Source organism: Leptonema illini DSM 21528, assembly GCF_000243335.1.
In the GTDB taxonomy this organism is placed as follows: domain Bacteria; phylum Spirochaetota; class Leptospiria; order Leptospirales; family Leptonemataceae; genus Leptonema; species Leptonema illini.
In genome coordinates, this window is record NZ_JH597773.1 from 3729752 (window position 1) to 3785551 (window position 55800).

Genomic DNA, 55800 nt, shown 5'->3' on the forward strand with positions numbered 1-55800 from the left:
CTCAATGATCTGGCCGCACGAAAGACTTCCGGGCAGTTTTTGCAGAAGAACCCGATCATTCGGGGATTGGGCGGCGAGATCGGGCTGACTGCCGTTTCTGATGATGAAACGCGCGGCGGCCATTTTCATTTCGGATATTTCAAAGGCCGTAACGGTCACCTGTATTCATCGGGTTTCGCACGGAACACAAAGACCTATACGAATCCGATCACTCTTGCCGTCGTCAATATTGAAGACTCCATTTCGGCCTATGACGATCTATCTCTTGAGGGCATGGAGCTCGAAACATGGTCGGAGTACTATTTCATGCATTCAACGAAGAATCCGTACTTCAAGTTTTTCGGTCTGCGTTTCGGACTCGGCGCTTCGACCGAGAAGTCGCGCATGAGAGGTTATAAGGCATCAAGCGTTCTTACGACCGAAAACGGCACGCCCACGACAACGAACTATTATCCGGGTATTCTACCTACCGGACCGGCGCTTCGCCTGCAACAGATGGACTACAGGCAGAACGATCTCTATCTGATCGCCGGCCTGAGCTATAGAGCTCCTATCGGTCGCATGCATGAACTGGATGCCTCGGTAGAAAGCCTGCTATTCGGCGTCGGTGGCGGCTACTACGAATTCAGCGAGAGACTCGTTCCGACGGGGCCGGCTCCAACGAGCAATCCTATCAATACGGCGATGTATATATCGAACCTTTCGGCTTCCACTTCGCTTGAAGGCCCGGTGGCCTCAATCCTTCAGGGCTTGCGTTTTCGCCTTGGGTATACGTTCAAGCCGTCTGAAACGGTCGGTATTCGTATTATGTACGGGCAGACGCGTCGCAGCTATACGATGTACACGCCGAAGATCAAGGCAAGAGATGAAGACGCAGCGGCCTCGTTGATTCTCGGCGACATCGAGGGGTATGTGTCCAGAACGATTAAATCCATCGGCGTATCGAAGGTCTCTGTCGTCGATCTGCGGCGAGAGATATCGGTTGAAATTCAGTCGCGGTATTGAGCGGACTTCCGAAGTTCAGCTTTGGAAATCCTGATGGTCGATTTCAGTGAAAGATCTTGAGGCCGACCACGCCGATGATGATGAGCATGACCGACACGATCTGCAAAAGACTTGCGGCGTCTTTGAACAGAAAGACGCCGACGATAAATGTACCCGAAGCGCCGATTCCCGTCCAGACGGCATAGGCCGTTCCAATGGGAATCGTGCGCTGGGCCAGCCACAGGAACACTCCGCTTAACGTCATCGAGACGACGGCAAGGGCGATGCCGGGAACCTTGCTGTCCATTGTCTGTGAGAGTTTCAGGCCGAGCGGCCATCCGATCTCGAAAAGTCCGGCGATAAGCAGATAGATCCAGCTCATAGTTCGTTCTTTTGCCTCAGCCGATTTGAATCGATCCTGAGACTCTTCCTGTGCGGTACTTCAACCTCTGATCCTGTTCGGGCGTCGTTTCGGTTTAGCTGAGTTCCAGCCCGGAGCTATCCTTCCCTTCAGAGGCAAGGCGCTCTTCCATACGATCGAGGATGCGTTCGGCCGATGCCTCGAAGATCAGCGTTTCGTAGACGTCGCGCCGTAAGAAGCCTTCACGCACCATCGTTAACAGAAAGGTCTTGAGAGGATCGTAAAAATCACCGGTGTTCAGGAGGCCGATCGGACGGTTATGCAAGCCGAGCTGATACCAGGTGAATACTTCGAAGAACTCGTCCATCGTACCGATGCCGCCGGGAAGCACGAGAAAGGCGTCAGATAAACGAGTCATCACCGCCTTTCGTTCATGCATCGTTTCGACGATGCGAAGATCCTGAATGCCGTCGTGACCGAACTCCCGCTCGATAAGATGCCGGGGAATGACGCCCGTTACATGCACGCCATTCTTGATGGCCGTGTCGGCGAGCAATCCCATGAGCCCGATATTCCCGCCGCCATAGACGACGGCGATACTACGACGTGCAAAGGTCTCGCAGAGGTCGGCGATCTTACGTCCGAAGAGCGGATTGATGCCCGTGCTCGAACCGAGAAAGATACCGACCGAACGAATCGCTTGCATCAGGCTTCGGTGAACGACTTCATCTCTTTTGCATTCGCCATTCCGAGAATGGGAATATCAAGCGAGAAGCCGGTCAGCGTATCGGACGTAAGGCGCTGCGACGTTTTGCCGGGACCGAAATCGACGATATGCGTCGGCTTCAGCGCCTTGAGCGGAGTGAGCGCCTTCTCCCAGTAAAGCGTGCTGACCAGAAGGTCATAGGTCATCGTCTTGCACAGATCGGCCAGATCACGGTAGTCTTTGCCGTCTGCGAACGAGTACACGGGGATCTTCAGTTCCGATGCCTTGAAATCGAAACCGATACGTTTGCGATCCTCTTCAAAAGGAGCGACGGCGCCTTCCATCAGCGGGCTGTGGAACGGGCAGGTCGTGCGCAAAAAGACGAACTTCACCTGCTCGGCCTCAAGCGTCGCCTTATGTTGCTTGTAGAAATTGAGCAGCGACGATCGGTGCGACGACAGGATGCGGTTTACCGGCGAGTTATACAGACTCATGTAGATCTGTTTATCGGCCGGAAGATTCGCATTGGTCTCGGCAACAAGCTCTGCGATACGATCATGTGTAACGCCAAGCACGGCAACCATTGGAGCCGGATCTTTCAAACCAAGCTCGGTGGCAAGGGCAAGGTCGTCGGCCGTCGGCTCGATCTCAGGATAGGCCTCCTGGGCGCGCACTCCCAGATACAGGATGTACTTCATGTAAAGCGCCAGGGCATCGTAATAGTCTTTGCCCGATTTGCCGAGAGCGCAGAACGTCATGGAGATCAGACCCTGGCTGTGGCCGGTGGAGCCCTTCGTATGCTTGATCAGATCATCCATCGACCAGCCGGCTTTCAGAACGGCTTCGAAATAGGCCAGCTGCGTGAGCTGAATCATCGTCAGCGAAACGGCAGCCGTCGCCAGATAAGCGTCTGACGGAATGGACGATTCGTCTTCAAGCCATTTGCGTGCATCGATGCCGTGTGGCAGGCCGATCGAGCCGGTTACTTTCGGAGCCTCTTCTTCGATAGCCTTGAGGGTGACGTCAAAGAACTCCTTCAGCTCGCCCGAGTCATAGAATTTTTTCAGCTCTTTATACCAGGGCGATCCCTGTCCGCCCATCTGCAGAAAGAAGGTCGCTTCGCCTGCTTCAGCCTTTGTAAGAATTGCCGGTTTTGCCATGTTCACTAACCTCTTATGCCCGCAGGGCTTATTTGTTCACTCGTTCAACGAAGGAGATGTCACGCAGGTCGATGCGGATGCGGTCTCCCTGTTTGATGAAGATGGGCACCATCACCTCGCCGCCCGTTTCGACGGTGACGCGTTTTTTTGCCGTGCCCTGAGTATCGCCTTTCAGGCCCTCTTCGGCATAGGTGACTTCCAGTTCGACGAAGTTCGGCGGCGAAACGCTGACGGGCAGTCCTTCGAAGAACTGAACCTCGAAGGGCATCTCTTCTTTGATGAATTGAACGATATCGTCTACAAGATCGATGGAAACGGAGTACTGCTCGTAGTCGTCTTTATCCATGAGGATGATCTGATCGCCTTCGGTGTACAGATACGTGACGTACTTCTTGTCGAGTTCAACGTCTTCGACCTTGTCGGAGGACTTGAACGTTCGTTCGAGCGTGTTGCCGCCTTTGATCTTTTTCAGTTTTGTGCGAACGAATGCGCTGCCTTTACCGGGGTTTACAAACTGGGAGAAGGTGCAGGTGTACAGTTCGTTGTCGAGTTTGATGACGGTGCCTTTCTTCAGGTCGATAGGATCGAGCATGCGGGTAGGATTCTGAGGAGCTTGCCTCCAGTCCAATAAATTTTATTGGCGCAGAACTTCATCCGGGCATCATGGTGCTCTTCCATGCACACAGCGCATACTCCGGCGAGCAACTGGCAGAAAGAGCTGCAATCATCGGCCCGTGATCTGCGTGGCCTGATCGAGCATCTGCAGCGCCTGCATGACGTCACAGAGAGCGATATTATGTCGACTCCCTGGGCGAAGCGCATCGCCGCAGCTGTGAAGAATGAATCGCAGTTGCAGAGTCGGTTCCGCTTCGCCGTGACGGATTCTTATCTGCTGCGGGCCCGACTCGATCATGATCGCTGCGCCATCCTCGGGCAGGTGCTGCCCGATCCGACCGAACTGGACGACCCCGTTTTTGAACTCGATGATCCGCTTGCTGAAGACAGCCACATGCCGGTTCCCGGTCTGACGCACCGTTACCCGGATCGAGTGCTCTGGTATCTGAGCCATAACTGCGCCGTGTACTGTCGCTTCTGCATGCGCAAACGTAAGGTGTCGAAGGCGGGCACGGCTCCGGCAGGCGATCAGATCGCACAGGCGCTCGCCTACATTCGTGAGCATTCGGAGCTGCACGAGGTCATCCTATCAGGCGGAGATCCGCTCTCTCTTTCCGATGCGACGCTGGATGAGATCCTCGGCGCTTTGAAGGGCATCGATCATATCATGAGCGTGCGCATTCACAGCCGCATGCCCGTTACCCTGCCCGCACGTATTACGGAGGAACTCATCGAGGTTTTGCGTCGCCACTCCCCTCTCACGCTGGTCACACATTTCAATCATGCGCAGGAATTGGGCGAGGACTCACTCGAAGCCATACGCCGCCTTCGTTCGGCCGGCATCCTGCTTCTCAATCAGTCCGTTCTTTTGAAAGGCATCAACGATACGCAGGAGGATCTACGGGAGCTCTTTCTATCGCTGATCAAAAACGGCGTGAAGCCCTATTACCTGCATCAATGCGATGAGGTGCGCGGCGTTTCGCAATTCCGAGTTCCGATCGAGCGAGGCATCGAGCTGATGAAAGACCTGCGAGGGCGTATTCCCGGTATTGCGCTTCCGCTCTATGTCGTCGATCTTCCAGGCGGCGGCGGCAAGGTGCCGGCCGACAGCTCGTATCTTCGCAGAGCTGATGCCGAAGGCTATGTCTACGAAAACTACGAAGGACATGCCTATGTACTGGCGCCCACTTATGAATCTTCTCATCAATGGACTCTTCCTCTAAAGGGAGCTGACCGGTGAATCGTCTGAGCGTATCGGTCATCCTGCTTGCCGGCGGAACAGGCCGTCGTTTCGGCGCGGATCGACCGAAACAATTCGTGCCGTTAGCCGACCGGCCGATGCTCGCCTGGAGTCTGCGACGATTCTGTAACTGGCTCGATCGTATCGAATCGGCGGATGCGAGCTTTAAAGCGGGAAGCCTTGTGCTTGTATCGCATCCTGATTATTCGACGGAATCGCTTGACCTTGCCAGCCGCACGGTGCCTGATTGGGCCGGCAGACTGATCCTTGCCGAAGGCGGAGCGACGCGCCATCTCTCGTCTGTGAATGGAGTGCGCGCAGCCGGGCAATCCGGCATCTATGTGATTCATGATACGGCCAGGCCTTATGTTCCGGACTCAGATCTTGATGCCCTATTAGACGCTTTTCGCGATTCCGAGAGTTCGGTCGCCTCTCTTGTCGTCCCTTCGAGCGAAACGCTTGTGCAGGGAAGCGAGGGCCTTCTTGAAAAAGGCCTTGATCGAAATCATATCTTTGCGGTGAAAACGCCGCAGGCCTTTCGTTCCTCGCTGCAGCCGCGATTCACTCAGGAGACGGATCGCCCGGAATACACCGATCTTCTACGCTGGGCCGAGATGCAGGGCGAGCGGGCGACGCTTGTGGCCGGTTCGGCCCTGAACCTGAAGCTGACCAACCCCGAAGATCGTCTGATCCTTGAAGCGGTTCTGCGCAATGCAGCTCTTATGAAAGGCAGGGCCGGGGAGCACGGCGTGTGAAACGTATGTTTCTTGCCCTGCCCGTTCCTGAATCGATTCATGAAGAGCTCGAACGACTCCGCATCGGGCTTCCGGGCGCGCGGTGGATGCCCGATCTGCATATTACGATTCGCTTTCTTGGCGATATCTCAGAGAAAGATCAATCGCTTATCGAAGAGCTACTTGCCGATCTGGAATTCCCTAATATTCACATCAGGCTTGGCATGCCCGGCGTTTTTATTCATCCGCGTCAGATCATACTGTATTTAAGTGCAGTGCCCGACGACGACATTATCAAGTTGAAGACGACCGTTGATACTCTGCTCCGGCCGACCGGGCTTCGCGTAGAGCGTAAGTTTCACGCCCACTGCACACTTGCCCGTTTACCCGACAGTCGATCGAGCTTTCTGCAGAATTACGTATTGCAGTTCGAACATTTTCAAACATCTTTGTTCGCAGTAGACGATCTCGTTCTGTTTTCGAGCGTCTTACAGAGAACGGGAGCGTTGCATTATCGTGAAGAGTCCTACAGACTTTCCTGATTCTTACGTCCAATACGGTCAGATGCCGTTACAGAAGGATTCGGTTCGCATCCTTGTCGTGGATGATGATCCGTCATTTTTGCAGCTCTCTCTGCGCTTGCTTGAGTCCCTCGGATACAGAGAGGTCGTCAGCGCGCAGACATCCGAAGACGCGCTGGAAGAACTGGCGCGACATCCCTTTGATGTCGTTCTTCTGGATATCGAACTCGGCCAGGGGATCGACGGCATTCAGTTCAGTGAAACGATCACCGAGAGCTATGGTACTCCTATCATTTTTCTGACAGCCGGCGCAGAAGAACAGATCGCACCGCGTATCGATCGCAACTCGACGATGGGCTTGCTTTTCAAGCCGATCAATTCCACCGAGCTTGATATCCTGATCTCTACGACACTGCGAGGAAGGCGGGCCGAGCTGGCGCTCTCAGGCGAGAAGCACAGCCTCATTGCGCGCATCTTTGATTCGATGGTAGAGGGCGTTTTTATTCTGGATGCACAGCGTCAGTTCGTCTATGCCAACGACTCGCTTCTGCGTATGCTTGATTATCAGCGATCCGAGCTGGACGGACGCTTTTCGAACATCATCGTCTCGCCGCGCGAAAACGTCCGTCATTATGCCCGAATCTGGTCCGCCTTGAAAAGCCGCGGTCGCTGGGAAGGCGCCCTCTCGCTCAGAACGCGTAACGGCAGTGATCGCAACGACTGGGTCAGCCTGACCGCCGTCAGGCAGGATGGCAGACTGGTTAACGTCGTAGGCCTCGTGCTCGACGCCACGGAGCGAAAACGCCATGAAGAGATGCTGTATTTCATGGCGCATCATGATCCGTTAACAGGCCTGCCGAATCGCAAGTTCTTTACCGATCAGCTCACGCGCTCACTCGCTCGCGCAAGACGCACCGATCACAGAGTGGCCGTTTTTTTCATCGACCTGGACGGTTTCAAAGAGATCAACGATTCGCTCGGGCACGCAGCCGGCGACGACACGCTGAAGATCGTGGCGCGTCGTCTGCGAGAATCTCTGCGAAAAACGGACGTCATCGGTCGCTACGGAGGCGACGAATTCGTCGTCGTCATCGACGACCTGAAAGATTATGAGAGCTCCCTCAAAATCGCCGATAAGCTTCTTCTTTCTTTGAATGCCGACATTCAACTGCGTGAGCGTAAGTTTCGCGTCGGCGCCTCCATCGGCATCAGCCTGTATCCTCTTGACGGCGATTCAAGCGATCTGTTGATTCAGATGGCCGATGCGGCGATGTATGCGGCGAAGCGTTCCGGCGGATTCGACTATCGTTTCAGTGATACCGCTGTCGAGAAGATAGCCGCCTCGTGGAGGCGCTACCGCTCTGAATCCGACAGGACGGCGCGCAAGCGTCAGCTGCTCTTTCAGTTGATCCGTACGATCGGCAGCAACCGGATCTTCGCCGTTCAGCCGGATCTTTTCCCCGGAGAAGTGCCCGGCGGCGAGGATTCCATGCCGTCGGCGGTGCTGGATATGCCGTCGGTCTGGTCAGAGGCATACTGGCGATTGCTCGTCTTTTTACGCGAAGAGGCCGACGAGGACTGGCAGACGCTACTACCCGGCATGCGCGTACATCTTCGAACGGCTGCCGCTGCGGTCGGCGGCGGTGAGGTCCTGCATGAGCTGCTTGATGAATTACACCGTCGCCGCGTACGCGTCATCCTCGAGATGTCGGAGCGTGATCTGGAACGACTGCTCAATCATAACGAACCGGCGCTGCAGAGCCTCTTTCGGGAAAACATCGTCTTCTCGATTCGCGAGGCGACCGGCGTCATGATCCGCATCAACGACTATATGCGACTGCCCGTCGATAGCTTCGTTCTGCCTTCGCTTGACGCCGCTTCAGATTCGGATCAGAAGATGCTTATGTATATGGCGCAAAGCAACGCTCATATTCTCGGTCGGCGTGTTCTCTTCGATTCCGTAAGCGAGTCGGATTTTCTTCGCACGGTCAGAGGAGGCGGCCAGGATCTTTATCGCGGATCGCTTGCCGGCGATCTTCTCAGCGCATCGGACGTGGTGCAGTTGCTGAAAAAATAGGTTTACCGGAATAAGGGCCGACGTTTCTTTTGGTACTATGCTGCGGGTGCCGTCCCGCTTGCGTTTCCAAAGATGCAGATCATACATAACCTCTCTCAGTTTCAGCCGCAGTGGCAGAATGCCGTTCTCACGCTTGGCGTTTTTGACGGCATGCATCTCGGGCATCAGGCCCTGATCAAACGCACGCTCGAGAAATCGACAGAGACGAACGCTGCTCGTGTACTTGTCACCTACCATCCACACCCTGACCTTGTTCTCGGGAAAAGACGCGAAGAGCATGGCACCGAACTCTTTACCTACGAAGAAAAGCTGGGCCTCTTGCAGAGCTTTCACCTCGATGCCGCCGTCTTTCTTGAATTCACAAAAGAGCTGGCTCAGATGAGCGCAGAAAGTTATCTGCGCGACATCCTCATTGAACGGCTGCGGGCCTCTTCCATCGTCATCGGCTACGATCAATGCTTCGGCAAGGATCGCCAGGGTGATTTCGCGTTTCTCCAGGGATTGCAGCAGAAGTATGGTTATACGGTTGATCGCATCGATCCGGTCCTGTATGAGGGGGAGGTCGTTTCCAGTTCGCGCGTTCGGCGTGTTATCCGTACGGGTGATGTGATGCTCGGAAGAGCTCTTCTCGGCCGCCCCTTTTATGTTACGGGCACGGTTGTGCGCGGCTTCCAGCGCGGTCGTACGATCGGATTCCCGACGGCGAACGTCGATCTTCCGCCGACGAAGGTTCTTCCGTCAAACGGAGTCTATCGCGGCTGGTGCGAGCGCGGAGGGCAGTTCTACCGGGCGATGATCAACATCGGCTACAATCCGACCTTTCACAATCAGCTGCTTTCCGTCGAGGCGCATCTGCTCGATTTCGACGAAGAGATCTATGGCGAGTCTATCCGCGTGCATTTTGCCGACCGTCTGCGCTCCGAGCAGAAGTTCGACGGCGTCGATGCGCTCAAGGCGCAGTTGAATAAAGACCGCGATGCTACGCGAGAGCTGCCGGCGCAATTCTGAGTTTCTTATAGAAAGAGCCGGTACGCGGGGTTCTGCGTCTCTTCGATAAAAGAGTAGTTCAGGTTTTTCAGATACGCATAAAAGGCATCGTCATCGGCCTCGTCGATTTCGAATCCGATCAGAACCCTGCCGAAGTCGCCGCCGTGCATGCGATAATGAAAAAGCGATATGTTCCATGATCCGCTCATGGAATTCAGAAGCTGTGCAAGGGCACCCGGTCGTTCGGGAAACTCAAAGCGAAAAAGAAGCTCTCGCGGGCCGGGCGGACGTCGTCCACCGACCATATGCCGTATATGCGTTTTCGCCAGCTCGTTATCCGTGAGATTCAGGCATGGGAATCCGCCGTCGATCAGGCTCTGACCGAAGCGATCGGCCTCCGTCGACGAATGAACTGCGATGCCGACGAAGATATGGGCCTGTTCGCCCGACATGAGGCGATAGTTGAATTCCGTGATGTTCCGATCCCCCACAAAAGAATCGCAGAAGCGCTTCAGCGAGCCCGGCTTCTCGGGAATCGTCACAGCATAGAGGGCCTCTCTGCGTTCGCCCGTCATTGCGCGCTCGGCGACGAAGCGAAGGCGATCGAAGTTCATGTTCGCTCCGGAGTTGATGGCGATGAGTCGCTGCCGCGAGATGCTGCGGTTATGCACATACTTTCGCAGGCCGGCGACCGCCAGAGCGCCTGCCGGTTCGACGATGGATCGCGTCTCCTGATAGATGGCCTTGATAGCCGAGGCGATCTCGTCGGTCGATACGGTGATGAATTCATCTGTATAACGCCGCGCGAGTTCGAATGTACGCAATCCCACTTCTTTGACGGCGACGCCGTCGGCGAAGATGCCGACCGTATCAAGGCGGATGCGCCTGTCGGCCTCTACGGATCGCTTCATCGCATCGGAATCTTCGGATTGAACGCCGATGATCTTCACCTCGGGAAGAACGGTTTTCAAGAAGAGACCGATGCCCGAGATCAATCCGCCGCCGCCGACGGGAACGAAGACGGCGTTCAGGTCGGGCATCTGCCTTAGCAGCTCATGCCCGATCGTTCCCTGACCGGCGATCACATCGTCGTCATCAAAAGGATGGATGAATACGGCGCCGGACTCTGCGGCAAGCTTCGTCGCATGCTCAGCGGCGTCGGAGTAGCTGTCGCCGATCAGGACGACGGTCGCTCCGTAGCTTTTCACGGCGTTGACCTTGATGCCCGGCGTCGTTGCCGGCATGACTACCGTCGCCTGAATGCGCAGCCTCTGAGCCGAGAGGGCCACACCCTGCGCATGATTGCCGGCTGAGGCGCAAATCACGCCCCGTCGCTTTTCTTCTTCGCTCAGCGATACGATCTTCTGGTAGGCGCCGCGGATCTTAAACGAAAAGACAGGTTGCAGGTCTTCTCGTTTAAGATAGATGTCGTTATCCAGTTCGCCGCTGAGTCGGACGGCATGATCCAGCGGAGTTTCGATAGCCGCCTCGTAAACGCGAGAGGTGAGGATTTTGCGGAATATATCTTGCATGGTATGGTCGCGTTCCTGTGGGATTGAGAGTCAAACTCAATTCGACCCGTATTTGCCTGAGGCCAGTTTCATCGGCATTTTTTGCTTGTCTGTTCGAATTCCTGGATATTGTTACTGCCAGTGAAAGGAAATCAAAAGATTATCGACGCCCTGAACGGTCTCTTGCCCGGCGAGCTGACCTCGATGGATCAGTATTTTTATTATTCGCGAGTCCTGCATGATCAGGGCATCCAGAAGCTTTATGAGCGAATCGCCCATGAAATGGACGACGAAAAAGAGCATGCCTCGATGTTGATCGAGCGCATCCTCTTTCTTGGCGGATCTCCCGTTATCGGGAACCGCAAGGCGCTGAACACAAGCACCGACGTTCGTGAGATGCTCGAACACAGTCTGCGATGCGAACTGGATATCGTGGCTCATCTTCGCGAGGTGATTACGCTCTGCGAAACGGAGCGCGATTTCGTTACCCGCGAGATTCTGTTAAAGCTGCTCGACGATACGGAGCACGACCACACGCACTGGCTTGAGCAACAGCTCGGCCTGATCGATCGCATGGGCATTCAGAACTATATCGAATCTCAGTCTATGGGATCGCCCGGTTAACGAAACGGAAGCTCTTCTACTAAAGAAGCGGCTGCCGTCAGTCCCGGGCTTTCGATACCGAGTAGATGAATAAAGCCCGGACTGCTCTCTTCTATCACAAAATCCGTTATGGCCTCGCCGTTCTTAAATAGCCTCGGTCGCAGCCCTGCATAGCCGGGAGCCAGATCGTCGGCCGTGAAAATTGGACCGGCGGCCGTTCCGATGATTTCACCAAGCGAATCCGCAAATTCCTCAGCCGTGGCCGTGATACGATAGTCCTCTTTTGAAGAAGCGGCGATGGCATTGGGTCCGACATAGATCTCTCCGGAAGGATGGATGGTGTAGTGCACTCCGAGCGCCGTGTCGTTTTTTGCTCCTTTCATCACCGATGCAGGCAGCGGATACACAAGCTTCTCTAACGGATAGCTCTTTCGCAGTCGAAAGTACTCTCCGCGCACGGGGCGGATCTCATAACCCTGCAATCCGGCACGAAGGGCGATGGAATCGGAGTGCAGCCCGGCGGCGTTGATAAGCATGCTACAGCTCATCGTTTCGGATGCGCCGGCATTGTCGGCTAACGTCACCTCATGCGGGTCGCCTTCAACGTAACGGCGGCCTTTCAGCAAGACGCCGCCTTCCGTCTCTATGGCATGATGCAGGGCCTTCAGATACGCGGCGGAGTCGATGACGGCCGTGCCTTTTGAATGCAGGGCTCGGGCCCCCAGTACTCCAGGGAAAAACCGCCCGGGTTCTTGCAGTATTTCAAGTTCGGCGGCTCCGTTATCGAGGGCCTTCTCGTAAAGCTCGTCGACGGCGTCGGCAGATCCGCTCCGGCCGCACGTGACGAGCTTCCCGCATCGCAGAAAGGGGATCGGATGCTCTTCGATGAACTGTTCGGTCAGCCGTTTGCCGCGAATGCAATGCTTCGCCTTCAGAGAGCCGGTTTTATAGTAGAGACCGGCATGCAGTACGCCCGAGTTGCGACCCGATATGCCGTCCCCTGGAGACGGATCGGCGATGGCGACGGAACGACCGCAACGCAGCGCATGCAGTGCGGCCCAGGAGCCGACGATGCCGGCTCCGATGACGATAACGTCGAGTTGCGCCATCAATCCATCGTATCGATCTCGACAAAAGACCAGCGCACGTCGGGTAACGCCGCCTTGATCGATTTCTCAAGATCGTTGACGGCCTTGACGGCGTCGTTCAGGGCAAGGCCCGGTTTCATCTTTACCTTGCAGGCAAGCATAATATCGGGGCCGAGCTGCGCCGTGATGATACGCAGCACTTTTTCAATGGAAGCGTTTGCTTCGATCTGTTTGTGAATCGTATGCTCGATTTCAGGATCGGCCGATTCGCCCACAAGCATCGACTTGATTCGAACGGAGAGGGCGATGGAGATCACGACAAGAAGTACGCCGATAGAAGCCGAACCGAGCGCATCATAAACAGGGTTACCCGTGATGGCGGCAAGGGACAGGAAGAATCCGGCGAAAACAAGACCGGCAAGGGCGGCGACGTCTTCGCCGAATACGACGATAAGCTCAGCCTTGCGCGAGTGAAGCAGCCATTTCAAGAGCGGCGTTTCGCCTCTGATCTTCTTGATCTCGCGCATCGCTCCGAACAGAGAACCGAGTTCGAGCAGAATGGAGAGACCGATGACGCCGAGGGCGATATGGATGTCTTTCAGCGGCTCGGGCTCATACAGTTTATGAACGCCTTCATAGATCGAGAACATACCGCCCATGCTGAAAAGCAGGATGGCGACCATAAACGACCAGAAGTATACCGCCTTCCCGTAGCCAAGAGGATGTCGATCATCGGGCGGACGCTGTGATCGCTTCATGCCCATATAGAGCAGAACCTGATTCGCGCAATCGGCCGCCGAGTGAATGGACTCGGCAAGCATCGAGCCCGAACCCGTATACAGAGCGGCGGCAAGTTTAGAAAGAGCGATGCCAAGATTGGCAAGAAAGGCATAGAGGATGGCTTTAACGGCGCCTTCGTTTCCGTGACCGTGTGACATGGAGTCTTTATTCTGTGGAAGCTCTGTAAAGACAATAAATTATGGATCCTGCGGAATCGGGAAAATGAGGGGGGGGCGTATGACCGTGCTTTTTTTTAACCTCAGAGGTCGCGGAGGACGCAGAGAAAAATACGAGTCGTTTGACCGGTGTTGAACCTATACCGGTTATGAGAGTAGAAAAATCCAAAAAGGATGGCATGTGGATTGAGCCTGATCCAGAACTGACCGGTGTCGTTATCGCTTCGGCAATAGAGGTGCATCGGTATTTTGGGCCCGGATTGCTTGAGAGTGTGTATGAGTCTGCCCTGTTTCTGGAGTTGCAACAAAGATCAATTCATTCGAAAAGACAGGCACCCGTGCCGGCCCTTTACAAGGGGGTCGACCTGGGAACGGGCTTTCGTGCTGATTTGATCGTTGAGAACAGCCTTTTGCTGGAAATCAAGACAGTTGACACGATTCATTCAGTACATCTGGCGCAGGCGTTGAGCTATATGAAAGCGTTGCGGTTCAGGCGCGGCCTGATTCTGAATTTCAATGCGCCACAACTCCGCCTGGGTATCAAACGAGTATCATTGGCTCCTTCATAACCCGGTCTATTAGAGTCTTCCTCTGCGACCTGTGTGGTTTACACTCTTCTGGCTTCTTTTAAGCGAAAAAAGAAAAGAAGAAATAACCACGGAGGAAGGCAGAGAGAAGGGTAAGAGTTTTTTACCGCGAAATACACGAAAGGTGCGAAAGAAATCCAGGGCCCTTGATCCGTTTATCGATCGTATCTTCTCTCCGTGTCTCTGTGGTAGATTGTTCTGATTTTTTCGCAGCATCGCAGCAAAGAGGTTTAACCGCGGAGGGCTCTGAGGGCGCGGAGGCAGAAGTGGAGTGGGGTAAGGCCTTTCAGCACGCGAGCGCTTCTCTATTCCGGATCGTTTTCGCGTATTTCGCGCTTTTCGCGGTCAAAAGGATTTTCTTACCGCTAAATACGCGAAAATCGCGAAAGAAGAGGGGAGAATCTAACGGTACCGATATTGAAAACCCTATCACTTCTCCCGACTTTCCTTCTGGATTTCTCCGCGACCTCAGCGTCCTCTGTGGTGGATTGTTCAGATTTTTCTCGCAGCATCGCAGCAAAGAGGTTTAACCGCGGAGGGCTCGGAGGTAAGAGGTCGGTGAGATTTTCCAGTATAATCAGCCCTGTTATGTGATTTGTGCCTGATCGGATCGTTTTCGCGTATTTCGCGGTTCAGGGATTTTTCTGCTCTTTCTATATATGCAGCAAGCCAACAGAAGCGATGAGGCGCTATTCACACTGATCTCTCTCTGTGCTCTGTAGAGTAGAGAGGGTGCCGGAAATCCGGCAGCCCTCCCCCTCGTCAAACCGGACGTGCAGATTTCCCGCATCCGGCTTTCACGAATACCTGTTTCACTGCGTTAAGCATAGGATAGGAATTGCAGCCCCTGTTTCCTCAAATAGGAATTCCAGGTGTCACCCTCCGGGAGCTTCGTCTTACGCTGGCTTTTCCTCGTGAGGAATTTCCAGAATTTCAGATGGAGATAGTAGTTTACTTCGCTGTAGGCTCTCTTGCGGTATCCCACTGCGAAGTAGTTATCCCATCCTCTGAGCGTGCGATTCAGCTCTGCGATGGCCTGATCCACCGGTTTATAGGAGTTCCTGTAGGAGAGGAATTCGTGTATTTTCCCTTTTAGATTCTTGACGGATTTCTTTGACGGATAAACATTCAGGCATAGATAGTTCCTGTGATGGATTCCTTTTTCGTACCGGAAGGAGAAGCCGAGGAAATCAAGAATCGGGCCTGTCGTTCGCAGATCGACCCACCTTGTTTTCTCTCTGTTTATCGTCAGACGGAATCGTGTTTCAAGTAGATCCTCAAGATGATGGATCATCTCTTTCATCGGTTCCTTCATCAAGATCACGAAGTCATCCGCATAGCGTACAATGGATGCCTGAATCTTCCTGCTCGTAGTCATGGCATGGAAGTATTTCTCGAAGTGATGGAGGTAGATGTTGGCGAGAAGCGGCGAGATGACGCCTCCCTGAGGCGTGCCTATCGTGCTTTTGTGCCATTTCTTCTTTCCATTCTCATCGACATCCACTATCGTCGCTTTCAACCACATACGAAGCAGCTTCAAAACGGATCGATCAACGATTCTTCTCTCGACTGCCTTCATGAGATTGTCATGCGGGATGGTATCGAAATAACCCTTCAGATCCGCGTCATAGACAACACGCTTGCCTCCTTTCAGTTCAGACCGTATCGCTTCAACGGCATCATGTGCCGAACGACCCGGTCGGAAACCGTAAGAGGTGTCCAGAAAATCCGCCTCGAAGATCGGTTCGATGATCAGGAGGACGGCCATCTGGATAACGCGGTCTTTGATGGTGGGGATTCCAAGGGGTCTTTTCCGACCATCCTTCTTCGGAATGTACACGCGTTTAACAGGGTCCGGACGATACGTTGATTCTTTCAGGCTGATTAACAGTCCCTCAAGAAATCCATCCACACCGTCTTTTCTCTTTTCAATGTCCTCAAAGCTGATTCCGTCGATGCCCGGCGCACCCTTATTGGCCCTTACTCGTTTCCACGCAGATTCAAGGGTGTCCTTCCTGAGCACATGGCCGTACAGCGAGTAGAATCGAAACTTTGCTTCCGCTTTTGCTTTGTGAAAGAGCTTCGTTCTCAAAAGAGAGAGGTCCGCAGAGAGTCCCCACTGGTTTAGCGGGCAGTAGTCTGCATTTTCCGTAGTAGTTTCCAATCGGTCTTTCTCCTCATCTGAATCAGCTTGTATTCGTCAAGCCTCCTTCGCTCCATCGGAGTTACCCGACTTCGACGCTACTATGAAGCTCTCCGACTTCCCTTCCTGACCGCCCGACGGTTATTCATTCCCGCCGGACGTTTGCTGGCGCATCAGGAGGGATCTCCCAGGTTCCTCGCGTTCGCCTTACATGCGCGCTGTCCTCCAAGACCCCGGATAGCTCCGTGGCGGTGAGCGATTGTTGACCGCTCACGGATGGCAGGCTTCACCATCACGGACAGGTTGGCCGCTATCAGTTGAGTAACGAGGCTGAATAGGTTCGCTTTCGCTACGGCTCGCATGTTCATTTCCCGTGGCTTCGGCCTTTCGGTTGCCCTATGACCGCACGGTTCCTTAACCGCCGAACAATCAATTAGCGGTCCAGGGACGTTTCACCCTGGTGGCTCACACAGGCTTATCCTGGCGCACCCGCGATCTCTGTGGTTGACCCTTTGACTTTTTACTCCTGCAAGACGGCGCGGATGCGACGGTGGATCTCGTCCAGCCCGAGTTTGTGAGTGGAGCTTACCGGAACGCTGATCTCGGGAAGCGGATCTTCTTTCTGCCATCGTCTGTGTGCGGCAGATCGTTCTTTTTGATTGAGTCGATCCCAGCGGCTGCGGGCGACGAAGAACGGCCGCTCGATAGACAGGCTGTGCTGCATGAGCGATAGCTCTTCTTCGCCGGCGTCACGCTTTGCGTCGAGCACGATGATCGTCAGGCGAAGATGCTTCTCTTTCAGAATATAGCTGCGGATCATCTCATGCAGCGCCGCCACTTCTTTCTGTGGAAGCTTCGCATAACCAAAGCCGGGAAGGTCGACGAGATAGAACTCCGGATGATCCGATCCGGCGGGAACATAGAAATAGTTGATGAGTCTTGTCTTTCCAGGAGTCTTCGAGATCTTTGCAAGGTCTTTCTGTTCACAGAGCGCCGATATGAGTGATGACTTGCCGGCGTTGGAGCGACCGGTGAAGGCGATGGCAGGAATCGGAGCGACATCACTTTTTGCCACGGCGCCGGCCGTCGGAAAAGAACGAAAGAAGCGTGCCTGACGGAAGGGCTCAAAGGTATCGCGCATAGGTGCATTTTTGCGCATGAGCCTGTCCCGGCAATGGTTTCTCTTGACCGTCAGTCGGGCCAGATAGGATACATGCCTGTATGCGCATGAAAAGGCCATTTTTGAACATCGTATTCTATTCTGCTCTGTTTTCCCTCGCCGGGTGTCAGACGCCTCCTCTGTTGAAAGACTCTTCCGTAGCCCTTGAAGTGTATGTATTGCCCGTTACGATCGACGGGTATGCGGTGAACATGGACGAAGCTGATGATGTGCGCCTCGTGCTCGATCGTCGTATTCCTGAACTTGTTGCAAGAAAGCTTGATGATGCCGGCGTGCTCTGGAAATCAGGCAGCCTTACAGAAGAACAGAGAAAATTCATCGGGCGTTATGTCGAAACCATGCGATACGTCGACTACCTGACCGATGAACAGAGACTTGAACTTGAGGCCGAGGCGATGCAGCTGTGGCCTGATCCGGCAATCGTTGTTTTTCCTCTTATTGAAAAGAAGGATGTGCGCTTACAGACAGGTTTACACATGCTGCTCTGCGTGCTTGCTGTGGCGGCCCGATCATCGCCAGGAAATCCACCACTGGAAATCTCCATGGATCTTGGCCTCTTTGTCCGCCGCGACCACGGACACCGCCCCATGCAACTGGAATGGACATCAAAGCCGTTACACCGGATGCGAGATGTACTCGGCTCTCAAGGTTATCTGAAATTCCTCGATACTGAATTGAATTCCGTGATCCCCCTGAAGCAAAAGCGTATGCCGTAACGTTTCGATAGGCTTGCGTGATTACAGAATCAGCGATAATTTTTGATTGACGGCGCCGGACATGGGAGTAGGCCGAGCGAGGCGGATTCCCGCCATCCGATGTTTACAGCGGCGATGGAAAAGCAGTTGCCTGCACCCTATCAGGCGACGATGGAATCGCGGCTGATGCCTGAAGAGACCGTCGAGGCCTTCCTCGAACTCGATCTTGATGAACGACTGCACTTCCGTCCCGGAATTCTGGCGCTTACGAATCGACGTCTTTTTTCGATGACGGAATCCGATTCTTCTGTTACAGAGCATCCGCTTTCAACTGACCTCAGTATGATCTTCAGCGACCATGCCGGAGCGGCCGCGCTTGCTCTTTTTAACAGTGATCGGCGTCTGGCGGTCTGGCGCTTTACGATAAGCCGAAAGCCGGCTGCCGATGCTCTCTTGCGACGCTTTGAAGAGATGCTGAAGTCCTCGTCTGGCGGAATCGATGCTGGAGGCAATCACAGAAGCGATCACGGAACCGATGAGTCAGGGCGAACCGATGACGAGAATGTCGGCGAGACGGAAGAGATTCCGTCCACATGGACGCTTCTTCGTTTATGGCGATTTGCGCGTCCCTATAAACGACAGTTATTCACCGGATTTGTTCTCACGCTTCTTTCAACGGCGGCGACGCTTGTTCCGCCGTATCTGACGATGCCGCTCATCGACGATGTGCTTGTTCCCTATCAGAGCGGACAGCCGATGAACGTATCGCTTGCCGTGCTCTATCTTTCGGGCCTGATCGGCGCCGCCTTTATAGCCTGGGGGCTGGGATGGGCTCGCACCTATATCCTGGCCCTCGTATCGGAGCGCATCGGCCGAGACCTGCGAACGACTACCTTCGAGCATCTCATTCATCTCTCGCTTCAGTATTTCGGTGGAAAGCGCACAGGCGATCTCATGGCACGCATAGGATCAGAGACGGATCGCATCAACCTTTTTCTTTCGCTGCATCTTCTCGACTTCGCCACCGACGTGCTCATGATCAGCCTGACGGCCGTTATCCTCTTTACGATCGACGGATATCTGGCTGCGGCAACGCTTCTTCCTCTACCGCTGATCGCCTACCTCATTCATATCGTGCGCGACAGGCTGCGCACGGGCTTTGAAAAGGTCGATCGTATCTGGGCAGAAGTCACGAACGTGCTCACCGATACGATTCCGGGGATTCGCGTCGTCAAAGCCTTCGCACAGGAGAAACGTGAGGCGGCTCGATTTCAGGAGGCGAATCGTCTGAATCTCGTTCTGAACGATCGCATCAACCGTACATGGTCGCTTTTTTCGCCTACGGTAACGTTGTTAACCGAATTCGGTCTTCTCATCGTCTGGATCGCGGGAATCTGGCAGATCTTTCGCGGGCAGATTACCGTCGGCGTGCTGACGGCCTTCCTGTCATATATCACCCGCTTTTACACTCGTCTTGATTCAATGAGCCGGATCGTTTCGGTAACGCAGAAGGCAGCGGCAGGGACGAAGCGTATCTTTGAGATCCTCGACCATGTATCCAGCGTACCCGAGCCTGAAAACCCCGTGCATCTGAAGGATCCGCGATGCGAGATCGAACTGAAAGGGGTGGGCTTTCGATATGGAACGCGTGCCGTTCTGAAAGACGTCAATCTTACGATTCGGCCAGGCGAGATGATCGGCCTCGTCGGCCACAGCGGCTCGGGTAAAAGCACCGTCGTGAATCTGATATGCCGGTTTTATGACGTGAGCGAAGGGGCGATCCGCATCGATGGCGTCGATATACGACAGGTGCCCGTAGGCGAATACCGCAGTCGTATCGGCCTCGTTTTACAGGAGCCGTTTCTCTTCTACGGTACGATAGCGGATAACATCGCCTACGGTCGCCCTGATGCCGATCGAGAGCAGATCATCGCCGCCGCTCGTGCCGCTCACGCTCATGAGTTCATTCTGCGTATGCCGCTTGGCTATGATTCTCTCGTCGGCGAACATGGACAGGGGTTATCCGGAGGCGAACGTCAGCGCATTTCGATCGCTCGGGCGCTGCTCATTGATCCGCGCATCCTCATACTCGATGAGGCAACATCGTCGGTCGATACCGAGACCGAGAAAGAGATCCAACGAGCGCTCGACAACCTCGTGCAGGGGCGAACGACGATCGCCATCGCTCATCGTCTCTCGACTCTGCGTAAGGCTGATCGTCTCGTCGTTATGGACCGCGGTGGGATCGTCGAGATCGGGAATCATGACGAATTGATGCGAAAAGAGGGGCACTACTATCGCCTTTATGAAGCGCAGGCGCGCAATGTCGATAGCGAGGTCGTTCTATGAAGAACGGATTCGAATTGCAGATCGATGCGCACGGTCGCCTCGAACTATGTCTGTCAGAAGGACGCCGCTACGTCGGAGTGAGCGCCGTGCGTGCCTTTCCGATTTCGGCTCCGCAACAGAGCGTATCTATCGTCGATGCCGAAGGCCATGAGCGGCTCTTTATCGAATCGCTTGCAGAACTGGATCCTGCCGATCGTTCGATCATCGAGTCGGATCTCACTGCCAGGGAGTTTGTTCCCGAGATTCTGCGAATCGTTTCGGTAAATCGATATGCCGCTCCGTGTACGTTTACCGTCGATACGGATCGCGGAACGACCTCCTTTTTCTTACAGGGAGAAGAGTTTATACGTCGAATGACTCCGAAGACGCTGCTGATCGCGGACAGAAGCGGCATACAGTATCTGGTCAGAGATCTTACGGCGCTTGATCGACAGAGCCGCCGAATTCTTGATCGCTTTCTGTAGATTGAGGGAGCCGGTCCGTTTGAGGAAGAGATGCAATGAAATGGGATATTGAATTCCTGGAGATCCGACATCTGAACGGGCCCAATATGTGGACCTACAGGCCGGTACTCGAAGCCATCGTAGACATTCATGATCTCGAGGATTATCCGTCGAATACGATTCCGGGTTTCGTCGATCGTCTTGTCGCCTGGGTTCCGACGCTGATCGAGCACCGCTGCAGTTATGATGAGCATGGCGGATTTGTGCGTCGTCTGCGAGAGGGCACCTGGCCCGCTCATATCCTTGAACATGTGACTCTGGAATTGCAGAATCTTGCCGGCATGCCTGGTGGATTCGGCCGAGCACGCGACGGAGTGCGGCGTGGCGTCTATCGCGTCGTTGTGCGTGCCTGGCAGGAAGATGTTACGAGAGAGGCGCTTCATTCCGCTCGTGATCTGATTCTTTCGGCCATGCAGAATCCCGATGAACCCGATTACACCCCGTATGATGTCGCCGCGGCGGTCGGACGTCTGCGCGATCTGGCCAATCGTGAATTTCTCGGCCCCAGTACGGCAAGCATCGTCGAGGCAGCCGAGGACCGTCAGATACCGGCCATTCGTTTATCCGAAGGCAATCTCGTGCAGCTCGGTTACGGAAAGGCCTCACGTCGCATCTGGACGGCCGAGACCGATCTGACAGGCGCCATCGCCGAGACGATCAGCCGCGACAAAGAGCTGACGAAAAGCCTGCTCGGCTCCTGCGGGTTACCCGTTCCGGAGGGTTATCCGGTGGACGGCGCGGCGCAGGCGTGGTTTCAGGCGCAGTCGCTGGGGCTGCCCGTCGTTATCAAACCAAACGACTCGAATCGCGGCAGAGGCGTGTTTATCGGTCTCAGCACCGAAGAGGAAGTGAAGCGCGCCTACGGGATCGCCGTCTCAAAAGGCAGAGGCAGCGGAGTTCTTGTGGAGCGGTTGATTCCTGGCCTTGAACATCGACTGCTTGTGGTCGGGAATCGTATGGTTGCGGCCACCCGCGGCGAAACGATCAGCGTCATCGCGGACGGAGCCTCGACCGTCGTCGAACTCATCGAGGCGCAGCTGAACAGCGATCCGCGAAGAGGCGACACCGAAGACTATCCGCTCTCTCGCATCGAGGTTAACTCGGCCCTGCGTATGGAGCTTTCGCGTCAGGGCTTGCACGAAGATTCCATTCCAGCAGAAGGCCGTTCCGTCTTGATCCAGCGCAACGGCAACCATGCCATCGACGTCACCGACCAGGTTCATCCTCAAACGGCGCAGATGGCGACGCTTGCCGCACGTATCATCGGCCTTGATATCGCCGGCATCGACGTAGTCGCAGAGGATATTGCAAGGCCTCTTGCTGAGCAGCGCGGCGCCATCGTAGAGGTGAATGCCGGTCCGGGCTTGCTCATGCATCTGAAACCGGCGCAGGGACAGCCGAGGCCGGTCGGCCGTGCTATTGTCGATCATCTATTTCCTGCCGATACGACGGGCAGGATCCCCATCATCGGCATAACGGGCACATCGGCGACGACGGAAACGGCCATGCTTGTGGCGCACCTGCTTTCTCTGAGCGGACGCATGGTCGGTATGTCATGTGCGAACGGGGTTAGCTATGATCGCCGTTTCTTGAAGAAGACAAACCCCTCGCACTGGAAGTCGGCGCGTCAGATATTGCTGCATCGCGCCGTCGAGGCTGCCGTCATCGAAAGCGACATGAGAACGATCGCCGCAGAGGGGCTTGCCTATGATCGATGTCATATCGGAGTAATGACGTCCTTCTCGGGTTCAAAGCCGCTTACCGATCTGGGCATACCCGACGAAGAGGAGCAGATCTTTCGCGTCTTGCGAACACAGATCGACGTCGTCCTCTCAGGAGGCTATTCGATCCTCAACGCAGACGACGAAAAGGCAGTGGAGATGTCATCACTCTCGGACGGCGAAGTCATCTTTTTTTCGGCGCAGCCGGATAACCCGACTGTTAATGATCACCTTTTTCAGGGTGGTACGGCGGTGCTCTTGCGCGATAATGAGATCGTTATTCATGCAAAAGGAGAGAACCGATCCGTTTCTGGCTATGACATGGCGCTCTTTGAAGGGGCAGGGGCCGCTGTTCCGGTGGCAAGCGTACTTGCCGCAATCGCCGTAGCGCACGCCATGCAGTTATCGGATGAATTGATCGTCGCCGGTTTGCAGACTTTTACACAGCGACCGGCACCGGTGGAGATCTGAACTATGGAAATTTCCCGAATCCGAGCCCTGCGCGGACCGAACCTCTGGACCCGCAACACCGCCATTGAAGCGGTCATCACCTGTAGCGAGGCGGAGTTATCCATCGAGCGTCTTCCGGAGTTTGAGCGGGCGCTTCGCGAGCGATTTCCCGATCTGCCGGCATTTCGTCCTGATTCTGATGGGCTCGTGTCTCTTGCTCATGTCGTCGAAATCGTGACGCTTTCTATACAGACGATGATTGGATGTCCGGTTACGTTCAGCCGCACATCGAGAACCGTCGAGCCGGGCGTCTTTCAGGTCGTGGTCGAATACGACGAAGAATCGATCGGCAGACAGGCTATCGAACTTGCAGAGCAGCTCTGCCGCTCTGCCGGCACTGGAGATAGCTTCCCTCTTTCGGCTGCGCTTGAGCAATTGAAAGAGCGCTATGAGGATCTTCGCCTGGGACCGAGCACCGGATCAATCGTCAATGCCGCTCTGGCCCGCGATATTCCTATCCGTCGCCTGACCGAGGGCAGTCTCGTTCAGTTCGGATGGGGTAGCCGTCAGCGTCGCATCCAGGCGGCCGAAAGCGATCGCACAAGCGCCATCGCCGAGGCCATAGCTCAGGATAAAGAGTTAACCAAAAAGCTTCTTCGCGCCGCCGGTATTTCCGTTCCGCGCGGACGCCCCGTCGATAACGAAGCGGACGCCTGGCAGGCCGCACTCAGCCTGGGCGGTCCCGTCGTCGTCAAACCGCAGGACAGCAATCAGGGGCGAGGGATTTCGGTGAACGTCATCGGCGAGCAGGCCGTCATAGCCGCCTATCGACGGGCCGCAGAAGTCAGCACGGATGTTCTCGTCGAAGAATATCTTCCAGGGCTCGATCACCGCTTCCTTATCGTCGACGGCCGATTGATCGCCGCCGCACGTCGCGAGCCGCCTCAGGTTACGGGCGACGGGTCGTTAACCATAGCGCAGCTTGTGGAACAGGTGAACGCCGATCCGCGGCGCGGAAGCGGGCATGCCACTTCGCTTACTAAGATTCCTCTCGACGCCATCGCCGTCAGCTGCCTCGCCGAACAGGGGTACGGCGTCGATTCGGTTTTGCCGCTCGGCGTGCGTGTGTATCTGCGTAATAATGCTAACCTTTCAACGGGTGGTACGGCCACGGACGTCACCGACGACGTGCATCCGGAGCTGGCCGCCTCAGCCGTCGCCGCCGCCCATGCCGTCGGTCTTGATATCTGCGGTATCGACGTCGTCTGTGAGACGGTTTTGCGGCCGCTTGAAGATCAGGGAGGCGGAATCGTCGAGGTGAATGCAGCGCCGGGACTGCGCATGCATCTTACTCCATCGTTTGGTAAAGGGCGCCCGGTCGGAGAGGCGGTGATTGCTATGATGTTTCCCGATCCGGGTGATAACGGGCGTATTCCCGTCGTCGCCGTCGCCGGCACAAACGGGAAGACGACGACCGTCCGGCTCATTGAGAACATCCTTTCGCGAAACGGATACCGGACGGGCATGACGACGACGGACGGCATCTACGTCGAAGGACAGCGCATCGATACGGGAGATTGCAGCGGACCGCGCAGCGCGCGAAACGTGCTCCTGCATCCCGACGTCGATGCCGCCGTATTTGAAACGGCGCGCGGAGGCGTTTTGCGCGAAGGCCTCGGCTTTGATCGATGCAACGTCGCCGTCGTCACGAATATCGGACAGGGCGACCACCTGGGATTGAACTATATCACGACGGTGGAAGATCTTGCCGTCGTTAAGCGCGTCATCGTCGAGAACGTCGCGCCGACAGGTTATGCCGTCTTGAACGCCGCCGATCCGATTGTTGCGGCTATGGCCGAGAGCTGTCCGGGCTCCGTTATCTTTTTTGCTCGTGACCGCATGCATCCGACGCTTGTGGCGCATCGAGCGAACGGGCGCAGGGTCGTCTATGTCGATCAGAGCGACATCGTCGCCTCTGAAGAAGGGTTCGAACACCGGTTACCGTTATCGGCCATTCCCATCACGCGAAGCGGAAGCATCGCTTTTCAGGTTGAAAATGCAATGGCGGCGACCGCAGCAGCATGGGCCCTCGGTCTGAGCTGGGATGTGATTGCCGGCGGACTTGGCGCTTTCGTGAATGATGCGGTGAGCGCTCCGGGACGCTTCAACGTCTTTCATTACGGAGGGGCGACGCTCATCGCCGATTACGGTCATAACGCCGACGCCATCGCCGCACTGGTTCAGGCTGTAAACGCCATGCCTTCGCGCAGACGATCGGTCGTGATCAGCGCGGCGGGCGATCGTCGCGATGAAGACATCCGCCGACAGACCGAGATTCTCGGACACAGTTTTGACGACGTCATATTGTATGAAGATGCCTGTCAGCGCGGACGTCATGACGGCGAGGTGATGGCCCTGCTTCGCGAAGGCCTGAAAGGATGCAGTCGCACGGAGCGTGTCGAAGAGATACAGGGAGAATTCGTCGCCATCGACCTTGCGCTCAGCCGGTTGCAGCCGGGCGACCTCTGCCTGATCCTTATCGATCAGGTCGAAGAGGCCCTTGAGCACATCGATAGAAGGTTAGCCGAGGTGGCGGGGTCTGGCGCCGCCTGACCTCAGTACCCGATCCTCTTGAAATATTCTTCAAGAGGCTGCATCTTCTGGCGTCTGTATAACTTAAGAGCGAGATCGGTGCGGTTCGTGAAGATGCCGTCGGTACCGAAAAAACGAAGAAGACGCATCTGCCAGGGCTTGTTCAGCGTATAATGATGCACGAGCACGCCGTTCCGGTGCGCCTCTCCCGTGCGCCACGGCCAGGCCTGATATCCCGACGGACCGAGATCGGCGTCATACTTCTTTGCGATGGCGATGAGTTCGTTCCATCCGCCTTTTTTCTCTTCGAGCTCTTCGTCAACGAGGTAGATACGCGGCACGTTCGGAGCGAGATCTTTCATGATGCGGATGCTTTCATCTTCGAACGATTGCAGAATGACGCGTGCCGGACCGTCGGCGATACGCACGGGAGCGGGCTCGACCTCGCCATCGCCGTCTTCGAGCGGATCGACGTCGATGTCGTTGCCGACTTCAATGGATTCCATTGACGCACCGTCTTCGATCCATCCGCGCGATTTCAGAAGATCGATGATCTCTTTTTCGATGCCCGGATAACGCAGAGCGGATTTCGTTTCAAGATAAAGACCGGGGCGGTTGTCATGGCTTTCGGCGATGTCGATCAGCTCTTCAAGCGTCAGGATCTTCAGTTCGTGAAAGGTTTCGCGGGCGCGATCGGGATTCTTCTCGTTGAACCAGGTGCCGATGTCGAGCATCATCAGTTCGGCGTAGGTGAACTTATCGATCGAATCCATCTCGCGTCCCGGAAAGACCTGCGCCGCATCGGTGTTGCGATCAAGCGTGTCGTCGTGAAAGCAGACGAGAACGCCGTCGGCCGTGCGCTGAATGTCGGCTTCAAGATAGTCCGCTCCCATCTCAAGAGCGAGTCTGTAGGCCGGATCGGTTGCCTCGGGCGCAAGATCAGAGACGCCGCGATGCGCCATGATAGCGAGATAGGGGATGCCTTTTTTCTCAGCGATGCGCCGCCCTTCGCCTTTGCGATTCAATAGAAAGTAGGCGGCGGCGATGCCCGACGCCGATAGAACGATGATGGCTGCCAGTACTATTAACATACGTCTCATTCCCTGTCTCCGATTTCAAGGTTATCAATCAGTCGCACGCCTTCTGTGTAGGCGGCGACGGCGACGACCGTATCGTCGTTTACCGTGCTTACCGGCTGCAACGTCGTGCCGTTTACGAATTCAATATACTCGACGCGATTGAGCGAGCCCGTCTCAATCACATCCCATGCGATCTCTTTCAACTCGCCCGGATCTCGCTTCCCTTCTACATACGATTTTTTCACGATTTTCAGGGCGCGATAGATCATCGTTGCATGTTTGCGCCCCTTTTCGCTGAGTCGCACGTTGCGCGAACTCATCGCAAGGCCGTCGACTTCTCGTATTAAAGAACATCCGACGATTTCGGTGGGCACGGATAACTCATAGGCCATGCGTTTGATGACGGCAAGCTGCTGATAGTCCTTCTTTCCAAAGAAGGCCCTGTCGGGCGAGAAAAGCTGTAACATCTTGAGAACGACGAAAAGCACTCCGTCAAAATGGCCGGGACGGTATTTGCCGCAGAGCTGCGATGTGAGATCGGGCATCTGCATCTTCAGCAGAGGCTCGCCGAACGGGTACATGTCATCGGCCGTAGGCAGAAAGACGAGATCGACGCCGGCCTTCTCAAGCATGCTCAGATCGCGTTCCGTATCGCGCGGATACTTACGCAGATCTTCGGGATCATTGAATTGCAGCGGATTCACGAAGATGCTGACCATCGTAATATCGCAGGCGGTCTTGCTCTGATTGACGAGCGAGATATGACCGTCGTGCAAATAGCCCATCGTCGGCACAAGGCCCGTCGTTTTGCCTTCGCGCTGATAGGCCTGGATTTGCAGCCGCAGCTCTTTCTGGTTCTGGATGACTCTCATGTGCGCTATTCTTCGAAACTGAGCAAAGCCCGTCTGTTTACAACTTCTTTTCGGCGCTCAGATACACGCGCGAAGACGGCGTCTTGTGAATCGTCGCTGCCAGCTTGCGTGACGCTTCGATGACGGCATCCAGATCGACGCCCGTTTCATAGCCCGAGCGATGCAGGGCGTAGAGCAGATCTTCGGTGGCCAGATTGCCGGCCGCACCGCGCGCATACGGACATCCGCCCAGGCCGCCTGCGGACGAGTCGAAACGCCGCATACCGTATTCAAGCGAGCGAAAGATAAGCGAAAGCGCCGTGCCGCGCGTATCGTGATAATGACCTGCCAGCCTGTCCACCGGCACATGCGGAATCAGCAGATCGAGAAGACGCGAAAGATCGTCCGGAACGGCCACACCGATCGTCTCGCCGAGGGAGATCTCAAAACACCCGACATCGAGCAGACGCTTGCAGACGTCGACCACTCGCTGCGGATCGACGGGCCCGGCATACGGACATTCGATGACGGTGCTGACGTAGCCGCGCACCGGTATGGCATTCTCGCCTGCAAGGCGGATAACGTCGGCGAAGCGATCGAAGCTCTCATCGACGGAGCATCCGATATTTTTCTGTGTGAAGGCATCTGAAGCCGCCGTGAAGACGGCCACTTCCTGAACCCTGGCTTCGAGAGCCGTCTGCATGCCTTTCAGATTCGGAACAAGAGCGGAGAGCGTCGTTTGCGAAAGGGCGTCGTCGCCTTGCTGCTCGTGACGCAGAGAGCGATAGAGCTCTTCGGCATCGGCAAGTTGCGGAATGCGATCCGCTCTTACAAAGGAGGTCGCCTCGATGCGACGCAATCCGGCATGAGCGAGGTCTTTGATGAATTGCAGCTTCGCGGCCGTGGGCACGCTGGTCTTTTCGTTCTGCAGTCCGTCGCGGGGGCCGACTTCGATGATCTGGATCTTTTTTTTCATAGGGGGATGGGCGGGGGGCAATATGCTTTCAGTGACACATGGTGGGCCTGAGCAAAAGTTCAGCGAGTCGGATGCCGATTTTTTTCGACGTCGCGTCGCTGTCGTGCAAAACCGTAGCGCTCTCGTTGAAACGGCAGCTGCTTCGATTCCAGTTTCAACAGAAAGTCCTTGCGCTTGAGCCCGCCGCCGAAGCCCGTCAGTTTGCCCGTGGAACCGGCGACGCGATGACAGGGAACGATGATGGCGACCGGATTGGATCCGCATGCGCCGCCGACGGCACGGGAGGCCTTCGGCTGGCCGAGCTCGTTTGCAATGTCGCCGTACGACTTCACGACGCCGAAGGGGATGGCCTCGAGGCGCTGCCAGGTGCGACGTCGGAACTCCGTCCCGTAGAGTCGAACGGGAACGCCGAAGTCCTGACGTTCGCCCTGAAAGTATTCGGCAAGCTCCACCACCGTTTGTGCAAGCAGCCGCTCTTCGTTCGCCGATTCGGGCAGCGCAAGCAGCGAGTAGAGGGCGTTGTCGGTGAAGAAATCCGACATCTCAAGGTCGTCGAAATCCAGTCGGATGACGGCATCGTCTTCGATGTCAATATGCAGTGGCCCGACGGGCGAGCTGACCGTGGCGTGAAGCATCGCCTACAGCAAAGCAACTGCAGCAGGGGATGTCAAGCGGTCGGTTAAAGCGTCAATTCGGAAAGAAGATCGTCGAGGAAGCGCCTGACGGCCTCCCTTTCTACGGGGCCATATTTCTTCAAACGATTCAGCAATCGCTTGTCCCGAGATTCGTGGAATTGTTGGTGGGCGCCGTGGATGGCTCGGCCGGCATCGGTAAGGCCAAACAGAACTTCTTTCTTATTGTGGGGCTTTCTGTAGGTTTCGATCAGGTTCTTTTCGAGCAGGCGCGCCGAAATCTTCGAGATGGCGCTCTTCGTAAGTCCCGTCAGCTCGGCAATCGTCGTCAGGTTGGACTCCGGATGACTGCCGATACAATCGATCGCATGCAGCTCTGAAATCGAAAGATTCTGAAAATCCTCATCGTAACCTTTTTCGCGTATCAGATCGACGATAACATGTTTATGCTGCTCCTGAAAGGAGCGATACTGCTCGAAGAGCGTTCCCAGTCTCTTGATGAGATCGCGGCCTTCTTCCCGGCTTTCTTGAGACTTTCGGTTCATGGCGATCGAAGGACATCCCAGAAACAGAAATCTTTACAATTCGTAAACCTTTTCTCGAAAAAGCGGCTTTTTCTGTAAGGCGCCGTGGACCGTAGAAAAACCTCCCTGCGAACCGTAAAATTGTTGACACGGAAACAATATGCCGTTCCTGATTGCAGGAAAATAGTTTCCGAGGAAACAATATGTGTCTGGAGGGTTCCATGAGAACGGTTATCGTCTTCAATCACCCCTACGAGGGTAGCTACTGCAACGCCATCTTGAAGTCCGTCATGAACGGACTGCATAAAGCGGATCAGGACGTCGATCTGATACACCTCGATAACGACCGCTTCGACCCCGTTATGACGAAAGAAGATCTGAAGGCCTTTCTGGATCGAAAGCCCGTCGATCCGGTCGTGTTGAACTATACGGAGCGCCTGGCCAGGGCCGATCATCTTATCTTCATCTTCCCCATCTGGTGGGAGATGATGCCCGCATTGACGAAGGGCTTCATCGACAGGGTCATCTTTCCCGGCGTGGCCTTTGAATTCAAAGAAAAGGGACACGGCATGAATCCGCTTCTCAAGAACCTGAAGGGCGTCACCGTTATCACGACGATGAACACTCCGCGCCTTCTCTATCGCCTTCGCTACGGCAACGCAGTGAAAAAGGCGCTGTTGACCGGAACCTTCTTCAAGCTCGGCTACAGAAATCTGAAGTGGATTAACCTCAGCATGGTGAAGTCGGCTTCGGATAAAAAACGCAGGAAGTGGCTGAACGACATCGAAGCGAAATTCGCATCACCGAATTGAAGACATGTCTGTAAGGAAAACTCTAACTCTACAAGGAGAAGTAAGATGAAGAAGAAGCAGAACTATAGCATTCCCATGGCCATTCTGTATATCGGACTTGCCGTTACGGGGATCATCATGTTCTTTCACGTTGATACGCCGGGCATGCAGATCCTGCATGAAATCTTCGGACTGATCTTCGTCGCTTACGCGGGCATGCACATCTTCCTGAACTGGAGAGTGCTTCGCAGCTATTTTCCGCATACGACCGTACGCATCCTCGCCGCAGTCTTTCTGGTCCTCGGTATCGGTGTTTATGTATACGGAGCCATGAATGGTCGCAATCCGCTCCAGACGGCGGCCTTTGAAATTCCGAATGCGCCGATATATGTCGTAGCCGATCTGCTCAGGCTCGAACACCATCAGGCAGTGCAGGCTTTACAGAACGAGACGGGAGTACCGGTGCAGGCCGACGATACGATCCTCGCCGTTTCGGCAAAAAGCGGCAAGGATTTTCACGATCTCATCGCCGCATTGATCGAGGAGAGGGAGAAGTAGGTCACAGCAAAGCCAGGCTGGGCGTGGGATGTCAAGCGGCTACTTCAGATGTTCGGCAAGAACTTTCTTTGCATACGTCTGCCATGCCGTGTAGCCTTCCTGCCGAGCCTTCTCCTTTAACCGCTGCAAGAAGTTGGCAGAGAAGCGAATAGATACCAGCTCTTCTTTTTCTGCCTCCGGTTTTCTGGGGCGACCGACGTGTCGCTTAACGGCAATGGCAAGCTTCTTATGCTCGCTCTTGCTTACCGGGCGCAGCGATGCAATCTGCTCTTCTGTCAGTTCGGGCATCGAATCAAAGTCGTAGCCTTTCCACGGCTCTTTTTTCTTTGCTACTGAGTTTGCGCGCCGAGATGATCCGGATGACTTCTTCATTGTCTTACCGTTTCGTCAGTATTTGGTCGACCGAGAATTCGGGAAAAAGGGAACGGCCACGATATTCTTGCCGCTCACCTTTTTTCGTGGGAGTGGAAAGATGATGCTTGAATCGGCCGGTTCATCAAGATACAGAGATAGAGCCTCTATCATGTTCTTCTCGAGATCGGGTATTGAATCAGCCTGCGTCATACAGCCCGGTAGTTCCACACATTCAGCCCAGAGCCCATCTTGATCTTTATGGATGCGAAAATGGTATTGCATCGTTACCTCTCGCTTTGTCACAAACTTTTTAAAAGCTCTTGTTGGATCGTGACGTAGTATGCGTTTTTTAGAAATCAGATCTGTTAATAACCGTTGAGACGGTTTGTTCGACCGCTACTCGGCCCGAGCCGGCAATTATGGTTTTTGTGCGCCGCACAAGCAAGGTTAAGATCGTCCTTCTCTTCGACCGAACACAATTCGTTTTTCGTATTAGTGTCCCCTGATTGTGATATTCTTCTCCTTTACCCTATCTGATGAATGTCAAGATTGATTTCTTACCTTGATTTGGTAGGGAGAACAGGGAGAATGACTTTTTAAGGTGGTCAAGGTGTCGGTCCAGAGGAAAACCAAGGTGCTGCATGCGCCTGAAAGCAAGCTGAATGGATTTAAAAGGGGAAACACCAAAACATCCAGTTTTGGTGTTTCTAAACGCGAGAGTCATGATTCATCAACTTTTTATTCCCGATTTCGGGCACCGTTGCTTTCCAATGATGAAATTATCAACAGGCTTGAATCTGTTGATCAAATTATCTGCGGTGATGCAAGGAAGATGCGGGTTTTGCCGGACAACTCCATTGCCCTGGTTGTTACATCTCCCCCATACTTTGTCGGTAAGGCGTATGAAGAGATTACACGCGGCTCGAAACAACCTACTACTTATTCGTCTTACCTGAAAATGTTGCATTCAGTCTTCGCCGAATGCTATCGGGTTCTGGAGCCGGGGGGAAGAATTGCAATCAATGTCGCCAACTTGGGAAGAAAACCATACAGATCATTGTCAACGGACATTATCAGAATCTTGCAGGAGGAACTTGGTTTTTTGCTGAGGGGGGAGATAATATGGCAAAAAGCCGCGGGGGCTTCCGGTAACTGTGCTTGGGGGAGTTTCGCGAAGGCTACGAATCCAGTTTTGCGAGATCTTTCGGAGCGTATTATCGTCGCATGCAAGGGTCGTTTTGATCGAGCTATTGCACCTAAAAAGCGAGAAAAGCTTGGGTTGCCGTTTGAGAGCACCATTAGCAAAGAAGATTTCATGAGCTGGACACTGGATATATGGTCAGTGCCTCCCGAAAGCGCCAAACGAATAGGTCATCCCGCGCCATTCCCTGTGGAAATCCCTCGACGATTGATTGAGTTGTATACTTTCAAAGACGATATAGTACTGGATCCCTTTATGGGTTCTGGCTCCACAGCCATCGCTGCCATAAAGACCGGGCGACATTATTTTGGCTATGATCTTGAACCTGATTACTGTCGTTCGGCTGCGGTGCGTATTGACCGGGAAAAGAACAATTGATGCAGGATAACCGTGTCCAGCTTGAGAACAAAAATTACTGAGTTGACTACTGGCATGGGAATGCTGGGCCATGATTCAGTGGAAAAGGCCTTTGCCAGTCGCTCGCCTGTATTGGTTAATATTGCACCCGATCAATGGAATGAATTGGAGTTGGCCTATGCAAATGGTGGATTTAAGCAGGATTTCGAAAGTGCGTTTGGAAACGGGCAGGCATTTCTCCGTGCCAGTAGAGGGTTACGAAATCGCCCGCCACTAAGGATAGAGTGGAAAGGTGAGCACAAAAGTCGGGGTGATGAATCTGTTCCTGTCGACTTAAGAGTCGATTATGTTTACTTGATAAGCTGTAAGTATTTATCAAAAGTCCTGCATAACTCTTCGCCCACCAGGTTATTCCGTCATATGCTGCGTTCAAATGTCCAGATCCAATCGGAGGATTGGTACGATACTGTTGCGCCCGGCGAATTGCAGGCATTGTATGAACAAACCCAAAAAGCTTGTAAAAATAAGAACCTTGATCTGCCCAGTGCAGTGAGCGAGCTAAAAACGCAGCAAAGAAAGAACTTGCAAGAAGCCTTTCCTAAACCGTGGCCTGAAGCTGTTCAATCGGCGTATAAGGATCTTTGCGTCAAAGTATCAGATGTAACGGCCAAGCTATGGAAAGAAAATCTTGGCGATCGAAATGAACGGTTGAATCTTTTTTGGCGCCTTTTGCGCTTTGGGTCGGCACCTTACTTCGTGTTAGGAGCCAGTGATAAAGAATCAATTAACTTGCTAATCGCTACCGCTTGGGATTGGAGTCGACGATATCAGTTGCTCGATATTGAAATAAGCTCAAAGCATGCTGGCCAGCCAGTGGTTTCGTGGAAGTGTGCTGTGCATGATCGACTTGTGTCTGGGGATTTTGAAATCGACGGTCATGTCGAGATACGCTGGAGTCACGGTCGTTTTTGCGGCCCTCCGGAGGCAAAAATTTATCTAGACACGGACCATAAACTGGTCCCCGGTTATTGGCCAATAACCGATTAAGCACCGCCCCGCCTTCACTTCGGAACGGTCGTCTTTCCGCTCAGCACGAAGTCGAGGATGTTCTCGGCCGTACGCATGACGATGCGCTGCACGTCCTGAAAGCCGGCAAAGCCGCCGTAGTACGGATCTGGAACATCGGGAATAGGATCGCTTTCGCGTTGCGGATCAAATGTGCGAAAGAGTACGACCTTCTTGCGATCGGCATCGTTCGTCGCCATCGACAGAAGATCACTCAGGTTCTTATGATCCATGGCGAAGATCCAGTCGAACTTATCGAAGTCTTCGACCTCGAACTGGCGGGCCAGCGAATCAAGCGTGACGCCTTTTTCGCGCGCCGCTCTGCGCGTATCAGGATGCGGACGTTCGCCGATGTGAAACGACGAAGTGCCTGCCGAGTCGACGACAAAGCGTGAGAGCATCTCGCGTTCCTGTATCAGATGCTTGAAGGCTCCTTCGGCGGCCGGAGATCTACATATATTACCGTGACAGACAAAGAGTACGCGAAGGGGCTTCTGTTCGCTCATGATTCCACCTGAATAAGATATGGCCGATTGTATTACGGACGGCCTGCCTCTGTCAATAGAGAATCATTGCCAGGCGCTTTCGAACCTCGTTCACAACGGGATGATTCTGTCCGAGGATACGAAAGCATGAAATCAGATCGGCTTTGAACTCAGCCTGACGTGTCGGATCTTCTTTCACTCGCTGTAGCAATGCCTCCAGTACATCGGCAGCCTTTGCTTCGTTGAAAAGCCCTTTTAACACGTCGAGCGATTCGGCAAGCGCCTCCGCTCCGCCTTCACTATGTCGGTGCATGTATTCTTTCAGCGCAAGAGCGGCATCGCTGAACGGGCTGCCGACTTCGGGAATGCGGCCGAGAACGTTCTGTAGCATCTGTGCATCGTCAAGCACGGCGGGCATCGCGCCCCAGAGGATGGCCTCGGCATCGGCGCCGCTGCGATTCTCGGCGAGGATCTGTCGCACGGCGGCCATCGGATCAGACGAGGCAAGGCCGATCAGCTCCTCCCGACTCTCGTCGCTGATATGCTTTTCGAGGAACTTACGCAGATGCGGCTCGGGAAGCGCTCCGGTGAAGGTATCGACAGGCGCTCCGCCCGAGAAGAGAATACAATGGGGAATGCCCGAGATGCGGAACTGAGCGGCCAGCGCCTGTTCTTCGTCGGTGTTGACCTTAACAAGCTTCCACTTACCGGCGTATTCTTTTTCGAGCTTTTCAAGGACGGGTCCGAGCATGCGACACGGACCGCACCAGGGGGCCCAGAAGTCGACAAGGACGGGCTGATCTTTTGACGCCTCAAGGACGTCGGTTTGGAAGGATTGCTGATTCGATTCGATCATACCCCCAGGGAGTATGAAATCGGTGAGATCGTCAAGCAGAAAAAGGGCGTCTCATCGCTTTCTTTGCCGACAATAGAAGCGTATTATGTCAGAAGCTCCCCGGACCCGTGATCTGCTGCGCATGGTGCGCTGGAGGATCGAGCCCTTTGCCGTCCTGCTTGTCGCCTTCGCCGTCGTTTTCTATCTGAACGTTCTCGTTCATGGCGATCCGTCGCGTCTTTCCAGCGGAGCTCTGCTCTATGCAGCAGGCTGGAACTTTCTACTCGCTCTTTTTCTCACGTTGCTGCTTGAGCTGACCTACGCCGCCATCCGCATCGTTGGATCGCTCTTTCAGCGCACGGGCCGTCTTTGGACTTACAGCGTTCCTGCGTTAAGCGTCTTCTTTTTGATCGTCGAACCGATGTTCTCGTCCGGGGGTATTCTCGACGCGATCCTGAAAGATGCAGGCATGATCTCGTCGCTGTATCTGACGATGCTGATGTTCCTCTCGGTGGGCATCTTTCTACTGCTTGTGTATCTTCCTATCTTTCACGGGTTGAATGCGGCCTTTCTGCTCGCCTCGATTCTGCTTTCGCGTCTTCTGCTGTTGCCGCTGCAGAACCTTTTCTTTCCGCAGATTGCCGACTTCACGATCGGGCTCTTTCTGCTCTTTGTCGTGATCGCCTTTTCACTGGCCGCGCTGTTTTATCTTTATCTGCAAACGCGTCGCCGTATCGGATTGTCTCCGCATTATGAGCGCTTCGCTCCTGACCGATTATGGTTCTTCGCCCTTCTGCCCGTGATCGCCTTTTCGGTATTCGGTCTCGTTTATCTTCGGGGCGAGCAGCGCGTCTTTCATCCGTTGCTTGATATCTTTTATCTGAACCTCATCGGATCGTTATCCGTCGCCCTGCTCACGCTTTTCACCATGCTGCGCTTTGAGGCGCGAAACGGACGGGCCCTGCGCCTGCCGGCGTCTCGTTCCGCTCTCTTTCTTGCCGTCGTCCTCTTCTCGACGGTGACCGGGCTCGTTCGCAGCTATCAGCCCGACTACGTCTTTTTCGCGAGAGAAACGGCAGCCGGTCGTTTTCTTGAATTGATTTCTGTGCTGGCCGACGGCGATCTTGACGGCAACTCCGTGTGGCCGGGACAGGATAGCGACGATAACAATGCCGGCGTGCGTCGCGAAAGCAAGGGCGAATATCGCAGCAATGCGCTCGATCTCAAGCCGTCGGGTTATCCGGGCGTGGATCGCATCCTGATCACCTTCGTTATCGACGGCGCCGTTCTTGAGAATCCGGTCTATGCTACGGATCGGGACGAGGCGGCCGGAGCCGAGCCCGGTCTGCAATCCGTAGCCCCTGAGGGCATGCGTTACTGGATGCAGCCTTCAAATCAACCGGAGCGGTCGTTGCGTGCTCTGTTGCAGGGGCTCAGCTCGTTTGAAGAGGTGCACGGCGTGGAGCGTCGAAGCCTGCTGTCTTTTGCCGCCGAAGACGGCTATCGTACGCTCTGCTTTGGATTCGACGACGGTTCGAATTACTTCTTGCATGATCATCCGGCAAGGCTTGATGCCGGATGCCAGGTTTTCGAGTCTCTTCCCGTTGCAGATTCGGCTAACTTCGAGGCCTGTATCGCCGATTCGTTGCAGGCGGCCGAAAAGCTGATTGCTCAGTATCGCGAAAAATATACGTTTGCGTGGCTGCATATCGATACGCGACGCTGCATGGGACGCGAAGGACTGACGTCGGCCGATAAACGCCTTGCGCTCACGAAAGTACTCGACGATCTGAAATCGCCTGTGTCCCCATATCGCTTTCTGTCTGATCCGACGCGACGATTGCTTGGCGTCATCATGGAGACGGGATATCTTCCGTATTTTTACGTTTCGGCTCGCGACGAGTTCTGGCGCGCAAAACGAGGGGCGACGCTTTACAGCGAGATCCTTTCAGGCCATCTGTTTTTCATGCGCTGGTATTTTGCCGATATGCTTGAAGAAGCGTCGGATGATGAAGAAGATCCGGCGAACGTTCTGCGAAGCGCCGAACAGCTCTATCAGCGAAACGGCGCCGCCGACATGAACGGCTGGGTTTTTTTACAAGAAGCGCCCGATGAAAGCGTACGCTGGTTTCGCGAGACGATCGGTCTTCAGGGGACCGAGCATCGTCTGCCGGCGATGATGCTCTATTATGATGCCCGTCGTCGTCGGCTCGTCTACTCGCACGGCATGTGGAACCGGACCGTGGAGTTTCAGAGCCGGGAGCGACTGAACGAAGAAGAGCCCGCCGACGGCTCAGGCGCCGACGGCGCGGACGGCGCGGAGCCGGGCGCCCTCGAAAGGCGTCTGCAACGCTGAAGCACAGGCTCTGCCCGACCGATGGGCTCCGGGGAGTGGCGTTTACGGCGCCCCGCCCGGACGGTTAACCCGCAGCCTTAACGATTCCGTAGAAGCTATCGGCCTTCAGGGCGGCTCCGCCGATCAGACCTCCGTCGATGTCGGGCTGTGCGAGCAGGCCGGCGGCGTTGTCGGGCTTCATGCTTCCACCGTAGAGGATGCGCATTCCATCGGCGACGGCAGCAGAGAAAAGCGAGGCGATCGTTTTACGAATAAATGCATGCATCTCCTGCGCCTGCTCGGGCGTGGCGTTGCGTCCGGTGCCGATGGCCCATACCGGTTCGTAGGCAAGCACCGTATGCCCGGCGTCTTTCATGCCGGCGAATCCGCCTTCAAGCTGCTTCTTCACGACATCGAAGGCCCGGCCGCCATCGCGTTCTTCAAGCGTTTCGCCGATGCAGAAGATTGGAACAAGTCCGCCTGCAAGGGCCTTGATCAGCTTCTTGTTCACCGTGGCGTCGGTTTCATGAAAGTAGGTGCGTTGTTCGGAGTGTCCGATGATGACGTGTGTGCAGCCGGCATCAAGCAGCATATCGGCCGAGATCTTGCCGGTGAAGGCGCCCTGATCCTCCCAGTGAAGATCCTGCGCTCCAAGGTGGATGGAACTTCCTTTAAGTGCGTCGCGAACAGGAATAAGTGCGGTGTAGGGAGGACATACGACGATCTCTGCGGCTTCCTTTCCGCTCACCGTCTTTTTCAGAGCGTCGGCGAGCACTACGGCCTGCGAAGGGGTCTGGTTCATCTTCCAGTTTCCGGCAATCAGTTTCTTTCTCATGCCTCCGATTCTACTGCTCGATAGAGAGAGGCAAGCGCTTTCCTTTGCCTCAAGCTTGTCCATGCAGAGATTTCGAGATGTGAATTTCTCTTGTCAATGATCGGCGATCTCTGAAGACGGAGGGATGCTGTTACGCATCGGACAGCGACTGTATGCCCGTCTGCGCGTAACCAGTCCTCTGCACGTTTATCTGTACGCGATCCTGATCGGGTTGACGACGGGTCTTTTTGGACTCCTGTTCAATCATATTCTGCATCTTGTTCGCGATGCTATCTTTCTTCACGGCATAGGGCTATCGCTTCCGAATCCGCGAGGCGAAGGTGTTGCCGGTCTTGCCGTCGTTCCGTTTTCGCCGTATCTGCTTTTTATCGCTCCGGCGATCGGCGGCCTTTTCTCGGGCGTCGTGACGACATATTTCTGTCATGATGCCCGCGGAGGCGGAACAGACGCCATCATCCGAGCCTTTCATTCCGAAGGGGGGCGCATCGGTGGACGGGTTCCTTTCTTTAAATCGCTGGCAACGATCTTTACCGTCGGCTTCGGCGGAAGCGCGGGCAAAGAAGGGCCGATCATGCAGATCGGAGCCGGCATCGGTTCTTTTTTCGGTAAGATATTGAACGTCGGGGATCGCGCCCACCGTTCGATGATGCTTGCCGGAGTGGCGGCCGGACTGGCCACAGTTTTTCGCGCACCATTTGGAGGAGCGTTAACCGCAGTCGAGGTCGTGTATCGCGAAGATATAGAGAGCGACTCGCTTCTGCCGGCGATTCTTTCGGCCGTCTCTGCCTACATGGTCGTGCGCGCCTTTCAGGCCGATGCGGCCATGTTCGTCGTTCCTCCCGTTCACCTGAATACCTTTTATGAGCTGCTCTTTTATGTTCTGCTCGGTCTTGTATGTGTCGGCACCGGCTATCTTTTCACGGCCTATTTTCGATTGGTGCGGCGAGTTTTCGAGAACTGGAACGTGCATCCTATTCTCAAGCCGGCTGCGGGCGGTCTTGTCGTCGGGTTAGCCGCCGTATTCTTCCATGATTCGATCGGCGATGGACTTGGCGTATTACAAGAGGTTATCCTGGGACGCCGTCCCGATGCGGAGTGGTGGGGTGTGGCCGGGTTTTTTCTTTTTCTGGCCGGGCTGAAGATCATTACTACAAGCTTCACTGTGGCCACCGGCGGATCGGGCGGCGTCTTTACTCCTTCGCTTTTTATCGGCGGCATGCTCGGCGGCTCCGTCGGCGTCGTCGCACAGCATTTCTTTCCCGAGCTGCAGATCTCAGTCGTTTCGTTTATTATGGTGGGCATGGGCGGATTCTTTATCGGCGTGGCGCACGCTCCGATTGCCGGCATGGTGATGGTATGCGACATGGTGGGGAATTATACGCTTCTTCCGGCCCTGATGATCGTATCGGTGCTCTCGACCGTCATCTCGCGGTTTTCTATCTATGAGGGGCAGGTCGAGAACCGCTTTCATTCGCCGGCTCATTACTGGGATATGAATCTCAATCTGCTCTCGCAGATGAAGATCGCCAGCTTTACGAATCTGCTGCGGCATATAACCCTGGTCGAGCCGAGACGCCTCGTTCACGAGGTCGAGCAGGATGCCCTTGAACTGAAGGCCACCGACTTCGTCGTCGTGGGCAAAGGCGGCGCTTACGAGGGCATCTGCTCTCTGCGCCATTTCAGGCATACTCCAGAAACCGAAGAGCTGCGAACTCTGCTCACCGTCGCAGACGTTGCGCGTGAGGTTCGTCCGCTCAGGTTAACCGATACGTTCAGCGACGCCTTGCAGGTTATGATGGAAAACGAGATCGATAAGGCCGCCGTCGTCGGCGATCGCGACGAAGTTCTCGGTTATCTGCGCTTCGTCGACATTATGAAAGCCTACAATCAGCGCGTGAGGTAAGCTGTGAATATGGAACCCAATGGAATTCTTCCTGTCGTGTTAACCATCGCCGGATCAGACTCGGGCGGTGGCGCCGGTATTCAAGCTGATCTGAAAACATTTCAAGCCTTTCGGTGCTTCGGTACGAGCGTGATTACGGCCATCACGGCTCAGAATACGAAGGGGGTGACGGCCGTTCAGGGCATCGATGCCGACGTGGTCGCCGCGCAGCTTGAGGCCGTTCTCGACGATTTTCCCGTCAAAGCCGCGAAGACCGGCATGTTGTTTTCAGCGCCGATTATCAAGGCGATCAAGCGCGTCTGGCAGAAGCATACGGAGCGCATTCCGCTGGTTGTTGATCCCGTTATGGTCGCATCAACGGGCGCCCGGCTGCTCGAACCCGAGGCCGAGACGGCGTTAACCGATTTCTTGAAGCTGGCGCGCCTGATCACGCCGAACCTTCCGGAGACCGAATGCCTTCTCGGGCATACGATCAGCGGTGAATCGGGTATGAAAGAAGCGGCGCTGGAGCTCTATGACCGTTTTGGATCGTCCGTACTTGTTAAGGGTGGTCATCGCCTCGGCCTTGATGGTCGGGTGCTCGACGTGCTTTATGACGGCACAAAGTTCCTGACATTCACCTCAGAACGCTTGCCCGAGAAAAATACGCACGGAACGGGCTGCACGTTAAGCGCCGCCATTGCCGCCAATCTCGCCCTCGGCCTCGGCCTTCAAGAGGCGGTCGCCGGCGCTCGCGATTACCTGGTGGGGGCCATTAAGAATGCGCCGGGTCTTGGCGAGGGCTATGGCCCGCTCAATCATCTATGGCGAGATCTATAAGGGCATATCGTTTCATCACGGTCTTTTTCTTTCTCGCTCTTATCGGATGCGAGCAGAAAGTACCTACGGCTGCGGAGCCTCCGCACGCGAAGAGGTGGGGATACGTGATTCCGGAATCCTTTCTTGCATCGGATATCGAAAACCGTCTCTCTGCCTATGAGGTTCTCTGTATCGGCGTCTATCGCTTGAATGCAAGAGGCGAGCTCTATAAAACTCCGTCATTGTCGAAAGGCCAGCGGCAGATGCTTGTGCGGTTACAGAAGAAACGCCCTCTCTATCCGCTTGTCTCGTTGCGAAATGCACGGGAAGGTGCCCGCATGCTTGATGATCCGAGCATTGCGAAAAAGGCCGCCGCTGCTCTCGTAGCGCTCTTGAAACGAGAAGGCTATGATGGGCTTCATATCGATTTTGAGTATCTGACGGGGCGACACAGTAACGCCTTCGGATCCTTCTTGAGAATGCTCAAAGAGGATCCAGCCATGCGCGAAAGGACGTTAAGCATCGCCGCTTTTCCACCCCTGCACGGCAAACCGGAAGAGGCGGCCTTTTATGATCTGACTGTGCTGGCGCCCATTGTCGATGAGATCGTTTATATGACATATGATTATCACGTTCAGAAGCCCGGACCTGTAACGCACCTTTACTGGGTGCGGCAGAATCTTGATATCGTGCGGAAGTCCTTTCCAATGAAAAAGGTATGGCTCGGAGTACCTTCGTACGGCTATGAATGGAAAGGCCCTGGACGACCGCGAGCCGTCAGTGAGGCAGAAGGTCACAGACAGTGCGAGAAGTATGGCTGTGAGCGCCATGACTCCGGCATGTTGCGCGTGAAGCGAGAGGACCGCACCGTTTATTTTTCGGATGCAGAGCTGCGACAGAACATGGCCACGATTGCCGCGCAGTATCAGACGCTCGGCACGGCTACATGGCGAGTCGGATTCGAGCAATGAGCATGAACCGGATTGAACAAGAGCTGTATCGCCGCTTGCTGGACTTTCGTCTGGACGAGCCGGGAGTTCCCTTTGCCTATTCGGACCGTCTTGCACGAGAGAACGGCTGGAGCATGGCGTACACGTTTCGCGTCATTGCAGAATATCGTAAGTTCCTGTTTCTATGCTGCGTGATGGAAACGAACCCCACGCCTTCGGATCAGGTCGATCAGGCGTGGCATCTTCATCTGCTTTATACGAAGTCTTACTGGATCGATCTCTGCCGCCATACGATCGGTCGCGAATTGCACCATATACCCACTGAGGGCAGACAGGAGCGACAGAGGTTCGTCGAGCAGTATCTGAAAACGCTTGATACCTACCGTCAGTACTTTGGAAATCCGCCCGCCGACGTCTGGCCGGACGAGAAGACTCGCTTCGCGAGTATCCGCTGGATGAGAATCAATCTGCATACGTACATTCCCGTGAGGAGACTATGGAAGATCTTCTGAATGGTTATACACCGGCCGAGATCAGGCTGCTCATTGATCCGAAGGCAACGCGCATCGAGCTACTCAAGCTGACATTTCGCGATCTTGTTTTAAGATGCATACTCCGGCTCGAGGGAGAAGGTGATGACGTTGATGTGACGAAGGGCGAGTCGTTCCGACCATGGCCGCAGAAAAGGCATGAGACGGTCTTTACGAATATGTTTCTTGAAATCACCGATATGACCGTTCCCGTAATGAAGTATTTCAAGGCGGTTTATGACGAATCCGATTCGGATCGACAGTATCGCATCGTAATGACCGCACATGATCTGAAGAAGAACGGCCTTGTAAACGACAGTGCCATCGATCGCATGCTCGATCACGTTACTCTTACGAAGAATGGGAAGGACTTTGTGAAGAGGCTTCGCAGCCTTTTCAACGACTATGAATCCAGAATAGGGAAGCAGCTCGATCCGCAGCGAGTCGCCGGAATCGTTCAACCGCTTGGTACGCACTTCCTTTTACTTGCAAACATGCCAATGGCGATCTACCCGGCCCTTGTGCCTTTGCTCGATCTATCGTTACCCGTCGAGCAGCGCCAGCTTGATTCGACATCCGGCTCCGATGGTTCGGGTTTCGATACGTTTTCAAGCTCCGATATCGATACGATGCTTGATTGCGACTCGTCGTTTGCAGATGCCTGCACCGATGGGGGCGGCGCTGATTCGGATTCGGGCGATTCGTCAGATTCGGGATGCTCGGGTTGCGGAGGATGTGGTGGCGATTAGGGTTTTTTCTTGGGCGGAGAGCTGGTAGCCACGAGATCGCTGAAAGATTCGCCCGCTCAGCTTTTTTTTGTGACAGTTCGGCTGTTTTCTGACCGGCATCGTCATGAACGAACAGACTCGAGTGGATCGGGAGCCCTATTACCGATCGCGATCCACGTTGCTCATTCCGGAATCTCTTTTCAAGCGGTTCTTCTGGCGGAGTCCTTACATCAAAGTGGGGCAATGGGCCCTTGGCGGGTTTCTATCCATACTGATGGATGATCCGGCGTTGGAATACAAGCTGAGCTTCCTGGAAAGAACCGGCAAATGGAAGAAGCAGTACCAAGAAGAAGGACAGGAGTTATGTCGGGTGAATTTTTATCCGGATGATCGGGATTGGGGGCGGTTGTCTGCGATTGCGAATGCGACGGGATATTCTCGATGTTACATCTTCGTTTACCTGATGCTCATCGCATTGGGGGTGATAGCTCTGGAGAATGGAGGAACTCAGCGGTCTTGGGTGAAGGGCCACTGGAATCCGATAATGATTTGCTCTATGACTGTCGATGCGGTCAGCCGAAAACTCACAAGAATCCTACAAACATAGCGCGCGACTCCGCACACCCTCATTAACAGTCACTGCATCCTTCCTCGCCCGAGCCACCGGCCCGGGCAAACATAGCCCTTTACAAAAAGAGGCTTGATCACGTCAGAAGTTAAGCGGCGACTTGCTCGTCATGTCTGACCAGCTGCTTCTTGCCCCGCGATGTCTTCGCGTTTCGCAGAAAGCGGATGATACCCAGAGCGGCAAAGAGACGCATCACCTGAAACGTCGGATCAAACTCAAAACGACGATAGGCGAAGTTCGGCGAATCCGGATGCGCATGGTGGTTGTTCTGGTAAAGCTCTCCCACGATTAAGAAATCGACGGGCAGGGTGTTTCGGGATTGGTCCTTGGTGCGACGGTGATTGATGTAGCCGTACTTATGTCCCGCCCAGTTCACGATGGCGCCATGTACGGGGCCCATCAGCCAGTGAAAAGGAAGCAGGAGATACAGGTACCACATCCCCGCCGGAACGAAAGCGATATAGAAAAGGGTATAAATGGCGCCGAAGCCGATGCGGACCGTCCAGGAGACCGACAGACGTTCGATGAGCGGCCACTCTGGAAACGCAGTATGAGTCGTTTCTCTCGGCGCCTCGACAAGCCTGCGAGAGTATCCGTCATAGATCATCGCCGTTTTGTACATCATACTGAAGATGTTCGTCGAGAAGTGCGGCGAATGCGGATCTCTATCCGTATCGCTGTGATTGTGGTGCAGTCGATGCAGAATGGCGTATCCGCGCGGATTGAGAAAGCTCGAACCCTGTGTAATAAAAGTAAAGAGAAAGAAGAACCGCTCCCAGAAAGGGCTCATCGAGAACATGTGATGAGCGGCATAGCGATGTAAAAAGAAGCTCTGACTGAAGGCCGAGAGCAGCCAGTGGAGGGTGAATAGAGTAAAAATAGCGATCATAACTACTGAGAACCTGATTCTGAATCACAGTTGCAATAAAATGGCGCGTTTTGCTACTTATAGCCTTGCTCCTCGCGGATAAGCGTGCATGGGTTATCCGTATTTAATACTATTAAATAGTTAACAGGGGCGAAACACTGTCTGTCAGCAAAAATGTCGTCTATCTTTTATTGTAAGCCAATGACTTTTTCGCCGTTTCTGCCTTGACATTTATTCTCATCTGGCCTGATTCTGATTACAAGATTCCGTCTCAAATAGGATTCTGTCGCTGCGTATCCCGCCAAACAGAGAATCCGTTTTGAGGCAGAGCCTTCGTAGAAGAGCGAATCACAAACAATACAAAAAGGAAGAGAAGCGAGATATGAGCCTCATCAAAAAACCAGAAACGACGGAAAAGGCGTTACCCACGGACTCTCTGGCCTACCTGGCGGGCCGACTGATGATCGGTATGAGTATGTTCGGCCACGGCCTTGTGCGGATTCCAAAAATCCCCGAATTCAGCGACTGGATGATGCATACCTTTGCCGATTCCATGGTGCCTACGTTTATCGTGCAAGGATTCTCAACCTTGCTGCCCATCGGAGAGCTTGCCGTCGGAGTTCTGCTTTTACTAGGGTTCTTCACACGTCAGGCGGCACTTACCGGCGCGCTTCTTATGTCCATTCTGATCTTTGGAACGTGCATGATCGAGAACTGGGACGCCATCGGACTTCAGCTGCTCCATGGTGCCTTCTTTCTTTTCTTACTCTATCACCGAGACGAAAACCTGCTCTCCCTCGATGCCGTATTTAACAAGCGCACGGTGGCTTGAGCAGAGCCTCGTTGCATAAAAGGCATTCTGTTAATGCCCCGGGGGCAAGTGACAGCCGGGGCCAACCTCTTTACCTGTTATGCGTAAAGACTGCATTGAGTACCTGTGCCTGTTTCTTGACGTCCTCACCGACAAGGTCTTTCAGCGATTGCCGATCCGAAGTCATCGTAACTCCGGCCTCCTGCAGGCGATGGCGAAGCTCCTCCGGGTTTACGTGAGCTACCTCGGCCACCGTAGCGAGCGGAGCGTTTCCGAGGGCGCGTATCGGCGCTACAAAGGGAGGTTCACCGCCGGCACGAATCGGTAAAAACGAGGCGGCAAGGATCAGAGCAAAGACGCCGATCAGGGACAACCCTTTTGTCGTGCTGAAAGCCTTCTTGAACGGCTTTACGTTCGCTATGATATGCAGTCCGATAGCGCCGAGGAAGATCCAGCTCAGCCATTCATGCGCCTGTTTGTTCCAGCCTGTATCGAAGTGAAAAAACATCAGCACGCCGGTTATGGCGACAAGGATGAACGACCCTATTGTCAGGGGGGTGATCCAATCTCTATTTAGTTTCATCTTGTAAGGCTCCTGTGAGCGATTGCCGCTCTAATAGGGATACCCGGCTGCCTCCGCAAAAGGTTCAGAAACAATTGTAAATAACTGTGGTGCTTTCGTATGCAGGAGGCGCCAGAGGGAAGCAGCGGCCTTGAGGCCAATTCACGCAACAAAAGTGTTGCCTTTTCTTGCGCAGTCTTTTTTATGCAATATAAAGGTTGCGTGTTCTCTGGCTCTGTGTAAAGAGGATGAACCAGGCTGTGCGACTTTGCCCAAAAACCGTCTCGGTCCTGAAATCCTTCTTGGGTATCAGAACCGGCTCTAAGGAGATTCGAATGGAAAAGCAAACGGAAAATGAGATCGTCCGGCGCATTGAGATCGGCGCCCCGGTTTCAAAGGTATGGCAGGCGTTGACCGATCATAAAAAATTCGGAGAGTGGTTCCGGGTGAAAATCGACGGCCCTTTTGTCGTCGGGCAACGCTCTCTCGGTAAGATAACGTATCCCGGGTATGAAGGTTATCCGTGGGAGGCCACCGTTGTCGCTATCGAGCCCGAGCACTATTTTGCATATCGATGGCCGGCCGGAGCCGAACAGGGCGAACAGGAGACAGAAGAGAACTGGACGCTGGTGGAGTTTCGACTGGAGGCGAAAGGCAACGGTTGTGTATTGACGCTGACCGAGACCGGGTTTGAAAACATTCCGCCGAATCGGCGTTCGGTAGCGTTCCGCGATAATAGCGGGGGATGGACGATTCAGATGCAGAATATCAAAGAGTATGTTGAATGACAGCACTCAAGAACCTGACTCCGGCAAAGGCGCAGGCCTTTGCTGCCGTTTTTGCCGCGCTGGGCGATGAAACACGACTGAGCCTCGTTGCACGGTTGGCCGACGGCCGGCCTCAGTCCATCAGCACGCTGACCGCGAACACAGAACTGACGCGACAGGCCGTTACCCGACATCTTCGCGTTCTCGAAGAGGTCGGGCTTGTGCAGAGCTTGCGTTCGGGACGCGAAACTCTCTTTGAAATCGATCTGCGTCCGTTCAAGGACATGAACGATTACATGAACCTCGTATCGAGCAAATGGGATCAGGCTCTCGGCCGACTGAAATCATTCGTGGAGCAGTGAATGTCCACGTAGCCTTACTGTGCCAGGTCTCGTATGCGAGCCTTCAGCTCGTCATACGGAAGCTCCAGTCGCACGGCGAGGTCGGTCAAAGAGAAGAGGCGCAGCTCTGTGTCCTTGCCGCGCGGCACGTACCGGCCGATTGGCTGAACGTTTGAGAGATTTCCCGCCGCAAGCACGCTTTCATCGAAGATCACGGAGCGACCGACCTTGCGCGTCACAGCCTGCAGGCGAGCCGCCGTATTCACCGTATCGCCGAGATAGGTATAGTCCTTTCTGCTCACCGACCCCACATTACCTTCAAGCACCTTACCCGTTGAGATTCCGAATCCGGCGAAGAGCAGCGAGAAAGGATCGTTAGCCGAACGGGAGGCGCGCAGACTTTTGAGCTTTGCTGAGATCTGTCGCACGGCTTCGAGAGAGGCTGCCGTTTCGTCGGCATTGAATACCGCCATCAGACCGTCGCCAAGCATCTCTGAGACCGGACGCATGAGAAAATCCTGCGAGTCGTCGAGGATGACGGTTTTCATCGCCCAATCCGAATAGGCGCGCGTTTCGAGATTCAATTCCACTTTGAGAACGAAAAGATCTCTATGCCTGTCATCGGCGAAGATCTTTGACAGACGTGCGTCGAGTATTTCAACAGGGCCTTCAATGATCTGGTAGAAGACGTCTTTGTAGGTAAAGAGCACTCCGGTCAATCCGTCTCGCTCGTTGTTTCGAATGGAGAGCTCGGCGATCTTCTGTATCTCTTCGCCTGTCAGATGACGGCTGAATCGGCTGATGTATGTGACTCGTTTCATGGAACCTCGATGGCAATTAATGCAGGAAAGTGCATTCCGTCGATGATCATCGACGCTTCTCTTTGTTGTTTCTCTAAGAGCAGAAACACAATCTATCGACGACGATTTTCTATTATATACGATGAAAATATCCGGTCTGATCGGCCCGCTTTGTAACTTGACATCTTTCCGGAATCCGGGCTGGTATTCTCATGCAGCCTCTTTCGGACTGGTACACGGTATCCTTTGACGAAACGCATGTGCGTCGCCATGTTCGACCTCCGTCGGGCGAGCCCTGGCAGGACTCTTTTTCCTGGTCGAACATCGTAAGGGTCTGCTACGAACCCGGTGAATTCCTGACCTCCGATACCTTTCACGTTTTCATAAACGATCGAGAGGCGAGTTTTGCCATTCCATCAGAAGCGGAGGGGGCGGTTGAGTTCTGGGGCGAGATCATCCGTCGCGGCTTTTTCGACGCCGAGACCTCTATCAAGATCAGTACCGGCCAGCTGGGGTTAACCTGCTGGCCTCCGATAGAGGGGTGATGGCTCTGCGTCCTCCATTCGATTTGAAGCAACTCGCTCTCGGAGCGGTTCACCGTGTGGTGCGGCCGCCTTCAGATCTGCGTCCGTGGGTGGTCTGCTTCTGGTCTATGTCTGCTCGGGCCGATTCCGATCAGATCGTTTTGATTCCCGACGCCTGCGTGGATTTTATTTTTTCGCGGCAGGAGCCCGGAGGCGGTTTTCTCTCGGTCAGCCCTCTTGAGGCGCAGAGCATCGCGCTCGGGCAGCGCACCTATTATGGAATCCGTTTCTTGCCTGGTGTGTTTACGGCTCTTACCCGTATTCCCACGAAAGAGCTGGCTTCGCTGTTTGTGCAGGCCTCTGACGTTGAATTTCCGGAAACAGAGGAGCTTCAATCAACCGTTGCAGAAAGTCGTAGCGAGGCCGATGTGTTTCAGAGGATGCAGGAATGGGTGCGCTTGCTTCTTGCTTCGCGCAGCCCTGAGCTGAACCCGAAGCTGGCGTATGCGCTTGATAAGATCTACTCAGGCCATCGTCTGATCGAATCCGATATTGGATCGCTGATCGGACCGAGGCAGCTAAGACGCCTTTTCGCCGAGCAGACGGGCCTCAGTCCGAGAAGTATGATCCAGATTATGCGGTTCCAGAGAGCGCTCGATGAATTTGTAAAGACTCCTGATCAGACTCCATCGGAATACTTCGATCAGGCGCACTGGATAAAGGAATGCAAGCGCTTCACAGGAATGACGCCGGGCTCCCTTCGCCGGGTGCTTATTCCGGAAATGTCCGATTCATACAATGAGGGCGATCGTCTTCACGCTACACTGACATTATGAAAATGAATGTCGGATACGTTACCCATAACCTGCAGCCATGCCGCGACTTCTACGTGCAGAAGCTCGGCTTTTCGGTGCAGTTCGAGAACGAATGGTATGTTCTTTTGAAGGCGCCGGATTCTGGAATAGAGATCTCGTTCTTGCAGCCCGGACTGGAGTTTCAGGCGCCTGTCTTTCAGACCGCTTACAACGGAAAAGGAACCTATCTAACGATAGAAGTGCCCGACGTTGAGGCGCTCTATGGCGACTTTAAGGAACGAGGAATTACGATCTACAGAGATCTCAAGAATGAGGAATGGGGCGACCACCATTTCATCGTTCTTGATCCGAACGGCACGGGATTGGATTTTGTTACGTACAGGCCCACAGAGTAGGGAGCCTACCCCTGGCAGGAATCGAACCTGCGCGCACGGCTTCGGAGACCGATGCTCTATCCACTGAGCTACAGGGGCTGTTGACCGCTCTTTTGATAAGAGCCCGTTCAGGTTTTTCGCTGCCGTTGCTCCGTCAATGCCGTTCTACAATGAGCGGGCCATCTCGACGGCGCGGCGGGCTCCAAAATAAAGCCCCGTCTCGCTTCGTCGCTGAATGGCTTCGTTGCGGCGGATGAGCGGGCCGTCTTCCGGAAGCATCGAGAGGATAAGGTCGGCCGCCTGCTCGGGGCGACTGCATTCGGCGTCGCATTCGTCGAGTTCGACCAGATAGTTCGAGCTATCGATTTCGTGATCGGCGAGACGGCGCAAAAGAACTTTCGGAACAGGAAAATACGCCACCTGCGCCGGTCTTGTTACAAGCAGATCGACGCAGCGGATCAACTCATCGGTGGCGCGCACGCTCAGTCCGTGTTCAGTGAAACGAAAGATGGTGACCGCATGCGTTGGCTCATCAGATGAGATGGCATGCCATCGCCCGAAGCGACTGAGGCCTTCGGAGCTATCGACTTCCGTAAACGGTATCTTCTTCGCCTCAAGAAGCGAGATCAACTCCGAGGCGAAGTCCGCATGTTCGCCGCAGTTGATCATAAGAAACAGCCGGCCCTCATCGATAGCGGGAAGAATGCGCTCGATGAGCTTGCGCAGGAAGCCGGCCTGCGCTCCCGTTCCGCCAAGCGAAAGAAGGCAGCGAAGCGGAGCGTTGCGTCGTCTGCGTTCGATGCGGTGCTGCGCGTCGATGGCGACGTTTTCGGCGATGCTTCGCGGAACGAAATGACCGGCGCATTCGATCTCATCGGCCGGTACGCCCATCTTCTGGAAGCGAGCGCACGACGACTGGGTCTGTACGACGTTACGAGCACCAGGAGCAAGCAGATAGTACTGCGGATGGTTATCCGGAATCAGATTAAGAACCTTTGTAAAACCGGCGGCCACGGCCATCTGCGCGGCGAACGGATAACTGGCCATGCAGAGCAGATCTTTCTGCAAAGACGAAAAGAGCGGACTGTACTGCTTTGCAAGATCGGTGGAGATGGCCAGCGTATCGATCGTGCCGCGAAGCAGGATGGCGTTCCACAGCGCCTGCATGGGCCCGCCTATGTCGAAGCTGAGGCGGCTGAAAAGCGAGTAGAGCCCTTCCATGTCGCGAATCAATCCGGATTGCGGAGCATCGACCGACATCAGATCAAGCAGCGCCGGATGCATATCGTCGGCCCATGTGATGACGGCGCGGGCGATGCGATGATGACCGTAGCCCATGCGGATGCTGCTCAGAAGCAGCCCGATATCGTGTATATTGCCTGTTTCATTATCGCCGGCCTGAAGCTGCACGCATCGTTCGTGCAGAGCGGACGGCTGTGCCTTCAGAGATAACGGCTTGATGCGTCCGCCGTAGCGAACGTTCAGATAAAGGCGAAGCGCCTCGGAACCAGCCCAGGAGAGAGGACCGGGCTGCTGTCCGTACAGCGACGGCATACCCGGTTTATCTTTGAAGGCTCAGAGACTGTCAAGAGAGAATCGCACTCTTTCTTGCACGATCTGCCATCCGAGCAAAGAAAAGAGCACGTTCAGTTCGAGACCGGCCAGCGAGCCCGTCGCCGCGGCGCGAACGGGCATGAAAAGGCCTTTGCCCTTCTGTCCGCTGCGTGCGCCCGTCTCTTTGATGGCCTCGCCGAATTCGTCGGGCGTCGCCGGCTTCTTCTCGTCAAGCAGCGCGAGAAAGGCTTCAAGCACGGTCTTCGCCTCGGGCGTTCCGGCCATGGCCTTCGCGTCGGCGTCCATCTCGACCTTCTCGCGAAAGATCTCTTTCAAATACGGAACGGCGTCTTCAAGCGTATAGATATACTCTTTCACCGAGGCAAAGGCGCGACGAACGTTCGCTTCATCGCTTCGGATGAGTGCGGCGACCCGGGCGTCTTTTTCGAGAAAGGGAAGCGCAAGATCCCAGACCTGATCGGTCGGATAATGACGCAGATACTTCTGATTGAGCCAGTTTAGCTTGCTCTTTCCGTTGATGATCTTGCCCAGCTCTTCACGGCTGAGCTTCGTCGGATCAAACTCGCTTTCATCGTTCGCCTGAAAGAAGTCGAACATGGCCGGCGACTTCGAACAGCGGGCGACGTCGAACTTTCGCGCAAGCTCGCCGTCGGGCATGAACTCGACGGCGTCTTCAGGATACCAGCCGAGAAGGGCCATGTAATTGACAAGGCCTTCAGAGAGATATCCGAGTTCTTTGAAGAAAAGTACGGACGTGGCGCCTCTTCGCTTCGACAGCTTCTTGCGATCCGTGCCGACGATCTCTGAAATATGTGCGTAGGTGGGTAACGGCAGTCCAAGCGCCTCATGGATCAGGATCTGTCGCGGAGTATTGGAAAGATGGCCGACGCCGCGAATGACGTGCGAGATTTTCATCTCATGATCGTCGATGACGACGGCATAGTTATACGAGGGAAAGCCGTCGGACTTGACGATGACGAAGTCGCCGATCAGTCGCGCATCAAACTTTACCTTGCCCTGCACGAGGTCGTTAACGGCGATCTCGTTCGGCTCCACCTTGAAGCGGATGGCATGCGGTTCGCCGGCGTCGATCTTCGCCTTCGCCTCTTCGGCCGTGAGGTTGCGACACTTGCCGTCATAGACGTGCGGCAATCCAAGCTTGCGCGAGCGCTCCTGCTTCGCTTCCAGCTCTTCGTCGGTGCAGAAGCACGGGTAGGCATTGCCCGCCGCAAGCAGCTTCTCGGTAAAAGGCCGGTAGTGATCGAGCCTCTCTGACTGACGATAGGGAGCGTAGGGCCCGCCTTCGCGCACGCCTTCGTCGGCCTTGATGCCCAGCCATTCAAGCGAATCAAGGATGATCTTTTCGGATTCCGGAGTGGAGCGTTCCTGGTCGGTGTCTTCGACACGGATGACGAAGGAGCCTTTCATCGCCTTCGCGTACAGGTAATTGAAAAGCGCGGTGCGAGCTCCTCCGATATGAAGGTATCCGCTCGGGCTCGGTGCGAATCGTGTACGAATCTCAGACATCTTTGTTTCCTCGTTTAAAGATAAGAATGCTCGGCCGTTCTATCGGATCTGCTGGAACTGCTCGCGCAGGCCGTAGTCGTTGATATGGTAGACGACGTCATAGTAGTGGTTCTCTGTTTTCTGCACGGCGATGATCTGGCCTTTTTTATGGATCAGGTCTTTCAGTCGCTGTACTCCGTACGGGCTGATCGTAATGTAGATGAAAGGCTCTTTCAAAAGATAACGCAGAGCAAGAGGCTCGCATTCGTTTCGTGCCATATCAAGCGCCTCGCTGTAGGATCGGGCCGAGACGCGAAAATAGACCTGATAGGTGGAGCTTGAGATCATTCCGGTGCGTTTATATTCGTCGGGGATGTTGTCGCGCAGCTGTTCCGCCTCGCGACGGTAATCCTCCCCGGTTTTGCAGCCGGGCAGGAACGCACTCAGGAGTAGAGCGAGAAGGATTGAATGAATCGTTCGGCCCATATCCGACAGAATTCCTTTTTTTTCGCATCGGTCTCGGGGTCATGCTTCTTTTCTGCCTGGCCTGTCAGCTGTAGCACGGACTGCATACGTAATCCCGGATACCCGCACGGATGGATGAACGAAAACGTCTGTAGCTCATTGCTGTAGTTGACGGCGACGCCCGATGAACTGAAGCCCGAGCGGATCTCAAGGCCCGACGAGACCACCTTCTCGCCGGCGTCGGTGTACAGTCCGGGCGCCTTCGCATCGGGACGTAGCTTCAGTCCGAAAACGGAATCAAGGCTCTCTGATGTGATGTCGAGCATCGCTTTTACGAAATCCGACAGGGGGATCTTGCGAGAGCGCAGGTCGATATGCGGATAAATGACGATCTGTCCCGGCTCATGCGCCGTTGCGTCGCCGCCACGCTTCACCGGAACGATATCGACGGCGTTGCGGGCAAAGTCCTCGGCGCTGAGAAGAAGCGAACTGGCCTGCGTCTGTACGCCCATCGTGACGACCGGATAATGCTGACAGAAAACAAGGTTCTCTCGACGGCTGCGACGCAGCAGCTCTGTATAACGCACATAGCGCCCGTAACGCATGGGCTTTTCGAGATACAGAATAGAAATAGGCTGCCTGTTCATAATCATAGCAAGGGGATGTGTCGGTTTCTTCAGAATTGCAACAGGGCTGCCTGTAGCGGCGTTCCTTTATACTATTTATACTAAAGGAACGAAACGAACGGGGATGACGACTCTTTTTGTAAATTCCGTTTCGGATTGCTTTGTGATGATGACAAGATCGGCCGCTTCTCGTCCAAGCGGAAGCACCATCCACCCGCCTGTGCGCAGCTGCGACTTCCAGGCCTCGGGCACCGTGTCTGCCGTCGCCGCACAGAGGATGCGATCAAAAGGAGCGGCCTCGGGCACTCCGTCACGGCCGTTGCGCAGATACAGATGAATACGCTTGATTGCCGGATCGGTGAACTCTGCCATCCGCTTTTTTGTGCCCTCATACAGCTCGGGAACGATCTCCACCGAATGCACCTCAGAGCAAAGGCAGGCAAGGATAGCTGACTGATACCCGCAGCCTGTGCCGATTTCGAGTACCTTCTCGTCGCCGGTCAGTCGCAGCAGATGCGTCATCAGGGCGACGATATACGGTTGCGAGATCGTTTGCCCTTCGCCGATGGGAAGCGGTCCATCGTCACAGGCGCGATGCTGCAAGGATGCGGGCACAAACAAGTGCCTCGGGAATCGATGAAAGGCCGCTTCCAGAGCAGGATCATGGATGTCCCGACTCCGGATCTGTGTGCGGAGCATCTCTTCGATCTCATCCCCGTGAGCGTCCTGAGCGTCGTGGCCCTCACCCTTTTTGCTTCCCGGTGCCATCCCGTTATAGCTTGCACGCACCGTGGCAAAAGTCAAATCGTAACTGTAATGGAAGAAGAGAATCTGATCACGGGCGCTCTGTCACGCCTCTTCAAGATCGGTGAAACGGCCGGTCGGATGGGCCTGTCACTGATGCAGCGCAAGGTGCTTGAGGCGCTGAACCGGCCCGGGGCGTCTGGCGCCGGACTCGATCAGGTCATGCGTGCGGTGGAGACGCTTTCGAGGTTGAAGGGCGCTCCGATGAAGATCGGTCAGATGCTCAGTCTTCATGAAGATCTGCTTCCTCCTGAGATCATCTCGATCTTCAAGCTCTTACAGAATGAGGCGAAGGCCGCTCCGTTCTCGCAGATGAAGCGTGTGCTCGAAGAGGATCTCGGCGACCGTCTGGGCGGTATCACGTCGATCGAAGAGCGTCCCTTTGCCGCCGCCTCGATCGGACAGGTGCATCGCGCCGTTACAGAGGACGGTCGTGACATTGTTTTCAAGATCCAGTATCCCGATATACGGGGAGCCATCGACTCTGACCTGAAGTCGTTGCGCGTCGTCTTTTCGTCGCTCTTTCAGGTTCTCGATCTGCCCTTTGATACGGTCTGGCCCGAGCTTGTGTCACGATTACACGAAGAGCTCGATTACGAAGAAGAGCTGCGGCATCTGAATCGTTACAGAGAGCAGCTGCATATTGAAGGTCTTGTTGTGCCCGAGCCCATTCCCGAGTTCAGTGCTCTGCGTGTGCTGGCCATGCGCCGCGAAGAGGCGATGTCGCTTGACCGGGCCCTGTCTTTCGCCGCTTCTCTGCCGGCCGATGAAGCGGATCGTCTTA

At 54.8% G+C, this 55800-nt stretch carries 58 protein-coding genes and 1 tRNA gene (2 of these 59 only partly in view); 31 read left to right on the top strand and 28 right to left on the bottom strand.

Annotated elements, in window-relative coordinates:
- On the top strand, positions 1–1005 hold the 3' portion of the coding sequence (locus LEPIL_RS17300; protein ID WP_002774461.1) for a hypothetical protein. Its footprint begins 210 nt before the window's first position; 1005 of the gene's 1215 nt are visible here — the last part of the coding sequence; the start codon falls outside the window, past its left edge; its stop codon occupies positions 1003–1005.
- A 43-nt stretch (positions 1006–1048) separates the two neighbouring features.
- Here the strand turns inward: LEPIL_RS17300 and LEPIL_RS17305 are convergent, their stop codons facing one another.
- From LEPIL_RS17305 to efp, 4 genes are all read right to left on the bottom strand, one after another.
- Positions 1049–1366 carry a DMT family transporter gene (locus tag LEPIL_RS17305; RefSeq protein WP_002774463.1) on the bottom strand — a complete coding sequence of 106 codons (318 nt, stop codon included), beginning with the start codon at positions 1364–1366 and terminating at the stop codon, positions 1049–1051.
- Positions 1367–1460: 94 nt separating this feature from the next.
- Positions 1461–2051, bottom strand: a complete 591-nt coding sequence (locus LEPIL_RS17310) for an LOG family protein (protein WP_002774465.1) — start codon at positions 2049–2051, stop codon at positions 1461–1463.
- On the bottom strand, positions 2051–3211 hold the full coding sequence (locus tag LEPIL_RS17315) for an ACP S-malonyltransferase (RefSeq protein WP_002774467.1): 1161 nt from the start codon (positions 3209–3211) through the stop codon (positions 2051–2053). The genes LEPIL_RS17310 and LEPIL_RS17315 overlap by 1 nt, the downstream gene beginning before the upstream one ends.
- Before the next feature lie 28 nt (positions 3212–3239).
- Positions 3240–3803 (bottom strand): elongation factor P, encoded by a 564-nt coding sequence (gene efp / locus LEPIL_RS17320; protein WP_002774468.1) that lies wholly within the window; start codon positions 3801–3803, stop codon positions 3240–3242.
- Between the two features lie 84 nt (positions 3804–3887).
- Between efp and LEPIL_RS17325 the strand changes: the two genes are divergently transcribed.
- The 5 genes from LEPIL_RS17325 to LEPIL_RS17345 all read left to right on the top strand — a co-directional run bounded on the left by LEPIL_RS17325 (position 3888) and on the right by LEPIL_RS17345 (position 9406).
- Entirely contained in the window at positions 3888–5066 is a 1179-nt protein-coding gene (locus tag LEPIL_RS17325; protein WP_002774470.1) for a KamA family radical SAM protein, read from the top strand.
- Positions 5063–5821, top strand: a complete 759-nt coding sequence (locus LEPIL_RS17330) for a 2-C-methyl-D-erythritol 4-phosphate cytidylyltransferase (protein WP_002774472.1) — start codon at positions 5063–5065, stop codon at positions 5819–5821. Before LEPIL_RS17325 ends, LEPIL_RS17330 begins: the two co-directional genes overlap by 4 nt.
- Positions 5822–5826: 5 nt before the next feature.
- On the top strand, positions 5827–6342 hold the full coding sequence (gene thpR / locus LEPIL_RS17335; protein WP_040919069.1) for an RNA 2',3'-cyclic phosphodiesterase: 516 nt from the start codon (positions 5827–5829) through the stop codon (positions 6340–6342).
- Entirely contained in the window at positions 6317–8398 is a 2082-nt protein-coding gene (locus LEPIL_RS22520; protein ID WP_157135107.1) for a diguanylate cyclase domain-containing protein, read from the top strand. The genes thpR and LEPIL_RS22520 overlap by 26 nt, the downstream gene beginning before the upstream one ends.
- A gap of 72 nt (positions 8399–8470) precedes the next feature.
- A complete protein-coding gene (locus LEPIL_RS17345) occupies positions 8471–9406 on the top strand; it encodes a bifunctional riboflavin kinase/FAD synthetase (RefSeq protein WP_002774475.1) in 936 nt (311 codons plus the stop codon).
- A 5-nt stretch (positions 9407–9411) separates the two neighbouring features.
- Here LEPIL_RS17345 and ilvA read toward each other — a convergent pair whose 3' ends face one another.
- On the bottom strand, positions 9412–10917 hold the full coding sequence (gene ilvA, locus LEPIL_RS17350; protein ID WP_002774476.1) for a threonine ammonia-lyase, biosynthetic: 1506 nt from the start codon (positions 10915–10917) through the stop codon (positions 9412–9414).
- Positions 10918–11037: 120 nt separating this feature from the next.
- Between ilvA and bfr the strand changes: the two genes are divergently transcribed.
- Entirely contained in the window at positions 11038–11520 is a 483-nt protein-coding gene (bfr, locus tag LEPIL_RS17355) for a bacterioferritin (protein WP_002774477.1), read from the top strand.
- Here bfr and LEPIL_RS17360 read toward each other — a convergent pair.
- Positions 11517–12608, bottom strand: a complete 1092-nt coding sequence (locus tag LEPIL_RS17360) for an NAD(P)/FAD-dependent oxidoreductase (RefSeq protein WP_002774478.1) — start codon at positions 12606–12608, stop codon at positions 11517–11519. The two genes, bfr and LEPIL_RS17360, sit on opposite strands and share 4 nt — an antisense overlap.
- Positions 12608–13525, bottom strand: coding sequence for a cation diffusion facilitator family transporter (locus tag LEPIL_RS17365; protein WP_002774479.1), 918 nt, complete (start codon positions 13523–13525; stop codon positions 12608–12610). The genes LEPIL_RS17360 and LEPIL_RS17365 overlap by 1 nt, the downstream gene beginning before the upstream one ends.
- Positions 13526–13692: 167 nt before the next feature.
- Between LEPIL_RS17365 and LEPIL_RS17370 the strand changes: the two genes are divergently transcribed.
- Positions 13693–14112 (top strand): GxxExxY protein, encoded by a 420-nt coding sequence (locus LEPIL_RS17370; protein WP_002774480.1) that lies wholly within the window; start codon positions 13693–13695, stop codon positions 14110–14112.
- Between the two features lie 838 nt (positions 14113–14950).
- On the opposite strand, the gene ltrA is transcribed toward LEPIL_RS17370, so the two are convergent.
- Both ltrA and yihA read right to left on the bottom strand, forming a co-directional pair.
- Complete coding sequence (gene ltrA, locus LEPIL_RS17385) at positions 14951–16294, bottom strand: group II intron reverse transcriptase/maturase (RefSeq protein ID WP_002769687.1); 1344 nt, start codon at positions 16292–16294, stop codon at positions 14951–14953.
- Between the two features lie 499 nt (positions 16295–16793).
- The gene (yihA, locus tag LEPIL_RS17395) at positions 16794–17414 is read right to left on the bottom strand and encodes a ribosome biogenesis GTP-binding protein YihA/YsxC (protein ID WP_002774487.1); all 621 of its coding nucleotides are present in this window, start codon (positions 17412–17414) and stop codon (positions 16794–16796) included.
- An 80-nt stretch (positions 17415–17494) separates the two neighbouring features.
- Here yihA and LEPIL_RS17400 point away from each other — a divergent pair, with 80 nt between their 5' ends.
- The 5 genes from LEPIL_RS17400 (at position 17495) to cphA (ending at position 25784) form a co-directional block, all read left to right on the top strand.
- On the top strand, positions 17495–18169 hold the full coding sequence (locus LEPIL_RS17400) for a hypothetical protein (protein WP_002774489.1): 675 nt from the start codon (positions 17495–17497) through the stop codon (positions 18167–18169).
- 114 nt (positions 18170–18283) lie between these two features.
- A complete protein-coding gene (locus LEPIL_RS17405; protein ID WP_211208652.1) occupies positions 18284–20497 on the top strand; it encodes a cyanophycin metabolism-associated ABC transporter in 2214 nt (737 codons plus the stop codon).
- Positions 20494–20961, top strand: coding sequence for a cyanophycin metabolism-associated DUF1854 family protein (locus tag LEPIL_RS17410; protein WP_002774493.1), 468 nt, complete (start codon positions 20494–20496; stop codon positions 20959–20961). Before LEPIL_RS17405 ends, LEPIL_RS17410 begins: the two co-directional genes overlap by 4 nt.
- Before the next feature lie 35 nt (positions 20962–20996).
- The gene (locus tag LEPIL_RS17415; protein WP_002774495.1) at positions 20997–23192 is read left to right on the top strand and encodes a cyanophycin synthetase; all 2196 of its coding nucleotides are present in this window, start codon (positions 20997–20999) and stop codon (positions 23190–23192) included.
- 3 nt (positions 23193–23195) lie between these two features.
- Positions 23196–25784, top strand: coding sequence for a cyanophycin synthetase (gene cphA, locus LEPIL_RS17420; protein WP_002774497.1), 2589 nt, complete (start codon positions 23196–23198; stop codon positions 25782–25784).
- A 2-nt stretch (positions 25785–25786) separates the two neighbouring features.
- Here cphA and LEPIL_RS17425 read toward each other — a convergent pair whose 3' ends face one another.
- Genes LEPIL_RS17425 through LEPIL_RS17445 form a run of 5 tightly spaced genes read right to left on the bottom strand, consistent with a single transcriptional unit; the run spans position 25787 to position 29846 of the window.
- Entirely contained in the window at positions 25787–26863 is a 1077-nt protein-coding gene (locus tag LEPIL_RS17425) for a glycerophosphodiester phosphodiesterase family protein (RefSeq protein WP_002774499.1), read from the bottom strand.
- A complete protein-coding gene (gene panC / locus LEPIL_RS17430) occupies positions 26860–27714 on the bottom strand; it encodes a pantoate--beta-alanine ligase (RefSeq protein WP_002774501.1) in 855 nt (284 codons plus the stop codon). The genes LEPIL_RS17425 and panC overlap by 4 nt, the downstream gene beginning before the upstream one ends.
- Before the next feature lie 37 nt (positions 27715–27751).
- Complete coding sequence (locus LEPIL_RS17435) at positions 27752–28669, bottom strand: hydroxymethylglutaryl-CoA lyase (RefSeq protein ID WP_002774503.1); 918 nt, start codon at positions 28667–28669, stop codon at positions 27752–27754.
- A gap of 59 nt (positions 28670–28728) precedes the next feature.
- Positions 28729–29304, bottom strand: a complete 576-nt coding sequence (locus LEPIL_RS17440; protein WP_002774505.1) for a methylated-DNA--[protein]-cysteine S-methyltransferase — start codon at positions 29302–29304, stop codon at positions 28729–28731.
- A 44-nt stretch (positions 29305–29348) separates the two neighbouring features.
- Positions 29349–29846, bottom strand: a complete 498-nt coding sequence (locus LEPIL_RS17445; protein WP_002774507.1) for a MarR family winged helix-turn-helix transcriptional regulator — start codon at positions 29844–29846, stop codon at positions 29349–29351.
- Positions 29847–30046: 200 nt separating this feature from the next.
- On the opposite strand from LEPIL_RS17445, the gene LEPIL_RS17450 reads away from it, so the two are divergent.
- A complete protein-coding gene (locus tag LEPIL_RS17450) occupies positions 30047–30637 on the top strand; it encodes an NAD(P)H-dependent oxidoreductase (RefSeq protein WP_002774509.1) in 591 nt (196 codons plus the stop codon).
- 45 nt (positions 30638–30682) lie between these two features.
- Positions 30683–31174 (top strand): DUF4405 domain-containing protein, encoded by a 492-nt coding sequence (locus LEPIL_RS17455; protein WP_002774511.1) that lies wholly within the window; start codon positions 30683–30685, stop codon positions 31172–31174.
- A gap of 39 nt (positions 31175–31213) precedes the next feature.
- Here LEPIL_RS17455 and LEPIL_RS17460 read toward each other — a convergent pair whose 3' ends face one another.
- Together LEPIL_RS17460 and LEPIL_RS23575 are read right to left on the bottom strand one after the other, a co-directional pair.
- Complete coding sequence (locus LEPIL_RS17460) at positions 31214–31546, bottom strand: BrnA antitoxin family protein (protein ID WP_002774513.1); 333 nt, start codon at positions 31544–31546, stop codon at positions 31214–31216.
- 15 nt (positions 31547–31561) lie between these two features.
- A complete protein-coding gene (locus LEPIL_RS23575) occupies positions 31562–31810 on the bottom strand; it encodes a type II toxin-antitoxin system HicB family antitoxin (protein WP_002774515.1) in 249 nt (82 codons plus the stop codon).
- A gap of 352 nt (positions 31811–32162) precedes the next feature.
- Between LEPIL_RS23575 and LEPIL_RS17470 the strand changes: the two genes are divergently transcribed.
- Both LEPIL_RS17470 and LEPIL_RS17475 read left to right on the top strand, forming a co-directional pair.
- Positions 32163–33107 carry a DNA-methyltransferase gene (locus tag LEPIL_RS17470; protein ID WP_002774517.1) on the top strand — a complete coding sequence of 315 codons (945 nt, stop codon included), beginning with the start codon at positions 32163–32165 and terminating at the stop codon, positions 33105–33107.
- Between the two features lie 12 nt (positions 33108–33119).
- On the top strand, positions 33120–34133 hold the full coding sequence (locus tag LEPIL_RS17475; protein ID WP_002774519.1) for a hypothetical protein: 1014 nt from the start codon (positions 33120–33122) through the stop codon (positions 34131–34133).
- Positions 34134–34147: 14 nt separating this feature from the next.
- Here the strand turns inward: LEPIL_RS17475 and LEPIL_RS17480 are convergent, their stop codons facing one another.
- Together LEPIL_RS17480 and trxA are read right to left on the bottom strand one after the other, a co-directional pair.
- A complete protein-coding gene (locus LEPIL_RS17480; RefSeq protein WP_002774523.1) occupies positions 34148–34657 on the bottom strand; it encodes a low molecular weight protein-tyrosine-phosphatase in 510 nt (169 codons plus the stop codon).
- Positions 34658–34709: 52 nt separating this feature from the next.
- Positions 34710–35492, bottom strand: a complete 783-nt coding sequence (gene trxA, locus LEPIL_RS22525; protein WP_002774525.1) for a thioredoxin — start codon at positions 35490–35492, stop codon at positions 34710–34712.
- 85 nt (positions 35493–35577) lie between these two features.
- On the opposite strand from trxA, the gene LEPIL_RS17490 reads away from it, so the two are divergent.
- Entirely contained in the window at positions 35578–37827 is a 2250-nt protein-coding gene (locus LEPIL_RS17490; RefSeq protein WP_002774527.1) for a hypothetical protein, read from the top strand.
- A gap of 64 nt (positions 37828–37891) precedes the next feature.
- Here LEPIL_RS17490 and tpiA read toward each other — a convergent pair whose 3' ends face one another.
- Entirely contained in the window at positions 37892–38641 is a 750-nt protein-coding gene (tpiA, locus tag LEPIL_RS17495; protein WP_040920566.1) for a triose-phosphate isomerase, read from the bottom strand.
- A 124-nt stretch (positions 38642–38765) separates the two neighbouring features.
- Here tpiA and LEPIL_RS17500 point away from each other — a divergent pair, with 124 nt between their 5' ends.
- From LEPIL_RS17500 to LEPIL_RS17525, 6 genes are all read left to right on the top strand, one after another.
- Positions 38766–40544: a chloride channel protein gene (locus LEPIL_RS17500; RefSeq protein WP_002774530.1), complete on the top strand. Its 1779-nt coding sequence runs from the start codon at positions 38766–38768 to the stop codon at positions 40542–40544.
- Between the two features lie 9 nt (positions 40545–40553).
- Positions 40554–41363, top strand: coding sequence for a bifunctional hydroxymethylpyrimidine kinase/phosphomethylpyrimidine kinase (gene thiD / locus LEPIL_RS17505; protein ID WP_002774532.1), 810 nt, complete (start codon positions 40554–40556; stop codon positions 41361–41363).
- 104 nt (positions 41364–41467) lie between these two features.
- Positions 41468–42313 carry a glycosyl hydrolase family 18 protein gene (locus LEPIL_RS17510; protein ID WP_157135108.1) on the top strand — a complete coding sequence of 282 codons (846 nt, stop codon included), beginning with the start codon at positions 41468–41470 and terminating at the stop codon, positions 42311–42313.
- A gap of 2 nt (positions 42314–42315) precedes the next feature.
- On the top strand, positions 42316–42804 hold the full coding sequence (locus tag LEPIL_RS17515; RefSeq protein ID WP_040920570.1) for a glycine-rich domain-containing protein: 489 nt from the start codon (positions 42316–42318) through the stop codon (positions 42802–42804).
- On the top strand, positions 42789–43571 hold the full coding sequence (locus LEPIL_RS17520) for a hypothetical protein (RefSeq protein WP_002774537.1): 783 nt from the start codon (positions 42789–42791) through the stop codon (positions 43569–43571). Before LEPIL_RS17515 ends, LEPIL_RS17520 begins: the two co-directional genes overlap by 16 nt.
- A 103-nt stretch (positions 43572–43674) precedes the next feature.
- Positions 43675–44157, top strand: coding sequence for a DUF1564 family protein (locus LEPIL_RS17525; protein WP_002774539.1), 483 nt, complete (start codon positions 43675–43677; stop codon positions 44155–44157).
- 109 nt (positions 44158–44266) lie between these two features.
- On the opposite strand, the gene LEPIL_RS17530 is transcribed toward LEPIL_RS17525, so the two are convergent.
- On the bottom strand, positions 44267–45067 hold the full coding sequence (locus tag LEPIL_RS17530) for an acyl-CoA desaturase (protein ID WP_002774541.1): 801 nt from the start codon (positions 45065–45067) through the stop codon (positions 44267–44269).
- A 361-nt stretch (positions 45068–45428) separates the two neighbouring features.
- Between LEPIL_RS17530 and LEPIL_RS17535 the strand changes: the two genes are divergently transcribed.
- Positions 45429–45878 carry a DoxX family membrane protein gene (locus LEPIL_RS17535; RefSeq protein ID WP_002774543.1) on the top strand — a complete coding sequence of 150 codons (450 nt, stop codon included), beginning with the start codon at positions 45429–45431 and terminating at the stop codon, positions 45876–45878.
- Between the two features lie 70 nt (positions 45879–45948).
- Here the strand turns inward: LEPIL_RS17535 and LEPIL_RS17540 are convergent, their stop codons facing one another.
- Complete coding sequence (locus LEPIL_RS17540; RefSeq protein WP_002774548.1) at positions 45949–46440, bottom strand: DUF4405 domain-containing protein; 492 nt, start codon at positions 46438–46440, stop codon at positions 45949–45951.
- A gap of 314 nt (positions 46441–46754) precedes the next feature.
- On the opposite strand from LEPIL_RS17540, the gene LEPIL_RS17545 reads away from it, so the two are divergent.
- Both LEPIL_RS17545 and LEPIL_RS17550 read left to right on the top strand, forming a co-directional pair.
- A complete protein-coding gene (locus tag LEPIL_RS17545) occupies positions 46755–47207 on the top strand; it encodes an SRPBCC family protein (RefSeq protein ID WP_002774549.1) in 453 nt (150 codons plus the stop codon).
- The gene (locus tag LEPIL_RS17550; RefSeq protein WP_002774551.1) at positions 47204–47548 is read left to right on the top strand and encodes an ArsR/SmtB family transcription factor; all 345 of its coding nucleotides are present in this window, start codon (positions 47204–47206) and stop codon (positions 47546–47548) included. The genes LEPIL_RS17545 and LEPIL_RS17550 overlap by 4 nt, the downstream gene beginning before the upstream one ends.
- A 14-nt stretch (positions 47549–47562) precedes the next feature.
- Here the strand turns inward: LEPIL_RS17550 and LEPIL_RS17555 are convergent, their stop codons facing one another.
- Positions 47563–48348, bottom strand: coding sequence for a BLUF domain-containing protein (locus LEPIL_RS17555; protein WP_002774553.1), 786 nt, complete (start codon positions 48346–48348; stop codon positions 47563–47565).
- A 191-nt stretch (positions 48349–48539) separates the two neighbouring features.
- On the opposite strand from LEPIL_RS17555, the gene LEPIL_RS17560 reads away from it, so the two are divergent.
- From LEPIL_RS17560 to LEPIL_RS17570, 3 genes are read left to right on the top strand one after another with little or no spacing between them, the layout of a single operon-like run.
- Positions 48540–48872: a hypothetical protein gene (locus LEPIL_RS17560; protein ID WP_002774554.1), complete on the top strand. Its 333-nt coding sequence runs from the start codon at positions 48540–48542 to the stop codon at positions 48870–48872.
- Positions 48872–49687, top strand: a complete 816-nt coding sequence (locus tag LEPIL_RS17565) for a helix-turn-helix domain-containing protein (RefSeq protein ID WP_002774556.1) — start codon at positions 48872–48874, stop codon at positions 49685–49687. The genes LEPIL_RS17560 and LEPIL_RS17565 overlap by 1 nt, the downstream gene beginning before the upstream one ends.
- On the top strand, positions 49684–50061 hold the full coding sequence (locus LEPIL_RS17570) for a VOC family protein (RefSeq protein ID WP_002774558.1): 378 nt from the start codon (positions 49684–49686) through the stop codon (positions 50059–50061). Before LEPIL_RS17565 ends, LEPIL_RS17570 begins: the two co-directional genes overlap by 4 nt.
- 6 nt (positions 50062–50067) lie before the next feature.
- On the opposite strand, the gene LEPIL_RS17575 is transcribed toward LEPIL_RS17570, so the two are convergent.
- The 6 genes from LEPIL_RS17575 to LEPIL_RS17600 all read right to left on the bottom strand — a co-directional run bounded on the left by LEPIL_RS17575 (position 50068) and on the right by LEPIL_RS17600 (position 54980).
- Positions 50068–50139: transfer RNA gene (locus LEPIL_RS17575), tRNA-Arg, on the bottom strand.
- A 66-nt stretch (positions 50140–50205) separates the two neighbouring features.
- On the bottom strand, positions 50206–51594 hold the full coding sequence (locus LEPIL_RS17580) for a DUF6938 domain-containing protein (RefSeq protein ID WP_002774560.1): 1389 nt from the start codon (positions 51592–51594) through the stop codon (positions 50206–50208).
- A 21-nt stretch (positions 51595–51615) separates the two neighbouring features.
- Positions 51616–53142 (bottom strand): glutamate--tRNA ligase, encoded by a 1527-nt coding sequence (gltX, locus tag LEPIL_RS17585; RefSeq protein WP_002774561.1) that lies wholly within the window; start codon positions 53140–53142, stop codon positions 51616–51618.
- A gap of 39 nt (positions 53143–53181) precedes the next feature.
- The gene (locus LEPIL_RS17590; RefSeq protein ID WP_002774563.1) at positions 53182–53607 is read right to left on the bottom strand and encodes a hypothetical protein; all 426 of its coding nucleotides are present in this window, start codon (positions 53605–53607) and stop codon (positions 53182–53184) included.
- Complete coding sequence (gene lipB, locus LEPIL_RS17595) at positions 53565–54239, bottom strand: lipoyl(octanoyl) transferase LipB (protein WP_002774564.1); 675 nt, start codon at positions 54237–54239, stop codon at positions 53565–53567. The genes LEPIL_RS17590 and lipB overlap by 43 nt, the downstream gene beginning before the upstream one ends.
- 69 nt (positions 54240–54308) lie before the next feature.
- Positions 54309–54980, bottom strand: coding sequence for a protein-L-isoaspartate(D-aspartate) O-methyltransferase (locus LEPIL_RS17600; RefSeq protein ID WP_002774566.1), 672 nt, complete (start codon positions 54978–54980; stop codon positions 54309–54311).
- 48 nt (positions 54981–55028) lie between these two features.
- Here LEPIL_RS17600 and LEPIL_RS17605 point away from each other — a divergent pair, with 48 nt between their 5' ends.
- On the top strand, positions 55029–55800 hold the 5' portion of the coding sequence (locus LEPIL_RS17605; protein ID WP_002774567.1) for an ABC1 kinase family protein. 542 nt of this gene lie beyond the right edge of the window; the window shows 772 of its 1314 coding nt (coding positions 1–772); the start codon lies at positions 55029–55031; its stop codon lies beyond the right edge, outside the window.

Bases quoted from the DNA above. Each gene is read 5' to 3' on its own strand.
- LEPIL_RS17305 (WP_002774463.1), bottom strand. From the start codon at position 1,366: ATGAGCTGGATCTATCTGCTTATCGCCGGACTTTTCGAGATCGGATGG.
- LEPIL_RS17310 (WP_002774465.1), bottom strand. From the start codon at position 2,051: ATGCAAGCGATTCGTTCGGTCGGTATCTTTCTCGGTTCGAGCACGGGC.
- LEPIL_RS17315 (WP_002774467.1), bottom strand. From the start codon at position 3,211: ATGGCAAAACCGGCAATTCTTACAAAGGCTGAAGCAGGCGAAGCGACC.
- efp (WP_002774468.1), bottom strand. From the start codon at position 3,803: ATGCTCGATCCTATCGACCTGAAGAAAGGCACCGTCATCAAACTCGAC.
- LEPIL_RS17325 (WP_002774470.1), top strand. From the start codon at position 3,888: ATGCACACAGCGCATACTCCGGCGAGCAACTGGCAGAAAGAGCTGCAA.
- thpR (WP_040919069.1), top strand. From the start codon at position 5,827: ATGTTTCTTGCCCTGCCCGTTCCTGAATCGATTCATGAAGAGCTCGAA.
- LEPIL_RS17345 (WP_002774475.1), top strand. From the start codon at position 8,471: ATGCAGATCATACATAACCTCTCTCAGTTTCAGCCGCAGTGGCAGAAT.
- ilvA (WP_002774476.1), bottom strand. From the start codon at position 10,917: ATGCAAGATATATTCCGCAAAATCCTCACCTCTCGCGTTTACGAGGCG.
- LEPIL_RS17360 (WP_002774478.1), bottom strand. From the start codon at position 12,608: ATGGCGCAACTCGACGTTATCGTCATCGGAGCCGGCATCGTCGGCTCC.
- LEPIL_RS17365 (WP_002774479.1), bottom strand. From the start codon at position 13,525: ATGTCACACGGTCACGGAAACGAAGGCGCCGTTAAAGCCATCCTCTAT.
- LEPIL_RS17370 (WP_002774480.1), top strand. From the start codon at position 13,693: ATGAGAGTAGAAAAATCCAAAAAGGATGGCATGTGGATTGAGCCTGAT.
- yihA (WP_002774487.1), bottom strand. From the start codon at position 17,414: ATGCGCGATACCTTTGAGCCCTTCCGTCAGGCACGCTTCTTTCGTTCT.
- LEPIL_RS17400 (WP_002774489.1), top strand. From the start codon at position 17,495: ATGCGCATGAAAAGGCCATTTTTGAACATCGTATTCTATTCTGCTCTG.
- LEPIL_RS17405 (WP_211208652.1), top strand. From the start codon at position 18,284: ATGGAAAAGCAGTTGCCTGCACCCTATCAGGCGACGATGGAATCGCGG.
- LEPIL_RS17410 (WP_002774493.1), top strand. From the start codon at position 20,494: ATGAAGAACGGATTCGAATTGCAGATCGATGCGCACGGTCGCCTCGAA.
- LEPIL_RS17415 (WP_002774495.1), top strand. From the start codon at position 20,997: ATGAAATGGGATATTGAATTCCTGGAGATCCGACATCTGAACGGGCCC.
- cphA (WP_002774497.1), top strand. From the start codon at position 23,196: ATGGAAATTTCCCGAATCCGAGCCCTGCGCGGACCGAACCTCTGGACC.
- LEPIL_RS17425 (WP_002774499.1), bottom strand. From the start codon at position 26,863: ATGAGACGTATGTTAATAGTACTGGCAGCCATCATCGTTCTATCGGCG.
- panC (WP_002774501.1), bottom strand. From the start codon at position 27,714: ATGAGAGTCATCCAGAACCAGAAAGAGCTGCGGCTGCAAATCCAGGCC.
- LEPIL_RS17435 (WP_002774503.1), bottom strand. From the start codon at position 28,669: ATGAAAAAAAAGATCCAGATCATCGAAGTCGGCCCCCGCGACGGACTG.
- LEPIL_RS17440 (WP_002774505.1), bottom strand. From the start codon at position 29,304: ATGCTTCACGCCACGGTCAGCTCGCCCGTCGGGCCACTGCATATTGAC.
- LEPIL_RS17445 (WP_002774507.1), bottom strand. From the start codon at position 29,846: ATGAACCGAAAGTCTCAAGAAAGCCGGGAAGAAGGCCGCGATCTCATC.
- LEPIL_RS17450 (WP_002774509.1), top strand. From the start codon at position 30,047: ATGAGAACGGTTATCGTCTTCAATCACCCCTACGAGGGTAGCTACTGC.
- LEPIL_RS17455 (WP_002774511.1), top strand. From the start codon at position 30,683: ATGAAGAAGAAGCAGAACTATAGCATTCCCATGGCCATTCTGTATATC.
- LEPIL_RS17460 (WP_002774513.1), bottom strand. From the start codon at position 31,546: ATGAAGAAGTCATCCGGATCATCTCGGCGCGCAAACTCAGTAGCAAAG.
- LEPIL_RS23575 (WP_002774515.1), bottom strand. From the start codon at position 31,810: ATGCAATACCATTTTCGCATCCATAAAGATCAAGATGGGCTCTGGGCT.
- LEPIL_RS17480 (WP_002774523.1), bottom strand. From the start codon at position 34,657: ATGAGCGAACAGAAGCCCCTTCGCGTACTCTTTGTCTGTCACGGTAAT.
- trxA (WP_002774525.1), bottom strand. From the start codon at position 35,492: ATGATCGAATCGAATCAGCAATCCTTCCAAACCGACGTCCTTGAGGCG.
- LEPIL_RS17490 (WP_002774527.1), top strand. From the start codon at position 35,578: ATGTCAGAAGCTCCCCGGACCCGTGATCTGCTGCGCATGGTGCGCTGG.
- tpiA (WP_040920566.1), bottom strand. From the start codon at position 38,641: ATGAGAAAGAAACTGATTGCCGGAAACTGGAAGATGAACCAGACCCCT.
- LEPIL_RS17500 (WP_002774530.1), top strand. From the start codon at position 38,766: ATGCTGTTACGCATCGGACAGCGACTGTATGCCCGTCTGCGCGTAACC.
- thiD (WP_002774532.1), top strand. From the start codon at position 40,554: ATGGAACCCAATGGAATTCTTCCTGTCGTGTTAACCATCGCCGGATCA.
- LEPIL_RS17515 (WP_040920570.1), top strand. From the start codon at position 42,316: ATGAACCGGATTGAACAAGAGCTGTATCGCCGCTTGCTGGACTTTCGT.
- LEPIL_RS17520 (WP_002774537.1), top strand. From the start codon at position 42,789: ATGGAAGATCTTCTGAATGGTTATACACCGGCCGAGATCAGGCTGCTC.
- LEPIL_RS17525 (WP_002774539.1), top strand. From the start codon at position 43,675: ATGAACGAACAGACTCGAGTGGATCGGGAGCCCTATTACCGATCGCGA.
- LEPIL_RS17530 (WP_002774541.1), bottom strand. From the start codon at position 45,067: ATGATCGCTATTTTTACTCTATTCACCCTCCACTGGCTGCTCTCGGCC.
- LEPIL_RS17535 (WP_002774543.1), top strand. From the start codon at position 45,429: ATGAGCCTCATCAAAAAACCAGAAACGACGGAAAAGGCGTTACCCACG.
- LEPIL_RS17540 (WP_002774548.1), bottom strand. From the start codon at position 46,440: ATGAAACTAAATAGAGATTGGATCACCCCCCTGACAATAGGGTCGTTC.
- LEPIL_RS17545 (WP_002774549.1), top strand. From the start codon at position 46,755: ATGGAAAAGCAAACGGAAAATGAGATCGTCCGGCGCATTGAGATCGGC.
- LEPIL_RS17550 (WP_002774551.1), top strand. From the start codon at position 47,204: ATGACAGCACTCAAGAACCTGACTCCGGCAAAGGCGCAGGCCTTTGCT.
- LEPIL_RS17555 (WP_002774553.1), bottom strand. From the start codon at position 48,348: ATGAAACGAGTCACATACATCAGCCGATTCAGCCGTCATCTGACAGGC.
- LEPIL_RS17560 (WP_002774554.1), top strand. From the start codon at position 48,540: ATGCAGCCTCTTTCGGACTGGTACACGGTATCCTTTGACGAAACGCAT.
- LEPIL_RS17565 (WP_002774556.1), top strand. From the start codon at position 48,872: ATGGCTCTGCGTCCTCCATTCGATTTGAAGCAACTCGCTCTCGGAGCG.
- LEPIL_RS17570 (WP_002774558.1), top strand. From the start codon at position 49,684: ATGAAAATGAATGTCGGATACGTTACCCATAACCTGCAGCCATGCCGC.
- LEPIL_RS17580 (WP_002774560.1), bottom strand. From the start codon at position 51,594: ATGCCGTCGCTGTACGGACAGCAGCCCGGTCCTCTCTCCTGGGCTGGT.
- gltX (WP_002774561.1), bottom strand. From the start codon at position 53,142: ATGTCTGAGATTCGTACACGATTCGCACCGAGCCCGAGCGGATACCTT.
- LEPIL_RS17590 (WP_002774563.1), bottom strand. From the start codon at position 53,607: ATGGGCCGAACGATTCATTCAATCCTTCTCGCTCTACTCCTGAGTGCG.
- lipB (WP_002774564.1), bottom strand. From the start codon at position 54,239: ATGATTATGAACAGGCAGCCTATTTCTATTCTGTATCTCGAAAAGCCC.
- LEPIL_RS17600 (WP_002774566.1), bottom strand. From the start codon at position 54,980: ATGGCACCGGGAAGCAAAAAGGGTGAGGGCCACGACGCTCAGGACGCT.